The sequence below is a fragment of the Paenibacillus sp. ALJ109b genome, from assembly GCF_010747435.1.
Lineage (GTDB): Bacteria > Bacillota > Bacilli > Paenibacillales > Paenibacillaceae > Paenibacillus > Paenibacillus taichungensis.
In genome coordinates this window covers 403,701-461,371 of the sequence record NZ_JAAIFP010000008.1, presented here as the reverse complement: position 1 = coordinate 461,371, position 57,671 = coordinate 403,701, and the positions used below count along the sequence as shown (strand labels likewise).

The following is a 57,671-nucleotide window of genomic DNA, read 5'->3' as shown; positions in this document are numbered from 1 at the left end:
GATACGTAGTACTTTCCAATATAACAAGGCAGCCCTCCTGAAGATAAGGCGTTATGCCATCCACTGCTGCAGCGATAAATGAAATGTCCGGCTGGTGCTCCGCAGTTAAAGGCGTAGGCACACAGATAACAATCACATCCGCCTGCCCCACCGCTGCGAAGTCAGTCCCCGCCATCAATAATCCAGCCTGAGCAAGGGATTGCACAACCTTATCCTCAATGCCAATCACGTACGATTTCCCGGCACGTAGCTTAGCCACTTTTGCCCCATCAATGTCAATTCCTTGCACCTGATATCCAGCCTGCGCCATCTCCACCGCCATCGGTAACCCGACATACCCAAGACCAATGACGGCAGCTTTCAGGGAGCGGTTGTTTATATTTTGAAGCGTGGTATCTCCCTGTGTTTCCTTATTTCCTTCGTGCTTGCTGCTCTCTACCATTCCTTCCACCTCCAAACGGTCCGCCTCCCTTCTATTAATGAATAAAGCCGCCTGCACGTAAAAATTGGGCAATAGCGGAACGGTTCATCATTGCGCTGTCTGAACGATACTCGGAAAACGTCACGCGAGGCAGCCCATTGTATGGATCTGTCAGGCGCTTGTCCGGTTCCTGTGGCAAAATCACATAATATTGTTCGTCAACCTTGTAGGTACGTGGTGCCTCGAATGGAGAAATGAGTACTTCATGTAATTTTTCGCCCGGTCGAATCCCGGTTACTTTATAGTCGTGAGACGGGCGACCTGCCTGCTCCAGCATGACCGAAGCCAGATCCGTCATTTTGCAGGCCTTCATTTTCATCACAAAAGTCTCGCCGCCCACCGCCGCCTCAGCCGCCTTCAGCAGCAAATGAATGGCCTCCGTCCGCGTCAGGAAAAAGCGGGTCATGCCTTTGTCCGTAATGGTCGGGCTCTTGCCTTCATCAATCTGTCGACGGAACAATGGAACGACACTGCCGCTGGTCCCGAGCACATTGCCCCCGCGAATACACACAAAACGGGTGGACTCGCTCAGCCCATTAGCACGAATCATCATCTTTTCCCCCAAAGCCTTGGTCATGCCGTAAACGTTAATCGGATCTACCGCCTTGTCGGTGGAGACGTCAATGACTTTGGCAACCTGCATGTGAATCGCAGCGCGAATAATGTTCTGCGTGCCGATGACGTTGGTCTTGAACGCTTCATCCGGCTGATCCTCGCATACCGGAACGTGTTTCAGTGCTGCCAGATGAAAAAGAACATCCACCCCGCGACAGGCTTCCTCCACTGCCCGATAGTCGCGAATATCTCCGATGACAAAACGCAAACGTGCATCATGACCGAAATCCCGCTGCATCGTTATCTGGGCGTACTCATTACGCGAGAGAATCCGAATCTCGGCTGGATTCTGCTCCAGCAGTACCTCGGTCAGCTTCTGCCCCCAGGAGCCCGTGCCTCCGGTGATCAAAATTGTTTGTCCTTTAATCATGGTGAATCCCTCCTTGTTCAAATCATGAATTCGCGTAATACCGCAGCCATCTCTTCCCGGCTCAATCGGTCTTTCGGTGGTACTTTTTTGATGGATGTATTGTTGGAATGCACAATATTCACGTAATTGCGCTGAGCCAGTAGTTCATGCGGCAGCTCAATGACATTGCCATGTGTTCCCCGGCCCGGCAGCTTCACCCGGTATCCCGCAGCGTACTCTGCCGTTTTATATAGGTAAACATAGAACTGCGGGGAACGATGAAAAGCTGGCGCCATCTCATGATTCACGCTGTCCCACAAGTATCCATTCTGGTTGATGAGTGCTATCGTTCCGGGCTGCGGCTGCACGTCATAGAGCTGCTGAACAAAGGTCCTGTGATACAGATCATCCGAGTCCAGACGCGCCATGTAGATCTCCTCCGCCCCTTCTGCAAAAGCCAAGATGGCCCGCACACTTTCTATGGTTGTTCCAAACCGGATATTGGAAGCCAGCGGCTCCTGTTCAGCTAAAATCTCTTGCATCAATTCCCCCGATTCCTTGGACAGCTTCACCACCGTCAGAAAATCCTGATTCGTCTGCGCCTTAAGACAATGAAGGGTGAAAGTACGAAAAATGTTCATTCGCCGCTCCAGCCACTCTCTTGTCAAGCGCTGCGGGTCCATTCCGTAATTGTTGAAGTTAATCTCAATAACCACTTTTCTTGACATACTCTTCCTCCTCATCTTTCTGTGAACTTCTTTCAATTCAGTCAGACTATTTTCATAGTTTTTACAGCCCTTTCCACGCAAAAAATGCCTCCGTCAGCCCGAAACTGCTATACAGAAGCTCTCTCCAATCCAGCCGACTCTATAACGTATGAAAAAATAATAGAACCGGTCCGGACACTTGCACGGGTTCTTGTATAAATCAGCTTTTACATAAGCCCATCAACACTTTCCGGTTCCGAAAGTAGATTGATATATAACCGAAGATGCGCCCTGCGGGTCGAACGCACAAAACGTTGCCGAAGCCGCAACATAGAATAGAGCAATTGAATTTTCAAAGGAGGCTTTATACCACTATGAGCCCAATCTATCTTGAAATGGATGGTGTGTTGGATCAACTTGAAGCCGCAGTGAGGGATAAGCGTCCCTTTTCTCTGGTCCGTGTGGGCGATGGGGAAAATATCGTCATGTCCCAGGAAACGGTCTGGAGTACGGAACATGTTTTGCAGGAGCGATGGGCCATCAAGGCTAATCTGGGGCAAAAAGGACTGCGTCTGCCCAATCTGCAGCTTCGGGACGAGGTTGCCGCTTCCTTGCAACGGGCAGATATCGTAGGTGTTCTTCCTCACGGGGACAGTACCATCAAAGCCCCGGAGCATCTCAAAAGACAGCTGACCGATACGGTGTTCGCACATTTCGGCATCGCTCCGGCACTAACTTGCCATGCCTGTGTCAATCGGGAACTCGCGCAGGTGCCCCGCTTCTGGAATATGCTTGCCGGCAAGCGGGTGCTACTCGTTACCCGGGAGATTGAGCAGCTGCGAGCCATGCTCGTTCAGGAGCCATATCACCTGAATATTACAGCTGCGCTGCCGTTCGACAGCTGGGATCAGATGCAGGAAACACTACAATGGATTCAAACGAATCAGGATACCTTCGATGTAGCTCTCTTCTCCTGCGGCGTGAACGCGGTTGTACTTGCGGAGCGAACAGCGGCACTTGCAGGCAAAGTCGCCATCGACTTCGGCAAAGCCAACAACATTATTTTGAAAGGCCGCGCCAACTAATCTGTAAAAGTAGATACCACAACAAAATCCCGGACTCCTTGGAGCCGGGACTTTGTTCTGCTAATCATAAGATGCCATACGTTGAACCTTTTGTTCATAGGAACCAATTGGTGGCTGCAATGCCATGGAACACCTCAGGTCCAGTCCGTACCGATGTGGACACACCGGAAATAAACGAAGTATACACACTTTCCAGTGCAGGCGGTGCGGACAGATCCTGTGCAGTAAACGAATGAAATTCAGTGCCACCGTTCTGACCTACCGTACCTTCCGCGCGATAGATCACATAGAACGGATCGTAAACACTCCCCCTTACAAGTTCAACAACAAACGTATCCCCCACTTCTCCGGTAACACCAACTGTGCCATTCAAGGTGATAATGGGGTTTGGGACACCAAGGGTCTGCAGACCAATGGAGCCGAACGCTTCAGGCGATGGGCCTAGAGACAAACCGGGCTGTCCTACGGTTCCCGAGTTCATCGAAGTTCTCATATCGAGAAACACACCCATGAGTAACACCTCCAATGCTATGGGATACGTTATTCTATGAATCTCGACTCTCTTTGGATTGGATGGGTAACAGATTCTCTCCACCTATTTTTATTTGCCCCCGGTTAATGGTATATTGGACTGCATAACGAAATGAACGGATCGTATGCACACAAGCGGTACAGGCTGTTCAGAAGGAGATTATATTCATGAATAAACGCAAACGCCCAACAGGCAATACATCGGCCAAGGGGAAAACATCCGCAGGTTCGTCCACAGCGCGGTCGGGTCGGTCCACTTTTACTTCCGCCAAATCATCAGGACCATCCGCATCACGCAATGCAGGAGCGGCGAAGAAGCCAGTAGCCACCAAATCCTCCGCGGCTCCCAAGAAAGCCGGAGCACCCAAACCCAAAGCAGCCAAACGCTCGGGCAATTCCTATTATCGCAAGCAAGAACCACCACGCCCGTACAAGGTTACTGAACCGGATGAGCTGCTCAACTTCTTGCTGAAACATTTGAAGTCCGGCCGGAATGCCGTCAAATCTATTCTGGGTCGCGGACAGGTGTCCGTTGATCAGAAAGTAGTGACCAAGTTTAATCTGGAGCTGACGCCGGGGCAGATCGTAACGATCAGCAAAGAAGGCGCTGTTGCCGCTCCTTCCCTGACGGGCATTAACATTTTGCATGAAGATGATGATATCATTGTCATTCGCAAGGAAGCTGGACTGTTATCCATTGCCGCTGACAAGAGTGATGATCTTACCGCTTATCGCCAGCTGACCGAGCATGTTCGCCGTACCGACGCGCTGAACCGGATATTTATTGTCCATCGTCTGGACCGCGACACTTCGGGTGTCATGATGTTCGCGAAGAGTGAAGAAGTGCAGCAGAAGCTGCAGGACAACTGGAAAGAAAATGTACAGGAACGTGTGTATGTTGCCCTTGTGGAAGGCTCCGTTGCAAAAGAAGAAGGTACCATTTCCTCATGGCTGAAAGAAACCAAGACGCTCAAAATGTATTCCAGTTCTCGCCCGAATGATGGACAACATGCCATTACACACTACAAACGTCTACAATCGAACCGTGAATTCTCCCTGCTGGAAGTCCGTCTGGAAACGGGACGCAAAAACCAGATTCGTGTGCACATGGAAGATCTGGGCCATCCCATCGCAGGCGACAAAAAATATGGTGCTCATACCAAAACACTGGGTCGCCTCGGACTGCATGCACGGGTACTCTCGTTCATCCATCCAACGTCGGGTAAGCTGATGAGATTTGAGACGGATATTCCAAAACAGTTCCTCTATCCATTCCGTACGGATGCTCCATCAGCGAACTAACGGGATGATTCAAAGAACAGGCATCGCTGACTCAGTGATTTCAGTCGATACTGGACAAGCCGCGGTGCCGGAACTGGCCGATGGCCTGACCACGCCTGAAAGGAGGAACCGATGCTGAAAAACGTGTTGATTACCGGTTATCGTGCACATGAACTACAGATTTTTGGACAGAAACATGAGGGAATTCCTTTCATCAAAAAGGCGATCTCCTCCCGCCTTACACCTCTGGTCGAAGACGGGCTGGAATGGGTACTGACACCAGGCCAATACGGTGTAGACCTGTGGGCCTGTGAAGTGGTGCTTGAGCTGAAGAAGACGTTCCCGGATCTGAAGCTGTCGATCATTACCGCTTTTCAGAATCCCGAGGAACAATGGAAGGAAGACAAACAGGAGTATTATCGCTCCATTCTGCAAGGTGTGGACTATTATGGTGCTATTAGTCGTCAGCCATATATCGGCCCTTGGCAGTTTACTGCGCGGGATGACTTACTGCTGCGTAAAAGCGACGGTCTCCTGCTCGTGTATGATGAAGATGCCGGGGATGGCAGTCCCCGTTTTATTAAGGAAAAAGCGGTCAAAAAACAGCAGAATGAAGATTATACGATCATCAGCATCACCTCGGAGGATATTCAATCGGTCGCCGAAGATGAACGGATGAACGATGTCGGGGCTTTCGAAGATCCTTCATTCTGATCTGTGCACGACTGGAGTAGCAAAGAATGAAGTACATATGTTTTTTTTGGCGGCAGGTTGGGTATAAGTAGTAGTAAAAGTGCGATTACCATGTCGTATGGGACAAAGGGGAACTGCAACCATGACATTAACGCCAGAGCAGCGCATTCAACTGCATGGATTCAACAACCTGACCAAGTCGCTGAGTTTCAATATGTACGATATCTGTTATACGAAAACCAAAGATGAACGCGAAGCTTACATTGAATATATTGATGAACAATATAATGCGGCCCGGCTGAGCAAAATCCTGAATAACGTGTCTGACATTATCGGTGCCCATGTGCTCAATGTCGCCCAACAAGACTATGTTCCCCAGGGTGCAAGTGTGACGATGCTTGTGTCGGAAGGCCCCATTGTGGAGATCCCCGAAGAATCCTTCGATGAATCTCCAGGCCCCCTGCCCGATAATGTTGTCATGCAGCTCGACAAAAGCCATATTACCGTTCATACGTACCCCGAATTCCACCCGAGCGAAGGCATCAGTACGTTCCGGGCAGATATTGACGTCTCTACCTGTGGTGAAATCTCGCCACTAAAGGCACTGAACTATCTAATCCACTCGTTCGATACAGATATCATGACGATGGACTACCGGGTACGTGGTTTTACACGGGATACGAGTGGACGCAAGCTGTTCATTGATCATGAGATCGGTTCGATCCAGAATTACATTCCGGATGAGATCAAGAGCAGCTTCGACATGATTGACGTGAACGTCTATCAGGAGAACATTTTCCACACCAAGTGTAAACTGAAAGAATTCGATCTCGATAATTATCTGTTTGGTTATACCAAAGATAAACTGAGCAAGGCCGAGCAACAGGAAATTACGGAGTGGTTGAAGCTGGAGATGGATGAGATTTATTATGGCAAAAACATCAATCGTCCTTCTTCATAGCTGATTCGTGAGGACTGATTCATACGGGCTGGGACAAGGATAAGATGTCATGAAGCAGGATTTCGTAATGGAAACCTCCGGCGTGCGCTTGTCCTTTTCTTTTGCCTAACTTGACAGGCAGCAGCTCATTTTTTATGATGAAAGCAATTGCATTTCCATTGAAGGAGACTGAGCCGTTGATTGAAACGAACACTTCCAGACGCAATGAATCTCTGTTACAAGCGCTGAACGCGCAGCACAAGGTTACCACTGAAAATATTGCCAATGCAGACACACCCAATTACAAAAAGAAATCGGTGGAGTTTGAGGAAGAGCTTAGACGTATCATTGAGAATGGCAAAACAGATCAGCTCGATATGAAGCGGACTCATGAAAAACACTTTCCGGTCAGTAATCCCAATGACTCCATCGTAAACTACCGGATTGTCGAGAACAACGAAACTTCCATGAATAATAACAACAATAACGTTGATATTGACAAGGAAATGGCGAACCTTTCGGAGAATCAGCTTATGTATAACTACATGGTTGATCGGGTCAGCGGGCACTACAAGAAAATGAAAAACCTGTTGCAGGATATGAAATAATGAATGGTAGAGCAGCCCTTTGGCTGCTTTTTGTTTTGTCTATATTCGGAAATATTCAGATGATCTATATTGAATTATATTGATCTATATTAACCGCAATTAGCGTCGCTGTTCTTATCCTAAATCAGGAGGATATGCTCCCCTGCTTGTTCCCTTTTTCGGTATCCTCTCTGATTCGTAGTATAATGAGATAAAATGTATGATTTCATATCCAATAAAAGAGGTGCAACATGGCTCCACGTCATTTAAATGCTTTTCAAGGCTCCAAAGTCCGGCTAGCCGCTCCTTGCCCAGAAGACTGCATGCGGCTCTCCCGCTTCACTGACAGTTATGATTACTTGCGTAATCTGGATACCGATATTGCTGTTCCGCTAACGCCGGATGAGACGGGGTCATCCGCAGTTCGCAGAGACAATGGCTTTGAATTTGCACTGCGTACTCTGGAGGACAATCGGTTCATCGGATTCACGGCCCTCTACCGAATTGAGTGGAATAACCGCTCTGCACGCCTGGCCATTGGCATTGGTGATGATAAAGATCGCGGTAAAGGATACGGCAGTGATGCTCTCGCCCTGATTATTCGTTATGGATTCCATGAATTGAATCTGAACCGGATTGCGCTGGAAGTAATTGAATACAATGAGACTGCCCGACGCGCCTATCTGAAAGCAGGATTTCGGGAGGAAGGCCGCCAGCGTTCTGCCGTTCTACGGGATGGCACGCATTATGATCTGATCTCGATGAGTATTCTTGCAGAAGAATGGTCAACGCAGACCCAACTTCCGCTCGCGTTTCAGTCCACTCATGCCCAAGGAACTAAACAGAACGAAGATCACTCAGACTCACGATTGGTCGCTGCCGAAGGATCTGCGTTGTCCTTACTTAACGCCAAAGGTACTGAGAACTCTTCTGTCCAACCTCGGATTGGTGTCGGAGCGGTCATCCTCAACGAACGTAATGAAGTCCTTTTGGTTTGGCGTAATCGTCAGCCTGAACATTACACCTGGAGTATCCCTGGGGGCAAAGTGGACCCGTACGAATCCGTTGAAACGACGGTCATTCGGGAGATCAAGGAAGAAGTAGATCTGGATATTGTCATCGACAAGCTGCTCTGCACCGCAGAGACGATCCGACCTGAACAACAGGAGCATTGGATTTCCGTCCTCTACTCAACTCGAGTTATTGGCGGCGTTGCTCGTAACCTCGAAGAAGGCGGAGCAATTGGTGAGATTGGTTGGTTCCCGCTGGATGATCTGCCATCGCCGCTCGCTAGTTTCGCGGTGCCTGGTCTGGAAGCTGCGAAACAACTCCATCTTTATTCTGAAGATTGAAATCGGGAGAAACTAACCTCAGAATGGTCAGACAAGTCATATAAAGCAAAACAACCGCCGAACTCCTCTCTCTAACATAAAGGGAGCTTGGCGGTTGTTTTCAGTTTCTGCGCAATTTCCTTCTTTTTGGTAGTCTTCGCTAAGTGTATACATAACTTTTTTCCAAAATCAAGAACCGTTTGGCCCTTTGCACGGTCTAATACGCAACAACATCCATGAAAGGAGGAGCCATGTGACCCCTGCTCAACTGACCATCGCCGCACAAAAAGGGGATGCCGAGGCTTTTGCAGCCTTAATGGAGATGCATCAGAGCCGACTGTACCGGATCGCCTATGCCTATCTGCACAACGAGGGCGATGCGCTGGAAGCGATACAGGAATCCACCTACAGAGCTTATCGAAAGCTCAAGAAATTAAAAGAACCCTCCTATTTCGCCACTTGGCTGATCCGCATTCTGCTAAACTACTGTGCGGACGAACGCAAACGCAAGAGCCGGTTCAGCCACGTTACCGAAATCCATGAACCCAGCAGCTGGGACCGGCCAGCAGACCCTGATCTGGCCGCAGCCGTCTCTGCGCTGGATCGGGATTGCAAACAGATTATTATTCTAAGTTATTTCGAAGGTTTCTCCTTAACAGAAGTCGCTGATATTCTGGAAATCCCGACCGGAACCGTAAAATCCCGACTGCATCGTGCACTTGGGCAGCTCCGGGACCAACTTGAAACGAAAGGAGATGTAACTTATGAGCGATGAAATGAAGTCATTTGAAACCCTTGAAGAGCGTCTGAATGATCGCAAAACAGAGTACGACGCCATGTCTGTACCGGATGCCGCAGCATGTCAGGCTGTACAGGCCGGAATACGTCAGGCTGCGCGCAAGCGCAAGTCCCGGCTGCGCTGGTATATGAGCTCCATATCGGCAGCCGCGATCATCCTCGTGTTTACGGGATGTATTCGCGTCTCCCCCGCTTTTGCGTCCTTTGTGGAGCAACTGCCAGGCATGGAGGGCATCGTCAGTATGATTCGCCAGGATAAGGGGTTAATGATGGCCATCGATCAGTCCCTCTTGCAGAAGGTAGGTGTGTCCGATGAGCATGATGGAGCTTCGATGACCGTGGACAGCATCATTACAGACGAGTCACGCATGGTTATTTTTTACACAATGAAAGGCATGAAAGATCCGGAGAAAGGTGGATATGATATCGATTTGCTTGATGAGCATGGAAAAAAGCTGCCTGTTTCGTTTAGCTATTCCTCTCCTAAGCCAGCTTCAGAAAGTGGCATTTATGAGGATAAAATTGATGTCTCATTCACAGAATCTTTACCGCCACAAGAGTTGACCGTTGTATTTAAGGAAAGAGGTAAAGAACCGAATAATAAGTGGAAGGTCACTTTCCCAGTGGATCGCAGCTTAACGAAAGGCATGAAAAAAATCATTCCCGTAAACCAAACAATGACCGTGGACGGGCAGCGTATTCAAGTAAAACAGGCCGTTCTGTATCCTACTCGTCTTGTACTTGATATCGAATATGATCGGAACAACACCAAAAAAATCTTCGGAATTCGTGATTTGCAGTTGGTAGATGAGCACGGCCGAGCATGGCGAACGGATTCCTCCTCCATCGGAGGCTCTGGAAGTTCTGTCTTTTTCGAGAGCATGTACTTCTCTACTCCGAAAAAACTGACGCTGCAGGGGTCTGGCCTTTCAGCGGTGGATAAGGATGAACTGGTTATCAGCATCGATCCATCTTCAGGTGAAATACAAGGTGGCCCATCGAGTTTGAAATTCCTGCAAAGCAAGGTACAGGGAAAAGATTTGGTCATCGAGTTTTCAATCGCAGACGCTCAAAATGCTACTTCAGGGCTATCATTTACCAATATCGAGGACAGCAAAGGAAACCCTTTCGACATTAATGAAGTAGGTTGGAGCCCTTCCGTCTTTGAAGCAAGGGTTGTCATTAAAAATGGAGCCGCAGCCAAAGGAAATCTGACAATGGAAATATACTCTTACCCTGATCAAATTCGTGCACCGTTCTCCATTGAAATTCCTGTAACTCCCTAAAGGAAATGTAACAGCCATAATTGCAAGCCACATGAAGTAGTCATGCACTATAATGATAATATCAAACATCTACGTTAAATCGACATATTCACAAGAAAGGGTGTTTCCACAATGAATAAGCGTTCGATCCGTTACCCGCAACCACTCGCTCCGGGAAATACCATTGGCGTGGCTGCACCATCCAGCGGTGTAAGTGAATCCTTGCATCATTACCTTGAAGAGAGCAGGCACAACATGGAGCGCCTTGGTTTTGGTGTTCAGGAGAGCCCATTTCTACGGCATAACGCCAAATGTGTAAGTTCCTCCAAGGAAGATCGCGCTGCCGAGATCAATGCATTTTTCCGCGACCCTGAGATTCAGGCTATTATTCCTCCGTGGGGTGGAGAGTTCCTTATGGATATCCTGCCCCTGCTGGATTGGGAAGCTTTGAAAACCTTGCCGCCCAAATGGGTTATGGGATATTCGGATATCAGCACCTTTTTATTCGCATACACCCTGATCACCGGAACGGCTTCGGCACATGGTACGAACTACGTGGATCTAAGATCCAATGAACTCGATCCGGTGACCGCCCGCTGGATTGACGTATTACAGACAGGCCAGGGAGGGCAGGTTACTCAATCTTCCTCCACTCACTATCAATCAGAATGGAAACCGGAGTTGTCGACGTTCAATCTGGATACTCCTTCTCAATGGAAACAGTTGGGCCAACCCGAAGGAGCAAACTCGCAGGTTACATTCTCAGGTCGGTTGATCGGCGGCTGTATGGATACGATCTCCAGCCTGATTGGCACGCCGTATGCACCTGTTGCATCCTATCTGGAGCAATACTGTGCAGTCGAAGGTACCATCTGGTATCTGGAGAGCTGTGCGATGAACGCAGGGGATATCTACCGTCTTCTGTGGCAGATGAAACAGGCAGGCTGGTTTGCAGGTGTGAAAGGCTTCATGATTGGACGACCTGCGGGTTATTCCGATACAGAGGATTTCAATTTCACCGATGCCCTCTCCGCTGCACTGGGGGACCTAGATGTCCCTGTATTGTACGATGTGGATCTTGGCCATATTCCGCCTCAGTTAACCTTTGTGAATGGAGCACTGGGCAAAGTGGCTTATGAAAATGGACGCGGGAGCCTTGAGATGGCATTTGTGTGATCACCTTTTGTAGGCAGATGCATACCTTGAAGTAAGAAATTATTTTGAGGAAGGGTTGTGCATCATGTCTGGATCCACGTCCACACCATCCGCACGGGTCGTATACCAAGCCAATCAACCAATGCTCCAATCCGTGCAAAGTGTACGGAATATGCTTCATCATACAGCCCGGCAGCATGTAGGCAAGAAGGTGCAAGTCCAAAATATCGATGGTCAGGTATGGGAAGGTATCATTATCAGCGCAGATCGGGGAATATTGTATCTCCAGGTTACGCCGATGCATGGATATCCTGAGCCACGTGCCTTGTTTGGACCAACTATTTTGCCACTCGTGCTGTATGAGCTGTTGGTCATTACCCTGTTGATGTAGTTGTTTTTTGATTCGATCGAGCCTAATCCAAGAAGCTTCTCTCCCTTTGACCATCAGGCCCCGGGAGCGAAGCCTTTTTTGGGTTTTAAGAGTGTTCGGTTATCAATTTGGTGTGAATGCATGCATTAATCTCTGCAACCTGGATGACTTCCTGTAGTTCGTGCGGTATGTTTCATTGCTAACGTGTGAAATATGATACAATGGTGTCGGCACCAAGCCTTATCTCATATGAACGGAGCTTGATCCGGTTGGAATATATCCCTCATGATCCTCCACCCGTGCCTCAGTCTGAGACGGAGCTGGTTGGGACAAATCATACTGAACAATCCCGCGTGATTGCAATCTGTCTATTGGCAGGCAAAATCATGCTGCAAAGCGGCGGTGAAACCTATCGTGTGGAAGATACGATGAAACGCATGGCTGCCGCGCTGGGCCTTCCCCATTCGCACAGTTATGTTGTGCCCACAGGTATCTTCTTCTCGGTTGATGCAACCGAGCCTGCCAAGCTGATACGGATTTCTGAACGAACCACGGATTTGCACAAAGTATCCGAAGTGAATGCCGTTTCCCGGCGTATTGGACAAGGTGAATTGTCCGTGGAAGATGCCTATGCTTTGTTACAACAAATTGAGGGACAGCCCTCCTCCTATTCTGCGGTTGTGCGGCTTACGGCGGCGGCGTTATCCAGTGGGTGCTTTACCATTATGTTTGGTGGAGGCTGGGTCGACTTTCTTCCTGCTGTTCTCTGCGGTGGTATTGGCTATGCAGCAGTCATTGCCTTCCATCGACTGGTACTGGTGAAATTTTTTGCCGAACTGACAGCTTCATTTGTCATTGGCCTGCTCGCCTTTTTGCTTGTCTATATGGGCGCGGGTCATGAACGGGACAAAATCATTATTGGCTCAGTCATGCCCCTGGTACCGGGACTGCTGATTACCAATGCTGTGCGTGACCTGATGGCCGGGCATCTCGTGTCCGGGTTATCCAAAGGAGCCGAGGCATTTCTGACGGCTTTTGCAATTGGTACCGGCATTGCTGTTGTATTTTCACTTTTTACGTAAGACGGAGGAGTTGCAGGTTATGCTTCATTTTATTGAACAAGCCCTGACCAGCTTTGTCGCATCGGCCGCATTCGGTATTATTTTCAACGCTCCTCGGCGCATGCTGCTTCACGGTGGATTTGTCGGCATGATCGGCTGGATCATCTATATTGTGCTCGAATATGCCGCGGATGCTGTTCCTGCTACCTTGGCAGCGACCATCGCGGTTGGTGTCATAAGCCAGCTGTTCTCCCGCATGTTTCGCGCACCTGTCATTATCTTCAGCGTAGCAGGTATCATTCCGCTCGTTCCCGGTGGACTGGCCTATAATGCGATGCGTAATTTTGTGCAAAATGACTACGGTGCTGCCATGGAGATGGCTGCCAAAGCGCTTATGTTATCCGGTGCCATCGCGATCGGACTTGTATTGTCCGAGGTGTTGAACCAGATGATTCGTCGTATACCCGAATCATTGCGAGCAAAATCCTAACACAGCACAGTAGATGAATATAATATCACTAAACTAAAACGATAAAGACCCGTTAGAGACAGGGAAAACGCTGTCTCTAACGGGTCTTCTATATTTCCAGCCAATGTTGATCCGTTATCATCTAATATGCAGCGTTTTGTTTTCATCATTGTATCCATTTGTTCGATAACTGTACGATCCATAAAAAGAACTCCCCATTTCTGTTGGACACTCCTTGTCCATTGGTGTACGGTAAACCATTCTCTTTTATGGCAAAGCACGCTTCATCACCGACGCAAATAAATCCGCCGCCACACCACTTCCGGATCTCATATAATGCTCTGCATCCGTACGATCAAACCCCATCCAGACTGCGGCCGTCCACTTGCTGGTATATCCTACAAACCACAGATCCCTGTTCGCCTCCTTGCTTACACCAGGTAATGCAGCCTGCGTTGTTCCTGTCTTCCCCGCTACCTTATGCTGACTCAATTGTGCCCTGCTACCTGTTCCTTGACTGACCACATCTTGAAGCATGCCGGTCATGGCCGTTGCCGTACTGGTGGAGATCACCTGCTTGTTCTCTGGCTTAAAAACATAGATTGTCCGACCGCGTGAATCCGTAATTTCACGAATTAGATGTGCCGTATTGAACTTGCCGTTATTGGCAAACACGGAATATGCCTGGGCCATTTTTAGTGGAGACACCCCTTTATGCAAGCCACCTAGGGCAATCGACAGATTAAGATCCTCCTTGCCCAGTTCAATGCCTAATCGACCTGCAAATTGATGTGCGCTTCCCAGTCCTGTCTCATGCAGCAGCCATACAGCCGGAGCATTAATGGAATGTTCAATGGCTTGCGACATCGTAACTGTACATCTGTAACGCCCGCCCAAGTTGCTTGGTTGATAGCTCCCATATTTCATGCGTTGATCAGGCAGCATGCTTTCTGGCTTAAACCGACCTGATTCCAATGCAGGTCCGTATGCAATAATGGGCTTAAATGCAGAACCAGGTTGCCTTGCATCCGTGGTTGCCCGATTAATGCCTCCTTTTACGGGGTCACGCCCGCCCATCATCGCTTTGACTTCACCGTTATGCTGGTCCAGTATGACCATACTCGCCTGAACTTGCTCATCCTCACGATCATCGGTGAACCGGGAAGATTCACGGAATGCTTGCTCCATCGCCAGCTGAGCTTGATCATCCAATCCCGTACGAATGGTCCAGCCTGCGGATTGAATCTCTGCTCCACTCTTGCCGGTGAGACGGGAAACCTCCTCGATTACCGCATCCAAGGCAGACACGTAGGCAGGCGCTGTTGAACCTAGAGCAGATGCGGATGTTAAACTAGGCGGGTTATATTCCACATTTCGCGCTTCCTCCATCTGTTTCTTAGTAATAATTCCTTGCTCATGCATGATACCAAGAACCACAGAACGCCTCTCTTTGGACAGGTCTTCCCGATCCACCGGATTGTATATAGAAGGTCCCTTCGGAATGCCGGCCAGCGTAGCCATTTGCCAGATCTCCAGCTGATGTAGATCCTTAATCCCGAAGTATCGCCAAGCCGCGGCTTTAACGCCATATTGCTGGCGTCCCATATAAATATGATTCAAATATAGCTCTAATAGCTCATCCTTGCTAAATCTCTTTTCCATCGCCATGGCAATCGACATTTCATTCACCTTGCGAACCAGCGTTTTATCTCCGTTCAAATACAGATTTCTGGCCAGTTGCTGTGTAATTGAGCTGCCTCCCTGCCTCAGGTTCATATGTAAAACATCCTGCACAACCGCCCTGCCAATCCCGATAAAATCCAGTCCATCGTGGTTATAGAAACGTCGATCTTCCGTAGCCAGAAACGCCTGCTTTAACAGATCCGGCATATCCCTCAAATCGGCATACTCCGTATATCCCTTGGTTTGTACTTGTAATCTCAAAATTTCTGTTCCATCCGCATTGGTAATGATCGTGGAAGAGGCCACCGAAATGGCCTCAGGATGATTGCGAAGGACACCTTCGCCGTAAGTAACTAGATAGGTATAGCCGACCGCAAGCAAAATAACGATTACTACAGAGGCATCAAATATGTGATAAATTACGCGCCTTATGCTGGATCTCAACATTCAGGCTCCCTAAATACATGTGGATTGGAACCTGAATGTTCCTGTGGCTTCATTTCCATAGAATCCAGGGCAAGCTCCAGCCTTAACGTCTGTTCATACGCCAGTTTGACCCAGTGCAGAATCTCCGATTCATCCCGGCAGCGTCCTTCTATGATCGTATCAAGCGAGGAACGAACACCGTAGAGAGTCAGTTTAATCGGCAGATCGGCATGTATGCGACCAGATTGTGATCCAACCAATTCTTCTTGAATACGTTGCTTATGGCTTCTCTCACTTTCTGACGCCATTTGTTGCCTGTTACTTTCATCGCCATACATATACATACCAGAACTGAACCATTCTTCGTCTCTCGGCTCTCGATCTGTCCACTCCTGGTCTGAACTGTTTAATCGCTCCGCTTGTATACGTATAGCAATGTCTTTCAGATCCGCGGCAATCTGTCGCAGCTCTCCACCGTTCAACACATCTATCTGTGCTGGAATTCGGCCATTGGCCAGTTCATGAGTTCCACGACCAATCACCTTGAGGTCATCTGCAATCTTCTGGGATCGAATCCAAAAAAACAACGCAAACATACCTCCCCCAATGAATATAACCAATGGCGTTGTACCGATATGGTTTATCACCCAGTACATAACTCGAGTTAAACCAGTTGTCTCCGATAGGATATGATGGTGGGCAAAACGTAAAATGTGATAAACGACAAATAGGAGCGCTGCGCTAAGTAACGCGCTTGCTCCGCAAATATATATGTAGCTCAATCTGACTGTTCGTAATAATAATCTCATATTCGGCATCCTCCTCAATTTTGCAGTTCATCTTTTCGATTGAGGTTAAGAATACCGAATATTCCTTAATGAAGAAGTGGGTAACTTCTTATCATTTTCTTAATTAAGCAATTATATAAATTGAACTTAAGAATATTTACACTTTCCACTCCGATGACAGAACAACCTTCCGATCGCTGTTATCCCCAGATTTTTTTTAATTTCCTTATTTAAAGGGGGAAATCCGGGGATAAAGGCGAAGCGTATGCTTTCGATGCAGCTTTCTTTCAGAAAGCTTTTAGCTCTGCTTCTTCAGGTTATTTCTGTCCTCTCCGTTATCGTGTAAATGTTTAGTTCAATTTATATAGATATGTTGAATCAAGCAAGCTCTCTTACAAGTAGACGCAAATTCTGCCCGGTTACCGTTCCTCTGCATCTCTGTTCATCGGAGGAGCAGTTAGCGGAAAACGGGTAACAAAATCGGTTCGGCCCTGTTCACTGTAGGCAGCGATACTTCCTTTATGTAATTCAATCATGGATTTGGCAATAGCCAACCCGAGTCCGGTGCCGCCCGTATCGCGAGAGCGGGACTTGTCCACCCGGTAGAATCGATCGAATAAATGCGGCAGATCCTGCGCCGGAATCGGTACACCATAATTGCTGATTCGCACCACAGCTTCTTCACCTTCAAGAGACAACGCGATCTCCATCACTTTTCCCTGTGCCCCATAACGGATCGCGTTACTGAACAGGTTCTCATACGCACGAACAAGCTCTCCAGGAGCGGCCTGAATCCATAAAGGTTCTTGTCCACCAATGATCTTGTATGTCATGCCCGCTTCTTCCAGCATCGGAGAGAACTCTTCAGCGAGCTGCATCAGAAACGGATTCAGGTTCAAAGATGTTAATGACAAGGGTAAGCTACCACCACTGACACGGGTATATTCGAACAAATCGTCAATTAGCTTCCTTAATGTTAAGGATTTCTCGTACGCAATGCTCACGTAATAGCGCATCTCAATTTCATCCTGATATCGATCCTTCTCTATGTATTCCAAAAATCCGAGAATGGAGGTCAGCGGAGTCCTCAAATCATGAGAAATGCCTGTAATCAAGTCATTTTTGGCAGCAACTGCACTACGCTCCTCCTGCAATGACAGTTGCAATTGTTCAGCCATCTGATTAATACTGACAGCCACAACGCCAAATTCATCCGATGTCTTCACATCGATCCGATGAGACAGCTCTCCTTTGGCAACTTCCTGAATTCCTGCCGTAATCTCGTCCAGAACCAGCATCACCTTGCGCGTGAACAGGAAAAAGAACAGCACAAAGCCAAGTATGCCAACCATAATCATTAATGGCACCGACCCAATATGGTTCACCAGCCACCTGATGCCCCTTGCAGGGATCGAATAATTAGGATAAGTCTGAGCCGCCAGAATGGAGTGTACAACTTTGCTGCCCCCATACAAAAGAGCCGCCGTTAAAATGCCACTCAGCAGAAATGCGTAGATAAATTTCCACCGGACTGTGTTAATTAATTTTGAATTCATCTCGGAACTCCTTGCTCATGCTCTGTATCCAATTAACCTCATAGACGCACGTGCTTATTGTGGTTTGATCATCTTATAGCCAACACCCCATACCGTCTGTATGAATTTGGGATGTTTGCTATCGAGTTCGATTTTCTCACGAATCTTGCGGATATGCACCATGACGGTGTTGTTGGACTCCATAAACTCTTCTTTCCAGACCTGCCTGTAGATCTGCTCCATACTCAGCACAGAGCCTTGATGGCGCGCCAGCAGCTCCAAAACAGCAAATTCACGGGGAGTCAAGCGAACAGGCTGCTCATCCACCCAAACCTCATGCGTATCGGTGTTGATGACCAGATCGTCAATCACCCACTCATGCTCCTTGTTCTCACGACCTTCGTTGAAGGTATGGTACCTGCGAAGTTGTGACTTTGCCCGTGCTACAAGTTCAAGCGGGTTAAAAGGCTTGGTCACATAATCATCGGCGCCGATGCTCAGCCCTGTGATTTTATCCATATCCATGCTTTTGGCGGACAGCATAATGATCGGCATTTTCTGCTCTTCCCTAATTTTCATACATGCTTCAATTCCGTCCATATTCGGCATCATGACATCCAGAATGATCAGATCAATTGGCTCTTTCTTCAATTGCTCAAGCGCCTCAATCCCATCACTGGCTGTCAGAACCCGGTACCCTTCATTGCCAAAATAAATCTCCATCAGTTTTATAATATCCTGCTCATCATCCACAAGCAGAATGGTTGCTGGCTGTGCCACGGCATTATTCCTTTCCATTCCATGAATCATTACTTGATCAAAGTATACCACTAGGAAATGAATCTGCGAAAAATCATCGCCTTTGAAAAGAAGAAAAACGTTGGATTTCCGGTAAATGAGTACCCTCTCATAATGGTTACAATTATGGTGACCCGATACAGCTTCTGAATGTTCATCTATCTCTCTCATCATAAGTGGTATTGTTTTCTTCCACTTGGCAATCTCTATTATTAACGTATAGTATCGTCGATCTAATCTTTGCTTAACCGTTGCTTGTTGCGGATAAAGTGCTCTATGTATTCTATTAAATCTTGCTCTATATTCAGGCAGAACCTAGCATTACGGACCTTGGTCTATCTATTCAAACAACGCTACTTTGGGCTCTATACCAGTCAGTGTCAGCATCGTATGCAGTTGACCCCTGTGGTGATACACATGTCCCATGATCTCAAGCAGCCACTCCAGACGACTGTACGAAGCTCCCCAATAGGAGTCAGTCACCTGTAATAATTCCTCCGTATTAAACTGTCTATATCGATGATAGAGGTACATCTGATTCGCAATCAGCGCTTCTTTGATCTCACTCAGTGAATTCGGCTGATTTTCCTCGTAAAATAAAGCCATTTCTTCTTCGGAAGCGCCCTCCGAAATATGTACATCTGCACGACAAATGACGGATAGATGAGCAAGCAATTCTCCAACCGGCCGTTTGCCTTCAATCGGAGTCAAAGCCAAGTCCTGCTCCGACAGTTGGTCACATAAATTGATTAATGATGTCACTGCCACATCAATATGTTTAAATGCAGACTGAATCAACCGAAACACTCCCTTTTTATCCCATTATATAGAACGTATGATCGCTAATCAACCATAAATTCCCCCTTTATATATAAACCAGCTTTGATCGAAAACCAACATTGACGAACAAAAAAAGTCCCTCCTCCCTCATGTAGACGGAATTTGGGACATTTTGTTGCTCCGATGATAACAAACACGTACTCAACTTGAATATAACGAACAATACGTTTGATCGAATCGTCCTGCGAGCAAGTCAGCCTTGCGAATGAAAAATTGAAGCTCCCCACAATCCCACCATTGAAAACCGATAGCGTCATGCGTATCAATTTTTAATAGAAGCAAGGTATCCGCAAGCTCTTGTTGTGTCCGTTTCTCATCCCCGCCATAATGAGCAGTCAGCTTCTTCTCACACGCCTGCTCGTCATAAGCATACTCTTCATCAAGCACGATCTGTAACAGCGCCTGATGTTCTGCATCCGGATGCTGACCGTCCGGGTATCCAAACATGCCACCCCAGTTCTGCGTACTCGGATGATTCCAGCTGGACTCGAATTCGAGGTATCGGTCATACAGACCTTCCTCCCCTTCGATAGCTACCGTTCCACCAGACAGCGGGGCGGCGATTGCATTCAGAGCCAGAGAATCAATGTATGCGTATGTAGGAAACTCGAGATTAGGCAGCACTGTTACCGAATGTGCTACAAAATCGTCCTCACCCAGTGCGGTTTCGCCATCAGGCTCTCGCCTTGTCAGGTTATGAGCATCCGGCTCGTAAATCACACGATGCTCAATATGATAAGCCGGTTCATCCACACCAATGAAAAAGTATAACATGCCCCGTTCCGGCAAACTCCCGCGCCCATCATTAGGCGTATATGGCGTCAAATCCACGAGATTCAACTGGGCCAGGAACGTCATGGGCACCCCATTCTGTGTCAAAGGCCATTTCATGTTACTCGGCAGATCCGGATTTCCACCTACACGTGAATTTCCTGTTCTGCGATACTCATCGATTGTCGATACATCAAGGCGAATTCCCCAACGGCTTGAAGATAACAGCAGATCGGCAGCATTACCCAATCCATACTCCTCAAGAGTTTTCCGGGCTTTTCTGGTCAGACGTTCACATTGTTCAGGTTTAATCATACAGATCCTCCCCTTCTGACAATACATCTATGGTGAGACATATTCAGGTTCACACCTGTATATTCTTCCGCTGAGTCTTCTTTCCCTGCTTCTTGCAAAAAAAGAGACTGACATCCGGTGTCAGCCTCCTTCCTTATTATCCATTCGGTTCATTCTTAACGATCCCGATTTGGTGAATCATTCTGGAAAGCACGAATATGCTCCTCGCCATCCAGAAATTCATGCGACTGGTGTGCAGCCATTACACCATGATAACTAATATCCAGACCCAAGTCTTCCTCTTCTTCCGTGGAACGGACAGGAATGATCTTGCCAATCAATTTCAGACCAATCCAGGTCATGACAAATCCCCAGACGACCAAAGCCGTGAGGCCGAGCGCCTGAACACCCAGCAGCCTCCAGCCAGCTCCCATGAACAAGCCACCATCGGTTGCAAACAAACCCACGGCAATCGTACCCCACATCCCGGATACAGCATGAACAGGGAACGCACCCACGGGATCATCAATCTGCCTGCGGTCCAACCAATTCGTTGCAGCCATCATGAGCAATCCGGATACCGCTCCGATAAATATCGCAGCCACATCACCGACAAAGGCACATCCTGCCGTAATACCGACTAAACCGGCCAGCGAGCCATTAATGACCGATGGTGCATCTGAACGATTGAATCGGAACAAGGTGTAGAGCAGTGTGACCGCACCGCCTGAAGCAGCAGATAACATCGTAACGATGGCAATGTGACCGATCCTGACATCAGTTGCACTGAGCGTACTTCCTGCGTTGAAGCCAAACCAGCCAAACCACAGCAGAAATGCGCCTACAGATGCCAGCGGCAGATTGCTCGGAAGCGCAATGGCACTTACGCCATGCGGCGTGTATTTGCCTTTACGCGGCCCAATAATAATCGCAGCGGCCAGTGCAGAGAACCCGCCCAACGCGTGAATGACTGCGGAACCGGCGAAATCCTGCATCCCCAGCTTGCTGAGCCAACCGCCGCCCCATGCCCAGTGTCCACCAATTGGATAAATAATGGCCGTCATCAATATGATGTACAGCAGATAGGCACGAAAGTTAATCCGCTCAGCCACAGCGCCCGATACGATGGAAATAACAGCAATGGTAAATGCGGCCTGGAACAGCCAGAATGTTTCTAATGATACGGGTACATCCAGGTGAGACAAGTCTCCATTGAGGAAAAATCCGGTTATGCCTACAAAACCTCCAGCATCAGAGCCATACATCAAGCCAAATCCGATGGCATAGAAAAGCAATGTTCCAATGGTAATGTCAGCGAAAACCTTCATAATAATATTTACACTATTTTTATAACGTACAAAGCCAGCCTCCAGAAGCGCGAATCCGCCCTCCATCAACAAAATCATGGCTGCACTCAATACGACCCAGACCGTATCAATCCCGGAGCTTAACGTCTCCAAAGTCATGCTTATACATCCTCCGTTTCCCTAAGCTGTCTAATCTCCCGGATCGTTTCGGGCGTAAGCTCGATTTCGTCCCGTTCGATGCTGTCCGGATGCTTGATTCGTTCAGCAATGCGGTCCAGTTCTCGTATCCGCCGCCGGATTTGTTCCATTTTGCGAAAACGTTCCTTCACCTGGACCATATATTCCACCGCCTGGTGATGGGATGCAGGGCGGCCTGCGAACCATTTGCGTACAGTCGACAAGGATTGATAAGCCACTTCTTCCGCACGTTTTTTTTGTTCGAATTGTTCAATTTTATGTTTAAGCGTTTCGATCTCATTTTCTTTTTTGACCTTGAGCTGTTGGATAAGGTACAATAAATCGGACGATGATATTTGCAATGCTGTATGGTGATACACCTCGTCAATTACTAACATACCATGTCAGGACTCCTTACACATCAAGTTACTTGTTATCGATTATAGAGTCCAGCACTACTTAGCGTCAATTCTTTTTTTGGCGATGGTATAATTTGATATAACCCGTTTATAAAAAAAATCTTCATTCTTACGCACTTAAATTCAACTAACAAAGCGACTTAAACACATCTTCGCATTCAACTTTCAGATCCTCTATGATGTATATTAAGCATCCACATTTTAGGCACTGCACTTACACAAGCTGACATCATAGAACTCATATAAAGGAGAGGATCGCACGATGTTCACTCGTAATGACGACATTCGGAGCCAAATCTGGGAAGCCGTCTCTGGACTCAATGAAGAGCAATTGAACCTCAAACCCACACCTGACCACTGGAGTATTATCCAAGTTCTCCGTCACCTGAATTTGATGGAAAACATAATTGTGAAGCAAGCCCGCACCGCGTTAGAGAAGGAACAGACCGTTACTGTGGACAAAAAGCCATATGAGCTTACACTGGATCGCAGCCACTCTGTCAGCGCCCCGTCTCATCTCCAGCCTCCTGCGGAACCAGAAACGCTGGCGAATGTACGCCACGACCTGGAAGACTCACATCAAGCGTTGATGCAATTTGCACAAGAGCATGAGTCTGAACTGCTGCGGAGCAAGTCTTTTCTTCACCCGGTTTTCGGTGAGATGGATCTGGCTCAATGGGTCGATTTTGCAAGCTATCATGAAGAGCGTCATCTGGCACAGATTCAGGATATTAAACAAAGGCTTGGCGTGTCGCACACCTAAGTCATCCCCTATTTACTCTATGTAAGCAAAAATAACCTCCAATCCACGCATTGTGGATCTGGAGGTTTTCATTTATTGTGAAACATGTTTATATTTTTTTGCCCAAAATCGCCAAATCCCGGTTGACGCCATCCAGCACAGCCACTTCAGGGTAATAGCCCCACTGTTCAAAGCCATGCTTGCGCAATAAACCCAGACTCGGTTCATTATGTCCAAACACAAAGCCCAGAATCGTCTTGATTCCAAGCGCAGGACAAGCGTCAAAAATGGTGTTCAGCAAACGTCCGCCAGCCCCTATTCCTCGGCACTGCTGATCCACATACACACTGACTTCCACCGTCCCATTGTACGCAGGGCGTCCATAAAAAGAACTCAGGCTGGCCCAGGCTACAACCTGTCCCTCATATCTCATCACCCAGAGTGGGCGGTGATCGGATGAATGCTCCTCAAACCACGGAATACGTTGCTCGACGGTCACTGGTTCCAAATCCGCAGTCACCATCCGGCTCTCAATCGTGGAATTATAGATCTCCACAATCCTTGGTAAGTCCTCACGACGCGCATACTCAATCTGTACACTATCCAGCTTCATGTCTACTCCTCCATCATCCAGATCGATTCTATCTTATGACGGTATTATAACGGAGGAAGGAAGTCGACGTCATCCCCCAACATTCAGCTCAATTCCATATTTACTCAGACAACCCTTGAATCGTGTTACCCCGGGTTAACTGCTGGCTCTGATCCGCCCAACGAATGTTAACAGAACGGGAAGTGAATAGATCCGGGCCGTCCGATACCTGGAAGTGCAGATGAGCTTCACTGGAATTACCTGAGTTACCCAGCTCTCCAATGAGGTCTCCCTGTTTGATTTTATCCCCTTTTTTGACGGCCACACTGCCTTCCTTAATGTGCCCGGTGATGCTGTATTCTCCGTTTCCATGGTCAATGACCACATTGTTACCCGCAGGTTCTTCCGGGTTCATAACACCTGGTGTGTTGTCTGGAATATCATTCTTGATTTCGACTACGGTTCCATCCGCAGCTGCATAGAGCGGCTCACCAAAAGCGTAGTAGTTTTCGTTCACCTTCGGATCTCCGTTGTAACTGAAAGCTTCTTTGGTCCGAATGATATCTAGCGCATAGCGCTGTGTTTCATGCTCATAATGATAGTTCGACATCACATCATTACCTCCCCAGAACACATACCATTCCCCCTTCATAGGGAATTGAAATTCGGTTTTGGTGAACGTTTGATCCGTATCTACATGGGGTTCCAGTGGTTGGATTAATAGCCCTTCAATCTGATTAGCTTCGGTAAAATAGGCTTGAATCCCTTTGGTTCCTGTTTGATCCTTCCAGGCGAACTCAGTTAAATGGTTCACTTTGGCATCTACCACTAGATCAAAGGAAGTTACTCCCTCAAGGAATTGATCCGCAGACGTTTTAAACTGTTCAAGCGTTAGTGCTTCCTTCAACTCGGGACTCATCTGACTGTAAATGGCATCCTTGGAACCGTTCATTAACGTATCGATGAAATTCTCAGGTGTAATGATGTCGCTCACCTCTTTACCCGAATTCTCTTCCTGATTTTTACTCTCACTCGCTTCATTGGCATTTGTCATCTGTTCCTTGAACTGCTGTTCCGCCTGCTCGGATGTAATCGAGTTACTGTTACCGCATGCAGACAACATCACGCAGGCTCCAAGGGCAATGGCAAGCAACTTCCAGCTCTTTTTGCTCTGTAATTTCTCATGTGCAGCATATCCTGATTTCGGAAGACTTTCCCCGCCATTTAAGTGATCCGTAAGAATTTTAAATCCTTCTTTTAACCTATTCATTCTCTACATCCCCTCTGGTGTTCGTTATACTTTCCAGTTAAGTGTACAGAATGAATCTTATCCTTCGTCTAACTCTTCCTTACATGTAGTTAAACTGTCGCGTCTTCTATGGCTTCATAATTAAGATTCCGTTAAGATAGCTCACACACTACATAGCCCTCTCGGATGGTATGATTAGCAATAAACAAACAGGAAGCCCTAGGAGGTCATTTCACATCATGGATCACGTCTCCATACTGCTAGTTGATGATGAACAAGCCATTTTACATATGCTCAAAACCGTCCTGCTCAAAGAACAATTTGTAGACATCGACACCGTTACCACTGGGGAAGAGGCGATTACCGCCTGCGAAAATAAAACCTATCACTGCATCGTGCTGGACATCATGCTGCCTGGCAAAAGTGGACTGGAAATCTGTCCCTTCCTGAGGCAAGTGACCGATGCACCGATTCTTTTTCTGACTGCCAAAACTACGGATTATGACAAGTTAACCGGATTCGCCGTTGGCGGCGATGATTATGTCGTTAAACCATTTAATCCACTGGAAGTGGTCGCCCGCATCAAATCACTACTGAAACGTTATTTACCTACCAAAATGGCGACGACTACGACGGCAACTCCACCCTCTTCTGACGTAACTTCGTCATCTCCTGCTGTGCAGGAAGGGGTATATGATTTTGGCCGTTTTCAAGTATTTGAACAAGCTGGTGAGCTTAGGGTTGAAGGACAGCCGGTAAACTGTCCGGCTCTTGTCTATCAGCTGCTGCTCTTTTTCTGCAAGCATCCCAATCGTATTTTCACCAAATCGGAATTGTATGAGCGTGTATGGGGTTCGGAAGCGATCAGCGATGACAACACCGTTATGGTTCATATTCACCGTATTCGTGAGCGGATTGAAGCTGATCCCTCTAACCCTACGTTTCTCGTCAACGTCCGGGGGCTGGGATACAAACTCATATTGCCTAACCAAGTGTCACGCGCATGAGTATTCGTCGCAGGTTAATGACCCGATTTATCGGTATGCTTGCTGGCGCAGTAGTCCTTATCATCCTGTTGGGTTCTGCAGCCACCTATTGGGTCGTTCAAAAGGTAAATGAAGTAAGCCTGGTGGATGACTTCGCTACCAGTGGTCTTGACCAACTGATTAATACCGCAGAAATCATGCCCGATGGGACGGTCCGCTATGATCCCAGGCTGCTGAAGCAGGTCGAGAAAAATCAGGGATGGCTTCAGGTTGTGGATGAAAAAGGCTACGTCATTGATGATTTTGATACACCGGATGACGTTCCGAAGCAATACAAGCCTGGAGAGTTGATCGCATACTGGGAAGCAAAAAAACCGTTCCCGTACCAGATCGTCATGCTGATTCGGGAGAAAAACGGCGAGATGTTCACCTTGCTGTATGGCGAACGCAATCAGGCCAAATCCTTACTCGATCAAGCCCGTGAGGACAGTCATTACACCAATGGAGAGCTTATACTTCTCCCCAAACAAGAGGATGCCATCCGTTCCAAAGGTGCCTATCTGCAAATTTTGGATGCCTACGGTCAAGAGCTGGCTTCTTATAATAAACCTGCCATGGGCGTCCCTAGCAGTTACAACATACAGGAACTGGCTTTGCGTATTCGTTATCCCAATCGATATGGAATATCGATCGCAACCTTTTACGATGTACAGAATGGCACAACCTGGATGCTCAGTATACCTGTCGATCCAACTGCTACAGGGGAAGAAAATCCCTATAACTTCATTTTGACCCCTGTGCTCATTGTGCTGATCCTATCCGTTGTCATTTTGCTAATTCTGCTGGCCCTATGGTATGCTAATCGTTTCGGTTCCCCCATGCTGCATATGCTCCAATGGCTCCAACGACTGGAACAAGGACATTATGAAGAACCCAAAGGCATTGGCGGCGTACCTCGCAGCCAGCGACGAAATGGCAAGTGGAAACGGAAATACCACGTGTATGCTGAAGTGCTTCGCTCCATGCAGGCATTATCCGCAACATTGAAACAAGATGAAGAGCTCCGTAAACAGACCGAATCTCTGCGTGAGGAATGGATCGCCGGAATAACGCATGATCTCAAGACACCGCTATCCTCCATCCAGGGATACGCCCATATGCTTGAAGCACAGAAATATAGCTGGTCCCCGGAAGAAGTGAGAGAATTTGCGGGCATTATGCTGGACAAATCCATGTACATGGACCGACTTGTGAATGATCTTGCCATGACGTACCGATTGCGAAGCGGTGGATACCAGCCACCTGCGGAAGAAACTGACGTAAATACGCTACTGCATGATCTCGTCCAGCGTGCAGAACGCAACCCGGTATATGGTGAGGGACGTATTGTGTTCCGGCCTGCGAAAGTTCCGGTATACGGTCATGTGCATATTCCTTCGTTTGAGCGTATTGTGGATAATCTGACCGCTAACGCCCTTCTGCATAATCCAGCGGAGTCGACACTAACCGTTAGTGTGCATCCGGGTAAACAGGCTGGAGAGTTCAGTGTTCATTTTTCCGATGACGGTCAAGGAATGGACCCGGAACTGGTCTGGAGGCTGTTTGAACGATATTACCGAGGGACGGATACAGGCACGTCCGATGTCGGATCAGGCCTTGGTATGGCGGTAACAAAAGGGTTAATTGAAGCGATGCAGGGCCGTATTGAAGTACAATCGACTTCTGGTGAGGGTACTGTCATTCGATTAATATGGGATGGACAATCAGAACATGGGTAAAAAAAACATTCCGCTTGACCTTTTCATTTTCAATCTATATAATCGACACTCAATAACACCTGTTCCAATATATTGATATGAACTTCAACGATATTAAGATCAATTCAATTGATATCGATTTTGCATATTTGGCGATGACCAGAGACAAGATTCCGTTTGCGTGCTGCCCAGAGAGAGAAGGGATTGGTGAAACCTTCTTCAGCGAACGGACCGGAATTACCCCTCTGCAGCCGTGACCTCGAACTTCAGCTTTTCGGTCTGCTTCATGAATTCCGGACAAAGCTGTCAGTAGAGTTCACCGCCTGATCCCCGATAACGGATTCCAATGAGGGTTATGATGTTTTTGTTTGCGGCGGCTGGTCGTTTTCATGAGCATTTATAACCAAATTAGGGTGGAACCACGAGCTGAGCGCACTCGTCCCTTTTCCGGGACGGGTGTTTTTTGCGCTTCAAATTTGAATATTGGAGAGTGGTTCACATGAGTAATCCGAATAATAACAGCCAATCCAGCAACCAATCGAATGACCAACAGCAACCCGGGCATCCGATTGAAATTCGCCTGCAAGGCGGAGCTGTACGTTCTTACAACGCAGGCATCACTGTAGGAGCGGTCGCCTCATCCATCAGCACAAGTCTGGGTAAACAAGCCATCGGCGGAATCGTAAATGGTAAGAATGTCGATCTCGACTGGGTGCTTGAGCAAGATTGTGAACTCGTCATCGTTACTTTGGACAGCGCGGAAGGTCTGTATCGTTACCGACACAGCACAGCTCATGTACTCGCGCAGGCTCTAAAACGCATCTACGGTGCGGAACAAGTGAAACTGGGCATCGGGCCTGTCATTGAAGATGGATTCTATTACGATGTCGATCTGGAACATGCTCTATCGATCAGTGATTTGGCTGCCATTGAGCAAGAAATGAACAAAATCATAAAAGAAAATGAAAAGATTAGCCGCCGGTTAGTTAGCCGGGAGGAAGCACTTCGCATCTTTGGAGAGATTCAGGACCCGTATAAGCTTGAACTTATTCAGGATTTACCGGAGGACGCTGAGCTTTCCATTTATGACCAAGGAGAGTTCTTCGATCTCTGTCGTGGCCCTCATCTCCCGTCCACTGGTCGAATCAAAGCATTCAAACTACTGAATGTGGCTGGTGCATACTGGCGCGGCAACTCGGACAATAAAATGCTGCAGCGCATCTACGGCACTGCTTTCCCGAGCAAAGCCCAATTGGATGAACATCTACACATGCTGGAAGAAGCGAAGAAACGGGATCACCGCAAACTGGGCAAAGAGCTTGAACTGTTCATGTTCTCTGAAGAAGCACCCGGTATGCCGTTCTATCTGCCCAAAGGCATGACTGTTCGTACAGAATTGGAGCAATTCTCCCGTGAATTGCAACTACAGGAAGGCTATCAAGAAGTTCGTACTCCCCTCATGATGAACAACCGTCTGTGGGAGCAATCGGGTCACTGGGAGCATTATAAGGACAATATGTATTTCTCGGAAGTGGACGATGCCACTTTTGCCCTGAAACCAATGAACTGCCCAGGACACATGCTGATTTTCAAAAATACACTCCATTCCTATCGTGAGCTGCCGATTCGTATGATGGAATTCGGTCAGGTCCACCGCCATGAATTCTCAGGCGCTCTGAACGGCATGATGCGGGTGCGGACTTTCTGTCAGGATGATGCTCATCTCTATGTGATGCCAGAGCAGATCGAGGAAGAGATCAATCAGGCGATTTCATTGATCGGACGTATGTACGACATCTTTGGATTTGAGTACAACATTGAGTTGTCCACTCGTCCGGACGATTCCATGGGATCGGAAGAGCTGTGGGATCAAGCAGAAAGAGCATTGCAGAATGTACTTGATCGGCGCGGGGTGAAATACCGCATTAACGAGGGTGATGGTGCCTTTTACGGTCCGAAAATTGACTTCCACATTCTCGATGCACTGAAGCGCAGCTGGCAGTGTGGAACAATTCAACTCGATTTCCAAATGCCCGAGAAGTTCGATCTCACTTATATTGGCGAGGATAGCCTGAAACACCGTCCTGTCGTGATCCACCGTGCCATCTATGGTTCAATTGATCGTTTCATCGGCATCCTGACTGAACATTATGCAGGTGCATTTCCGCTCTGGCTCGCTCCCGTGCAAGTGAAGCTGCTGCCAGTGTCAGATCATTACGCAGATTATGCGCTTCAAGTTCAGAGCCAGCTGCGGGCTGCCGGTATTCGGGTAGAAACAGACTTGCGCAGTGAGAAGCTCGGCTACAAAATCCGTGAAGCTCAGATGGAAAAAGTGCCTTACTCGCTCGTGCTCGGGGAAAATGAGAAAAACGCCTCATCCGCCTCTGTCCGTGCATACGGTCAGGGCGATCAAGGCATTCAGCGCATTGAAGCATTTATGGAGCTGATTCAGCAAGCTGTGAAGGCCAAAGCCTGAGCGCTTAATTAGGAATTGGCTGGAACTTAACTTTAGAGGCAGCCCGTTAGTATGGAAAGCGGCTGCCTCTAATTATGTGAAACAAGTAAGCCGCATCTGCCGCTTCAAACAGTCAGTAGTTACAATTTCTCTTCGGGTCTAAGTCCAACTTGCTCTTCACTCCATGTCCAGAAACGCTCAGCATTTGCCGCATCCAGCGCATGGGCTTTCAGTTCCTGGTCCTTTTGTTGATAAAAGTAACGCCCGGTTACCCCGGCGACTTCAGGGCTTGTGGCGAGATAGATGGCCGTTTGTGCCCCTTCTTCTGGTGAAAGGAAAAACGGTAGTTTGCCCACCAAAGCCATAATGCGTGTGCCAAAACCGGTATTGCGGTCTACGCCAATACTTGTCCCCACCGCACCGGGATGAAGGCAGTTGACCGTGATTCGGGTATCCGCTAATTTGCGGGCCAGAACACGGGTGAACAACACGTTAGCCAGCTTGGATTGAGCGTAACTTTTGATTGGATTGTAACTTTTGTGAAGATGGGGATCTTCGAAATGGATTTTGCCGGCTTTGTAGGCACCAGACGAAACATTCACTATACGCCCCTGCTTCGCAGACTTCAAAGGTTCGATCAGGAGTAAGGTAAGCAGGAAATGTCCAAGATGGTTAATACCGATGGCTTGTTCGAAACCGTCAGAGGTTTCCTGGCGCTTCAACATGACGACACCCGCATTATTAACGAGAACGTCAAGTGTGTCGTAACGCTCACGGAAGGATTGGGCAAAATGGCGGATGCTCTCCAGTGACCCCAGGTCACACAGCATCAGTTCAATCGAAGTAGAGCCGGACTGACGCAGCGCCTCCTCCAGTGCCTGCTGTCCGCGCTTCTCGCTGCGGCATGCCATAATCACGTGATACCCTTGCCTTGCAAGTTCAATGGTGGTTGCCAGACCCATGCCTGAGTTGGCTCCCGTAACAACGGCTGTTGGAATGGACATCAGGTACTTCCCTTCTGAACCAGAGGTTCTTCATATTTTGAGACAGTCATCCTTTTGTTTTTTAAGCACTGCTGACCTCAATATGAGATAATCAAAAGATCACATATTGGTCTTATAGGGAGGATACGTATGCTAACCAAAGAAGACTTCAAGAAACTGAAAAAAGAAGCGAAACTTGAGATTGCACTAATCGAACAGGAAGCTCACAATCTCCAGCAAAAGATAGACTCATCCCTGTATGAAAAAGATAAACTGTGGAACGATGAAGAGATTGGTGAGCTTACCCAAAAACGGAAAGAGCGAAAATATAGTTCATGGACGATTGAATTATGCTCAATTATTGAAGACCTGCTGAATCAACTATACCAGCAAACGTATCAAAAAAAATTTAATTCGATCCAGTTGATGAAAACTCCTGCATACCGCTCATTATCCAATATCGAGATCCTTCAGGCTGAATTGAAAAATCAGCATCTGTCCCTAAAATCGGAAGAAGAGAAATTTGAAGAAGAAATAGCCAAAGTGTTTCAACTGAGAAATAAACTTATTCACTCCAACTTTTCTTATGCTTCCATTATTAGAGAAAATCACGATGCAAGGCAAGAGTTTGAATCCACCCTGGATACGGTGAAGAAGTATAGAAAACACTTGAAATATAATCAGCCAGAGAACTGACGAATACATGATACATGCAAAATGGTCATACACGACAAAGGAGGTGCTCCGGATTCGCTCCGGAAACAAATATGAACAATCAATTCATGGATATTACGGTTCTAAATCTTCATATTGTCACACCTGCGGGTAAAAACCCGATCTACCCTGTTATGTTGCGCGATGAAGATGGTATTACGCTTGTGGATACAGGCATGATTGGCCAATTCGCCGAACTTCAGTCCGCACTGGAGCACGAAGGCGTTCAGCTATCTGATATCAAGCGCATTATTGTAACACATTCCGATATAGACCACATTGGTAACCTTGGTGCCTTGGTGAATGCTATTCCGGAAGTGGAAATCTGGTCGCATAGCGATGAAATTCCGTTTATCACGGGCAAAGAGCCCATGATCAAGTTCACACCAGAACGAAAAGCATTGCTGCCTGAACCTATAGCGGAGCTGGCGGAACAATTGATCTCACAGCGGACTGAGTTCAAAATATCCAAAGTGTTAGAGGACGGTGACATGCTGCCTCTACAAGGCGGTATCCAGGTCATTCATACACCAGGACACACCCCTGGACATATCTGCTTGTACTTCCGGGAGCAACAATTCCTGCTCGCTGCCGATGAATTACGTGTGGTCGATGATGAATTAGTGGGTCCTGCTCCACCTGCAACACCGGACATGCCTGAAGCCCTGCGCAGCTTGAAAAGGCTGCTTGGCCTGAAGCTGGAGAAGGTACTTTGTTACCATGGTGGCGAGTACACCGATGAGCCGAGTCAGCGCATTGCCGAACTCGCGGAAAGCGCGGACTAATTGGTACCTGCAACTAAGTTATATTTACGTAAATATTGAATCGAAGGGGCTGTCCCATACGTCATAAACATGACGGGACAACCCCTTTTCTATTGTATATGTTACGGTTTCGGCGTTAGAACGATCAGTTGGTCATCTCCATCGCGTGGAGATCCCCTGCCATCCCGGTTGTTCGTGAGCACGTATAACTTCCCGTCTTCTCCGGCAGTCACATTGCGAATACGTCCCCACTCGTCTTTAAAAATCGGCTCTACCTGCGTTACTTGTGTACCATCTTCGGACAGAGTAATTTTAAGCAGTTGTTCACCCCGCAGATTGGCAGCAAGCAGTGATCCGGCCCACGGACCTTCCTCTATAAAGGCTACACCCGATGGTGCCCATGTTTCATCTCCACTATGGGCAAGCGGAGCCTGATATGTGCCATTATTATCATCGTTTCCCTCTACCTCTGGCCAGCCATAATTCTCACCAGCTTCAATCCGGTTAATTTCATCAAAATTACGCTGACCATGCTCTGTGGCATACAGATAGCCATTGTCCGGGTTCCAAGCCAGGCCCTGTGCGTTCCGATGCCCCATGCTGTACACAGGTGAATTAGGCCAAGGGTTATCTTCGGGGATCGATCCGTCGAGACCAATCCGCAATATTTTGCCACCCAAGCTATCTTCGTTCTGGGCCAGCTCCGGTTCGTACCGTTCACCTGTCGTAATATAAAGCAGATTGTCCGAGCCAATCTTGATCCGTCCTCCATTGTGATTCACGCCGCCAGGAATATCACTGAGCAGCTCCTTGTCTATTGTGGCCTTCCCATCACTCACTTTCAAACGCAACACCCGATTGGCAATGTCACCACCACCTTCCAGATAGGAATGGTATGTATACAGATAGCCATTATTGTCAAAGTCCGGATCAGCAGCAAGTCCAAGCAGGCCGCCTTCTCCCTCTTCATTAAAAGGAGCAGCAAATTCAATCAGAGGTTCAGATGCCAGCTCTCCGTTCTCGATGACCCGAATGGTACCCGGTCGCTCTGTTACAAACATCCGTCCATCAGGAACGCTTACCAACTCCCAGGGTACATTAAGTCCGTCGACCAGTACGGAAGCCTCGTAAGGGATTACAGCATTCTCATCTGTTTCCTCCTCCCCACCACTCGCACCGTTATTACCCCCTTCCGCTGTCTGTCCCTGACCTGTACCCTGCCCTTGTGATGTCTGCTGCGATTCTGTCGCCGGGTCACCCGAAGTACAGGCTGTTAGCAAAGCCATACTGAGTAACGAAGCATATAACGGAACGTTTAGTCGATTATTCATGAATACATCTCCCTTCTAATTTTGTTATATCGTTTAATCCCAGTTTCAAGGATTGTCCATTTCCAAAGTAAGAAAGTAAGTACATAAATAAGTAAGTAAGTAAGTAAGGCAACCCTACGCTGTTTCGCCCTGTATTACCCTCCCCACCTGTCACTCAAACGGGTAGATAAAGCTAATTTTCGGACATCATTCCTGCCTCCATTTGGATTTCCCCGACATTCTTCTATAATAGGAAGATAGAACGAATGAAAGGTGGAAAACTACACTCATGAATCAAACTCCTTTATCCCGGCTGGAAGCTGGACTGTCTACACAAGGATTGGACGCCATGCTGATTACAGATCCGAAACATATTTATTATTTAACAGGTTTTGCGAGTAATCCGCATGAGCGTTTCCTCGGGCTTGTTCTTGCTCGCGGGGAAGATCCGCTGTTGATCGTGCCTGCACTCGACGAGGAAGCTGCTGCTGCCGCTTCTTCGGTATCCAACATTGCCACGCATACTGATACGGACAATCCTTACGCCTTATTTGAGCGTTATCAAGGACGTCTTGGCCGCGTAGGTCTCGAAAAAGAATACGTGACTGTCGCACGTTATGAACAGTTGACCGCCGCCCTCGGTGCTGCCAACTTTGAAGATGTCGGTCCTCTGCTTCGCACCTTGCGTGTGAAAAAAACACCGGATGAAGTCGCTCGCATTCGCCACGCCATTCATCTGATCGAAGAGACGCTCCGCCAAGGACTGTCTCACGTTCGTACAGGTGTAACCGAAATCGAACTGGTTGCCGAAATGGAATACCAGATGAAGAAACTGGGTGCAGACGGCCCTTCCTTCGATACCATGGTGCTCACAGGACCCAAAACAGGCTTGCCACACGGCACACCAGGTGAACGCAAATTGCAGCATGGCGATCTGTTGATGTTCGATATGGGTGTCTACGCTGGTGGATATGCATCAGATATTACGCGCACGTTTGCCTTTGGTGACATTTCACCTGAACTTAAAACGATCTATAACACCGTGCTCGCAGCAAATGAAGCTGCCATTCAGGCAGCTAAGCCAGGTGTCACCTGTGCGGATATTGACCGTGCAGCACGCCAGGTTACGGAAGAAGCCGGATACGGCGAACGTTTCCTGCACAGAGTTGGACATGGAATGGGCATTGACGTGCATGAGTATCCTTCCCTGCATGGGCAGAACATGGACATTCTGGAGGAAGGTACGGTATTTACGATTGAGCCGGGCATTTATGTAACCGGAGCAGGCGGTGTACGTATCGAGGATGATGTGCTTGTGACAGAAACTGGCGTTGAGGTGCTGACGTCCTATCCGAAAGAGCTGCAAATTCTGACGGACTAATCCTCTTTGGGATCATAACACTTTTGTTTCCATTTTTCTGAAGAAAATATGGTGCCATAACCAAAAGTCCCGCAAAACCATGAATGAATGGCTTTGCGGGACTTTTGTGTTGACTTCAACATTTTCCGGACGAATTTACTACGAATCTAGGCTTCATCCTTGAATTTAAAGCTTCGTGCAGCATATAGAAACGGCGTTCCAACCGCGGTCAATACAAATTTGATCACGTACGTCGTCAAGAAAATTTCAAGCCAGACGTCCCATGGATAGATGAAGGCAAACGCAATCGTGCAGAATACCAGTGTATCCACAAACGAACTGATGATCGAACTGCCGTTGGTACGTATCCACAACTGATTGCGCCCTGGCGCCATCTTACGCAGCCAAGTGTACAGTCGCACGTCCAGGAACTGACTGATGAAATAAGCTGTCAGACTTCCGAGTGCTAAACGTGGTAGCAGACCAAACAGGGTTTTCATCGAATCCTGTGCAAAATCCGTCGATGCCGGTTCAAAGAACAATACCATCTGCATCAGCACTGTCGTCATGATCAATGTGAAGAACCCGAACCATACGGCTTTTCGCGCCTCACCTGGTCCATATTTCTCATTGAGCAGATCACTGGTCAAGTACATGCTGACATACATCGTATTGCCCAGCGTTAGAACGATCCCCATAATATCTATCGTTTTGGTCACCTGTATATTGGCAATGACTGTTGCCACACCAATCCAGGCATAAAGACCCTTTTTACCGAACAAGCGGTAACACAAAAGAAAAAAGCCATACGTTACGAGAACAAAAAGCGCTCCCCATCCTAAATTAAACAATATAAATACACTGCCTTCCTAGTTTTGATTACGCGGGATGGTTACGAACCGCGGTTTGGCTCTGGGCCAAAACATGAATACTCTATCACATTTTCCCAAGGTTGAACAGAACTAAATAACTCCAACTGACTTCAGGTGATATTTACGGTATACCCAACGGATGCTAAAAACAAAAAGCCGCCCTTCGGATTAACCCGAAGAACGGCTGCTCTTGCATGGCTTGTGGCAGTAACTGCCATCTGCCTATTGTGAATCTGAATTACACCTGAACGGCGGAATCCAGATCACGGCTTTGATCATTGAATGTATCCTGATCGTTTTCTTTCAAAATTTTACTGGATACGAGACCTGCGGTCATCGAATCGTTCACGTTCAGCGCCGTACGGCCCATGTCGATGAGCGGTTCAACCGAGATCAGCAATCCTGCCAATGCTACCGGAAGGTTCATCGTGGACAACACGATCAGGGAAGCGAAGGTTGCCCCGCCGCCTACACCGGCTACGCCGAATGAACTGATTACGACTACCAGGATCAGAGTAATGATGAAGTCCCAGCTCATCGGGTCGATCCCGACCGTAGGAGCAATCATGACCGCCAGCATGGCCGGATAGATCCCGGCACAGCCGTTTTGACCAATGGTCGCCCCGAAGCTTGCCGACAAGTTCGCAATTCCGTCCGAAACACCCAATCTCTTCGTTTGTGTCTCCACGTTAAGCGGAATCGCTGCCGCACTTGAACGGGATGTGAAAGCAAAGATCAGTGTTGGCAGAACCTTTTTCACATACGTAATTGGATTGAAGCCAAACAGTGAAATAATAATCAGGTGGATGATGAACATAACGATCAACGCCACGTAGGAAGCAATGACGAATTTGATCAGCTTCAGAATCTCATCCGGGTTCGTTGTGGCGGTTACCTTGGTAATCAGTGCCAAAATCCCGTAAGGCGTCAGCCTGAGCACCAGCGTTACGATCCTCATAACCACCGCATATACCGCATTAACCATGCCGCGGAACGTTTCCGCCTGCTGTGGTTTTTTGCGATCTAGTCCGAGTACTGCCACACCGATAAAGGCCGAGAAAATAACAACAGCCAACGTGGATGTACGACGCTCTCCGGTCATGTCCGCGAATGGATTCGACGGAATGAATTCCAGCACTTGCTGTGGAATCGTCTGATCCTTCACGTCAACGAGACGTTCCTCCATCTTCTGCCCTTGTGCGAGTTCTCTGTCTCCACCTTCGATCTCAATGGAAGTCAGGTTGAAGCTCAAGCTTGTCACAATACTTACACTTGCGGCAATCGCCGTCGTGATGAGCAGGATGGCGATAATCGAAAGGCTCATTTTACCGAGATTCTGCTTGCCTTTCAGATTCATAATGGCCGAAATGATGGAAACCATGATCAATGGAATCACGACCATTTGTAACAATCGAACATATCCTGAACCGGCCAGATTAAACCAATCGACCGACTTGGTAATGATGTCAGAATCAGATGTGTAGATCAGTTGCAGAATGACGCCATATACAACCCCAATGCCCAAACCCGCAAATACACGCTTGGTAAACGAAACATGTTTCTTCTGCATCCAGAACAGGACACCCAGAAGAGCGAGCATAACCACGACGTTCAAAATGATTAAAAAGGTATTCATCTGTATAAATCCTCCTCAGTGTGAGTAACCGGATATTCCGGTTTTCTACTCGCTCAAAAGCGATATTCAACAATATATCACATAACAAACTATTCTGGTAGGTATTAATTGATATTATGTAATATGCGTGTAACAAATTCATCTATTTCTGAAAAAAATACACTGAATCGTGAAAATTATTGTATTCAACCTCCGGTTAATTTTGTAATATAGGTATATCCGCTTATTCCCAAGTTTTCTCAACGTGAAAATTAGGCCTTTCTTCGTTGGTATTTAGTCTTACGATAACGGAAAAGCGATAATGTTAATGAACATGACGTGAAAGGATGATCCTATGTTTCGAAACCGCACCGTTGCCGGTAAAATTAGAGGCACTTTGTTCCTCGTACTGCTGGTTGCTTCCCTGTTGTTTAGTATCAGTTTCTATGCTGTCTCCATGAATATTATGCAGAGCTACGTGCTTCCACAGTTCGACAAGGTCCTGAGCACGTCCATTCAGGATATATACAAGAACACATCCGCTTCTAAAATTTTGCAAGTACAGAGTGGCGGAGCGGGATCTGAGGGCGCTGCACTGACCGTGGAATCCTATTTGGCTGGCAAAGCCAAAGAGCATAATCTGGACGGAGCATACGTTGTGTCCATTCAGGATGGTAAAGCTACCGTGGTCATCGCAAATACCTCCTCGGGCATGAAAGCCGGAGATGAGATTAAAGTAGAAGCATCAATGAATGAGGCCATTGAGAAAAAAGAAATGGAAATCAGCCAGGTTTATGCCGATTCCTTCGGTGTACATAAAGCAGCCTTTATACCGATTGCAGGAAGTAACATGATCATGGCTGTCAGCATGGATGCCCAATTCATTCAGGACAAGATTGCACAGATCTTCTGGTTGTGCCTCGGTATCACAGCATTGGTCTTTGTGCTTGGATGGCTCATCTCGACAAGTATGATCAAACGTGTAACCAAACCGATTATCAAGCTCGTTCAACATAGCAAACAGATATCACAGGGAGATCTGACTGCTGAACTTCAGATTAAAGGTAAGGATGAAATTGCACAGCTCGCTGCAAGCTTCCAGACGATGACTCATAATCTGAAAGAAATGATTAGCCGCGCCCTCTCCACATCCAATGAAGTTGTCGAAGGCTCCAATGATTTGCTCAAACGGGTAGAATCCATGTCCGGTATGGTGAAAAACTCCAGTCGTTCTGCAGAAAGTGCCGAGAAAGGCAGCGTAAGCATCGCTTCCAGCGCGGCCGAAAATGCCAGAGCCATGGAAGAAATCACGCAAGGCATTATGCATATTGCTTCCTCTTCTGCCGAAGTATCCGAGCAGATCGGAGATGCTGCGAACGAAGCCGTTAACGGTAACCGTCTGGCTCAGGACGCCATTCAGCAAATGGAACGTGTCGGTCAGACCGCGAGCGAATCTCTGCGTTATGTTGAAACGATGAACGAGCGCTCGATCGCGATAGGGACCATCGTTCAATCCATTTTTGAGATCACGAAACAGATTAACATGCTGTCCCTCAACGCTTCCATTGAAGCAGCACGTGCGGGAGAGCATGGACGCGGGTTCGCCGTTGTTGCAGGAGAAGTACGCAAACTTGCGGAGCAATCCAAGACAGCTACTGAGGAAATCTCCGATTACCTGGGTACTATCCGTGAAGATGCTGAACGTTCCGTTGATGCCATGAACCGGGTAACCCAAGAGATTGGATCAGGTACTCACGTGGTTCAACAGGCAGGCTCCGCGTTCCAGCAGCTTAACGAGTTGATTCAGAACGTCAATCTGACCATTCAGACGGTATCGGCCTCTACCCAGCAAGTATCTGCTGGAGCTGAACAAGTCAGTGCTTCCGTGGAAGAAACGGCTCAGATCACGTCCAAGTCCCGTCAAAGCATGCAAGAGATTGCTTCTACAGCGGATCTCCAACTGAATGAGATGGACTCCCATTCCAGTACCGTACGGCATCTGCATGAACAAGCGGTAGAACTGCAATCCGCCATGAAGAACTTCAAAATAAACTAATCGGAATACCTTTAACCCATTGTTTCCATTTTCGAATCAAACTTAACATTAGATACTCAAATACCCCCATGCTCAGCATCGTTCCAGATTTCAGGGAACGTTGCCAAGCGTGGGGGTATTCTTTTGGACTGCATACCAGGATGCTTCCTTTTATTCAGGTGGCTGAACGCCCATAATCTCGTATACACGCTGCATATCCAAGGAAGAACGTAATGATTCAGCTACACGGTCAAACTCCATTTCCTTACGTTCACGTGCGCTGTACGTCTCCCGTAGCGGAGCAAGTCCTTTTCCTTCACGCAGACCATTAAGCCATGAACGCCGGAACTGATCACTTTCAAACAAACCATGCAGGTATGTTCCCCACACTTTGCCGTCAGTCGTACCCCAGCCTTCATTGAAGGATTGACCGCCCGGATGGGCGATCTCGAACAAGGCCGTTACACGTTCAGGCTCAAGACACTCGGTAACACCCATATGAATCTCGTATCCATTGATCGGCAACAAGTTTGCTACATCACTTTCCTTGGGCAAACGAATTGGATGATGACTGTGAACGTTCCCAGAGGCTCTCACCGTTTGTTTGTTCTGTAGAAATGTTGTCGATAGGGGCAGCCATCCCAATCCATGGGCTTCCTGAATCTGATTCGCTTCTACCGCAAATGGATCTCTGAGATGCTGACCGAGCATCTGATATCCACCACATATCCCGACAAGCTGAACATGCTCACGCTCCGTCTGGCTGGCAATCGCTTGCTCCAGTCCTGACGCTCGCAGAAATGCCAGATCACCGATCGTATCCTTCGTACCCGGAAGCAGAATGGCATCGGGATGCCCCAATTCATCGGGAGAAGTCACGTATCGCACATTCACATCCGGCTCCCTAGAAAGGGCATCAAAGTCTGTAAAGTTGGAAATACGCGGATAACGAATTACCGCCAGGTCCAGCTCCTGCTGACCGGATTTACCGTGTCGCATCGAGTCCAGCACCACGGAGTCTTCCGCTTCAATCTGAATATCACTTATGTAAGGCAATACGCCCAATACAGGAATGCCTGTCCGTTCTTCAAGCCAGTCCAACCCAGGCTGCAGCAAGGACAGATCTCCACGAAACTTGTTGATGATGAATCCTTTTACACGCTCAACCTCATGCGGCTCCAGCAGCTCCAGTGTACCCACAATGGAGGCAAAGACGCCGCCACGATCAATATCCGAGATCAGAATAACCGGAGCATCCGCCCAGCCCGCCAGATTCATATTAACGATATCCCGATCCTTCAGATTGATCTCTGCAGGACTTCCCGCACCTTCCATCAGCACAATATCATACGTCGCGCGCAACCGATTCAGTGCATCCATGACCGTTTGTTTGGCTTGGGGCAGGAAATGCTGCCGGTAGTCCCATGCACTCATCTGAGTAAGAGGCACACCGTGCACAACAATCTGGGAATGCATATCCCGAACCGGCTTGATCAGGATTGGATTCATATCCGTTGTCGCTTCAATGCCGCATGCCTCGGCTTGCGCTCCCTGGGCTCTTCCGATTTCCTTGCCGTCTTCCGTGACGTAAGAATTCAGTGCCATGTTCTGTGATTTGAACGGAGCCGGCCTGAAGCCATCCTGCTTGAATATTCGGCATAAGGCCGTCGTAATTACACTTTTCCCCACATCCGATGCCGTCCCTTGCAGCATTAATACTGCTGCCGTTTGTTCGGACGTTTGTGCAGAAGTATCTTCCACGTTCCCTCACCTCCACTCTCCGCGTTATATCAAAAAGAATCCCTGTAACAGACTAAGTACCGTTAGCAGTGCGGCCTCAAGCAGCTCATTCATGGCTCCATATGTGTCCCCTGTAAGTCCACCCAGCCTTTCGCTGATACGCCCGGCAACGAATTTGCCAATCACATAACCAGCCAGTGGCACCACAATGATCGCTGCAACGGGATATAGCCACCATGGTAACGTCCCCAATCCATTCTCCGTCGCCAGCACCTGGAACATGGATGTTTCCGGCTGGAAGATCCATACCGCTGCCCATGTGATCACACCTGCCAGAATGGTTAGCCCAACCGCGGAACTGCGTGCACGCTGGACTTCCCTCCGTTCACCCAATCCCTTGAACAGGACAGCGAGTCCATCGTCCTTGCGGGCATTCGGCCAGGCCGCCATGGCATATACCATGAACCAGCGGCTCCAGATCATCGGCAGGATAAGCAAAGCTCCATAGGCCCAGTTACCACGTGCGATAAAGTCAGCAATCAATGACGCTTTCATCATCAACAGCAGGACACAGGCGATCACACCCATGGCCCCGACGCGGCTGTCTTTCATAATCTCCAGCATTCGCTCACGGGTTCGATAACTAAGCAGCCCATCTGCCGTATCCATCCAACCATCCAGATGAAGGCCTCCGGTTAGCCATACCCATAACGTCAAGGTTAACACCGCTACCGGAAACGATGGAAGCAGTGCACCCATCAGGGCTCCGCCCAGCCAGACGCATAATCCGATGATCGCACCAACCAGCGGGTAATACACTACACTCTCCCGCAATAATGGCGGGGCGAAATCAAGCTGCATTTTTACCGGGAAACGGGACAGAAATTGAAAAGCGGCCGCAGCCGCATGTTTTTGTTCAAGATTGCCTTTACTCATAAACGATACTCCCTGCTTTTCAGCTCAATCGCAATGCCCACTGTCACCAGAAACACTTCGCGGCAAATCGCGGCAATCCGCTGATTGAGAATGCCCGCCAGATCCCGATATCTTCTGCCCAGCGCATACTCCGGCACAATACCGTCCCCTACTTCATTGGTGACAAGCACGAGCAGACCCGGGTACGACTGGATGGCCGCTACCAGCGCGTCCATATGATCGTACAGCACCTGCACCGGTTCATGTTCATGCGCTAACAGCACATTGCTGAGCCAAAGTGTCAGACAATCTACCAGAACGGTCGGTGCAGACGTACCTGTATGGGACTCTCCCATTTGTGTAATTAACTCAGGCAATGCCAGCGGTTCCTCCACCGTATGCCATAGATATCCTGCTTCATCCCGCTGGCTCTGATGCAGGCGTATACGCTCGCGCATCTCGTCATCATAAGCTTGAGCCGTAGCGACATACCAAGCCTCAGAGGATCGCTGCATACAGAGACGCTCGGCAAACGAACTTTTGCCACTTCGCGCCCCGCCTGTCACGAGTACACTCATGAGGATACCTCTCCTTGTACAGAGGAATCAGCAGAAGCTGATGAAGACTCCGTAGGTTGAGTCTCGTTCGTGCCACCAGATACACCCGCACTTGCAAATGTCGCCATCTCATTCAGAATGCGGCATGACGCATCAATCAGGTGAAGACTAAGCACGCCTCCTGTACCTTCACCCAGTCGCATGTCCAGATCCAGCATGGGCTTCAGACCCAGCTCACGCAGCAACGCTGCATGCCCACTTTCATGCGATGTGTGGGAAGCAATCATGTATTCTATGCTGAGCGGAGCAAGATGACTCGCAATCAACGCGGCAGCGGTGGAGATAAATCCATCTACGACAACCGGGCATCCGTTTGCAGCAGCAGCGAGAATCACGCCTGTCAGTCCGGCAATCTCCAGTCCGCCCACTTTGCACAGTACATCGAGTGCATCGTCTGCATTCGGAGCATTCACGCTGAGGGCTTGGCTGACTACTGCGGCTTTACGCTGCAAACCGACATCATCTACGCCTGTTCCCCGGCCAACCGCTGAAGCAGGTGCTGTTCCGGTTAATGCACACATCACCGCAGCGCTAGCAGTTGTATTCCCGATCCCCATCTCTCCGGTCACAAACAACTGCGTTCCCTTCGCAACCTCGGTGGAGACCACTTCAGCTCCTGCAAGAATGGCCTGAATCGCTTCGCCCCGGGTCATTGCAGCACCCTTCGCCATGTTAGCTGTTCCTTTGCGGACTTTGCGGGAGACCAGGTCTGGATGATCCAGATCCGCATTCACGCCGATATCCACACAGATCACATGAGCTCCAGCGTGGCGCGCAAGCACATTGACAGCCGCTCCCCCTGCTAGGAAATTAAGGACCATCTGCGGCGTTACTTCAGCAGGAAAAGCGCTAATCCCTTCTTCAACCACCCCATGATCCGCAGCCATAACGATGACAGCTCTTTGATCAAAGCAAGGCCGAGCCTCACCGGTGATTCCCGCCAGACGAATAACTAGCTGTTCAAGCTTGCCCAGACTGCCGGGAGGCTTCGTCAATGCATCCACATGCGCGGAAGCCTCAGCCGCAACTGCCTCATGTGGACCCACGATCCGACCAATTAACTGTTCCAACACCTGTTCATTATTCATACAGCCAGCACTTCCTTTATCAAAATATGGGGTCTCCCCCGCTTCATTCATTTCTTCTCTCGTCTTAGCAAAAGCTGTGGCAATCCATTGTCGGGATGATTCACCATGGCCGGGCTCACCCGGAAGATCTCCCGGATGTTCTCTTCCGTCATCAACGAATGGGGTGTGCCACTGCCTACACAAGTCCCGTCACGCAGCGCCAGAATATGATCGCAAAATTGCGCGGCCAGATTCAGATCATGCAGCACCGCCACAATCGTAATATGATTTTTTTGACGCCACGCTGATAATAACTCCATGAATTGCAATTGATATTTGATATCGAGAAAGGTGGTTGGCTCGTCCAGCAATAATAGCCTGGGTTCCTGAGCCATGACTTTGGCAAGCGCAACCCGCTGCCGTTGCCCGCCACTCAGTGCATCCAAAGGTCGTTCGGCCATGTCACTCAGACCCAACTCCTCTAACACCTTATCAACTACCGCTGCTCCATCCGACGGTTCTTTGCCAAGCCAGTTCTGGTAAGGGTAACGTCCCATCTCGACAACATCCCTTACGGGATAAGAGATGGCCGGCAGTCCATCCTGCTGCAAGACAGCAATCATGCGCGACAGATCTTTACGGGTGTATGATGAAATGTCGCGTCCATCAATCTGTATGCTGCCATCGTTCGGCTGTTCGGTTCCGGCAAGTAGCTGAAGCAGAGTCGATTTTCCACTGCCGTTTGGACCAACAACGCCCCACCATTCACCCTCTGTGACTTTCCAGTCCACCGCATGCAGAGCCCGATGGTTACCATACATTTTACCAGCTTCTTTGACTTCTATCATCGGCCGACTCTTGGTAAGGTCTGTTTTCATGAATGTACTCATGGCATCATCCCCTTCCGCAGCTTTTTGTTCCGGTGTAGCAAATACGCAAAAAATGGCGCTCCAACAAAAGCCGTAACTACACCCAGCGGAATTTCGGTTGGGGCCAGCAATGAGCGTGCAATCGTATCTGCCCAGACCATGAAGATGGCTCCCCCAATCGCTGACAAAGGCACCAGCAAGCGATAATCAGGTCCGACGATGAGCCGAAGAATATGCGGAATGACCAAGCCGACGAAGCCAATCACGCCGGATACGGAGACAGCGCCTGCGGTAAGCAGCGTACCCACCGCTAACACCGACAGTTTCAATCCATCCACCTTAACCCCGATATGCGCAGCCTGTCGTTCCCCCAAAGCAAGCACATTCAACGAACGCGCACGGCTCCAGAGGAAAATCAGCCCCAGTACAAAATACGGGAAAAGGATGGCCGTATACGACCACCCACGCAGTGCCAGACTTCCCATCGTCCAGTATATAATTTCATTAATTGTCTGCTTCGACATGGTCGACAGGAAGGAGACTACTGCTCCCAGGAAACTTTGCATGACCACACCAGCCAGAATGAGGCTGTGTGTCGGTATTTTGCGTCCCTCACGAGCGAGGGCCAGCACAAACCACAATGTTATTACTCCCGTCAGAAACGCGACCAGTGGCAGAGTCCAGATCCCAATCAGTGCATACTGCAATCCGAAAAAAATCAGAAAAGCCGCACCTACCGATGCACCGGACGATACGCCCAGGGTAAACGGATCAGCCAGAGGGTTACGAAGAACCCCCTGGAATCCAGTTCCGGCAATCGCCAGCGATGCACCTACAAGCACGGCAAGCAGTACACGTGGGAATCTGACCTTCCATATAATCTGTTCTGCTGCTGTATTCCAGTCAGGAACAATCCAGTCGCCCAGCCAGGGAATGCGATGAAGCAAGATGCCCGCAATGTCCCGGACAGGCAGGGCAACCGAACCGATGCCCGTGCAGATGAGCACGGTTAACACAAGCAGCACAATTCCGGCCGTTCCGTACACTGCCAGCTTTTTACTCATTTGAACAGATCAGGGTAGATCGCTTTGGCTACTTCTTTCAGACCTTGGGTTACCCGTGGTCCCGGACGGCTCAACAGGTTGGCATCCAGACCGATGACTGCATCGTTTTTCACAGCCGTGATTTGATCCCATCCACTACGTGCTTTGATAATTTGATCCAATGTTTTGGAATTTTCGTCAATAACATCGTTCGCAAACAGAATGACGTCCGGATTGGAAGCAATAATGTTCTCTTCATTAATCTGGTTCCAGCCAGTCAAGTCGGAAGCTACGTTGTTTCCTCCGGCAAGTGTGATCAATTCATCCATGAATTCGCCTTTACCCACAGTCCAACCTGGGGAGAACTCAACATATACTTTTTTCTTCTCTTCTGGTTTAACTGCCTTCACAGCTTCAGTTACATCAGCCACATCCTGTTTCATTTGGGTGATGATCTCCTGTGCTTTTTCCTGATGATCCGTGATTTTACCAAATGTTTCAATGTTGTTCATCACATCATCCACTGATTTAGGATCTGTTTTGAAAATGGTAATGCCCAGATCGCGCAGTTTCTTCACCGACTCTTCGCTCATCGAGATACCTGTAAATACGATATCTGCTTCAGCCGCAATGATCGACTCTTCATTAGGCTTTGTTATGCCGCCCATTTTTGGTTTCTTTGTTGCTGCTTCCGGATAATCGTCATAGTCGGATACCCCTACGATCTGCTCGTCCAATCCGAGTGCGAACAGGGATTCCGTTTCAGCTGGAGATACAGATACGATTTTGGCTGGTGCTTTATCAAAGGTAAATGATTCACCCGTAGCATCTGTAACCGTGAGTGGGTATTGTGTTTTGAGATCTGTCTGCGCCTGTTCCTGGGATTGCTCCTGTGCAGGTTGCGAGGTTCCTGTACCCTCGTTCGTTGTTGTTGTACCACATCCGGCCAACGTCAGTGCCAGCATCGCTGCGCTTAGCAGTGACGCTACGCCTTTCCATGTCTTGAAATTCATTGTGTTCATTCTCCCCTTCTCTATCCATTCTAGTGAGTAGTGCTCCTGTCCCAATTCCGCTTGAATTTGTGTTCCTATATAAGTTGATCCAATAAAACTTTACACTAGGCCACTACGATTGCAGTACCATCTTCCGATCGCTGTTATCCCCAGATTTTTTTGATCCCCTTTTTGAAAAGGGGAAAATCCGGTGATAAGCATATGCTTCCGATGCAGCTTTCTTTCAGAAAGCTTTTAGGCGAACGCATACGCTTCTTCAGATTGGTTCTGCACTCTTCGTTCTCGTGTAATATTCGGTTCATCTTATATGAAAAAATAAAATCCCCAATCCTTGGGTCAGGATCAGGGATGACGTCTCGCATGTGGCGATCTGTGCATGGTCAGCTTGGCGCTGTATATGCAAAGAGAACTGCCCGAAACGCTGTCCTTTCCTCGAAGGAACACCGGTTTATACGTCCAGGGCAGGTAACCTGACTTACAGGAATTCATCCTGATTTACAGTGGCGGGACCGTGCCGGATTTACACCGGCTTCCCTATTTCACCCGTTTGCCGTTCATGGCCTCATATGAACCCATGAAACATTGCTACGGGACCCATGGTCGCTAATATTGTTTAACCATTCAAGTGAGCATTCCTTGGTAGAGCTTGTTGAGCCTCCATCCGATGATGCACTTGCTAAGTCACACTTCTGTTGTGATTATAGGTTATATTGTACATCCTTACAACCCGATTTACGGAAAAGTCAATCTGGTTCCAACCCAGCTGTCCCCATCGCCATCCAGCCGGATCTTTATCGCTTGTCCTGGTACCACCTGCGTATCCCAGAAATCTTGATTCGGAATGAGACGTGACACCATATAACGAATAACACCACCATGCGTAATCACGGCTACTTTTGGCACATTTATGCTGCGAGAGTGAAGTATTGGTGAAAAGGACATCAGACTCTCTTTCATAAATGAATCAATCCGCGCAGCAAATGCTGTCCAAGGCTCGCCACTCGGTGGCGTTACCTCCTGGGGCGCATCGATCCAGTCTCGGTACTTTGGATTGTCCTTAAGCTGATCGTAGGTCAACCCCTCCCACTGACCAAAGTCAATCTCCCTTAGTCGGGGATCAAGCTTGGCCTGTCCTGTTTGGGGTGATGCAATGTGTGCAAGTGTCTGCTGACAACGCAGCAGATCACTGCAATATAGGGCGTCGCATGTGATATTGCTGAATTGCTCACGCAGCGAAGATAGCTCCTGCTCTGCTTCAGGCAACAGTCCGATGTCGGAATGCCCAAGATACCTTTTTTCCAAGTTCCACGCCGTTGTACCATGACGTATCAAAATAAGCTCACGACTTTGCATGCCACTAGGTCCAGCTTCTATCTCCATAACAGTGCACCTCCAGCAGACCATATCCCTAAGGTGACCAACCAACATACTAAAACAAAAGAACCTGCCGACCAGAACATAAGCCGTGTTGTTCGTACAATATCTTCTGCTTCCATCCGTCTTGACGGCTCGCCCATATATGCGCGAAATGAAGCTACTCCGTGATATACGTTATGCCCGCCAAGTCTTATGCCCAGCGCTCCGGCCACCGCCGACTCGGGGAAACCGCTATTTGGGCTTGGGTGAAGTCGTGCATCCCGGGACACCATGCGTGCAGCCCCTCTGGCATCCAGCTTCATGAACCAAGCTCCCATAATCAACAGCAAAGCGGTAAGCCGCGCGGGAATCCAATTGGCCCAATCATCCAGACGGGCAGACGCCCAACCGAGATGCAGATATTTTTCATTTTTATAACCTACCATGGAATCCAGTGTATTCACCGCCCGATAGGCCATGGCAAGTGGTGCACCACCAATCAGGGCATAGAACAGTGGAGAGACGATAGCATCCACGATATTCTCCGCCACAGTCTCCACCGTTCCCCGCACAATCTCCGGTTCATCCAGATGAGCCGTATCACGCCCTACTATCATACCAAGTGAACGTCTCGCCGCAGGCCAGTCCTGTTGACTCAGATGGTGGTAAACTTCCATACCTGCATCCTTCAAACCTTTCGAGGCAATGGTTGTTGCTATTAGCACCACTTCTGCCACAACCGCAACAGCGGGATGAATAAGACCCAGCACATAGATTAATCCCCAAGTCAGTGCAAAAGAACCGCCTGCAATCAAAATAGGAAATAAAACGCCAGCTCTTTTGAGTGCACGGTTTGAGTGCACCCGCGTCCTTATCGCTCGCTCCAGTGCAGAGATAGCCTTTCCCATGCCAATCACCGGATGGGGAATCCAGCGCGGATCACCGATGCAACGATCCAATATGTATGCTCCTATAATAACCCAGGCTCCAGCCATTCCCGTCCAGATCGGCCAGGAAGCCCATTGATGCAGCAGAGATGTCATTGCTTGTAATTCCTCTCTTTCCACTCCTGCGCAGCTTGCAGGCTTTCCGTTATCGTGTCATACACCAGCCTGCCGATTGCTGCACCCATGACCGTAGCCGTCCCGGCGTAACTGATGAGCGGTTTATTTACTCCAGCCTGGCTTACCGCGAGTACGATGGCATCCGTTGTTGTTCCGGTTGCGGTTAGACCATTCTCTGGATCCGCCACACCGAAATCAGCTAACGCAGCGGCCTTCGCCTCTACCGCAGTCTGAATGGCATTCACCATCGCTCCGGCAGTCATACGCCCATTCATCCACAACATGATATTGATCGTACCGGGAGTATAGGTCGAAGCCAAAACCTTCCCAATTTTCTGGGGCACCGTCCCATTGCTCATCTCATTCCCCGCAGCATCGAACACGGTTCTTGCAGAACCTGCCCGTGCAGCATTGGATACCCCTGCTGTAGTGCAGCAAAGTAATCCGAACTCATCGCTTTCATATTCCTGGATCGCTGTGTGCTCCAATCGAACCGCAGTCAGAAGACCGGCACATTGATCCCGCTGCTCCTGCCATTCACTCAACAGATCAGCAATATCACGAGGTGGATCGTCACAGCGATAATGTCTGTCGACATAGATGTTGAAGATACGATCCAGTTCAATCATGCCGCCCCCATACACGGCACTGGAAAGTGCTGTTACAGCAGAAGGACTGAACGCTTTAATATGCCGCTCATGTGCGGAGACGTATAATCCCGGCCATACAGAAGATCTGTATTCATTTTGGTCCTTTTGTACATGGGAGTAGTAATTATAGAATGGCAGTGCCATCGCTTTGTCCCCCTGCCTCTAATCCGGTTGTCGGATTAGGCGTAATAACATTTCCCATTGTTTCCAGTAAACGTCCGTTAGCCTCCGCGTCCTTGACCGCAAATCGTACATGTCGTTCCCCAAGTCCTGGATACATCGCGCAGCTTCGGATCAGTATTCCCCGTTCACCGAGAGCAGCCTGCATGGATGTCGCTGTCCACGGCTTTGGAAGAGCTGCCAATATAAAGTTGGCTTCCCCTCGTGTCACCTTACATCCCAAAGCTTCCAGACCTTCCGTTAATCTCTTTCGCTCGTGTGACACCAGTGCCAATGTCTCCTGTTCAAAATTGCCCCCACTGCGCAGACAGGCTTCTCCTGCAATCAGTGCAAGCCCATTCACGCTCCAGGTGACCTGTTTCTCTGTCATGGCACGAATCAGTTCGGGACGACCCATCGCATAACCCAGACGCAGGCCTGGAATCGCATAAAACTTGGTCATCGAACGAATGATGATCACTTGTGGATACTCTTTCAAGCTGGATGCAAGCGATTGCCGTTGTGATTCAGGAATAAAATCGATAAATGCCTCATCGACAACCAATATCGTGCCTGTTGTCTCTGCATTACGAGCAAGCCGTTGCAGAACGTCCACCGGATACTGTACCCCATTGGGGTTGTTGGGCTGTCCAAGGAAAAGCAGGTCCACCCGCTCCATCAGCTTCTCAATATCTTCCGGTTCTGCTCGCCATTCCAGCTCTTCCCGTCCTTGAACATGGTGGACTTCTGCTCCAAATTGTCTGGATAATGCACTGTACTCTGAAAAACCGGGCTCTACCGTACCTACTCTACGAGGCGCGAGTCCAAGTAAGATTAGAGCCATACTTTCCGCCGCCCCGTTACCCACAGATATATGATCTGGGGTAAAACCCAGTCGGACACTAAGCAACATTTTGAACGCCCGATGGCCCGGATCGGGGTAACGAAGTACCATATGCAATCCTTGCTCCAGAGCCTCCAGCACTTCCCGAGGTGGACCCAGAGGATTAATGTTTGCGCTAAAATCGAGGAAATCCGCAGGATTCCCTCCAAAACGTGCCGCGGCCGTCTCCACATCACCGCCATGTCCGAAAACTTCAATTAAACCGGTCATCCTGTCCGTCATCCTTTCTGCATGTCCTTTTTATTATGGATGTCGTGGCAGGCAGGGGTCAATCCTGATTTGACTATTCAAGCCCTTTGCGGCTTCAATTTCTTTGTGTCCTTTCGACAATTCGTTTACAATAGAGAAGGAATTTCGATTCCGTAAAGCATCACTACATAAGGGATATGCATCCCTCACATACATTAATGGAGGAATGACCATGCTGTTTGTTGATAACCAGGGCATTACAGATCCTTCTGTAAACCTCGCCATCGAGGAATACATTCTGAAGCATCTGCCGATGGATGACAGTTACTTGCTGTTTTACATCAACCGCCCGTCCATTATTATCGGAAAACACCAGAATACCATTGAAGAGATCAACATTGAGTATGTTCAAGATAACGGTGTTCAAGTCGTACGTCGTCTTTCGGGAGGCGGAGCCGTTTATCACGATCTGGGCAACCTCAATTTCAGCTTTATTACCAAGGATGACGGACAATCCTTCCATAACTTCCGCAAATTCACGCAGCCTGTGGTGGAAGCCCTGCAAGAGCTTGGCGTTAATGCCGAACTGACGGGACGTAACGATCTGCAAGTGGGAGAGAAGAAAATTTCGGGCAATGCCCAATTCTCTACGCGTGGCCGCATGTTCAGTCACGGCACATTGATGTTTAACCTGAACCTCGACCACGTCCAGGCTTCACTCAACGTTAATCCGGAGAAGTTCAAGTCCAAGAGCACCAAATCCGTACGCAGCCGTGTTGCCAATATTCGTGATCTGATTGACAGCAATCTGACCATTGAACAATTCCGGGACGAGCTGCTGCGTCACATTTTCCGTTTGGAGCCACAAGATGTTCCTCAATATGAACTCACAGAGAAAGACTGGGACAAGATCAACGAAATCTCTGCTGAACGTTATAACAATTGGGACTGGAACTACGGGCTTTCTCCAGAAAGCAATGTGAAGCATACACGTAAATTCCCTGTCGGCATCATCGATCTGCGCATGAATATCAAAGATGGACGGATTGAAGATATCAAAATCTTTGGTGATTTCTTCGGCGTAGGCGATGTGGCGGATATCGAAGATATGCTGCGTGGCAAGCGTTACGAGGAATCTGAGGTGCGTACTGCACTTGAGGGTCTGGATGTAAAACATTACTTCGGTAACCTGGAGCTGGAGGACTTTATTGGCCTCATTTTCCTTGAAGAGTAGGTATATAAGTTCAACCCAAGAAAGTTTACACCTGCCACTCCAATGACAGAATAACCTTCCGATCGCTGTTATCCCCAGATTTTTTTTGATTCCCTTCTTCAAAGGGAAAATCCGGGGATAAAGGCGAACGCTCCGCTTCTTCAGGTTTTTTCTGTCCTTTCCGTTCTCGTGTAAAAAGTTTAGTTGAACTGATATAGATTAAGTCGGGTATAGATACAGATAAAAAAGGAGAGAAACTAGATGACCTACAAATTAATCGCAATTGACATTGATGATACCCTGATTAACGACAACAAGGAAGTAACGCCTGCAACACAGACTGCCCTGGAACAAGCGGTAGCTCATGGTGTTGTTGTAACTCTGGCAACTGGACGTGCTTATGCTTCTGCCCAAGCACTCGCTCGCCAAACGAAGCTGAACGTGCCAATCATTACGTATCAAGGCGCTTTGGTGAAAAACTTGCTGGACGAAAAAGTACTCTACGAGCGCTACGTTCCACAGGACGCTTCCCGCAAACTGTACGACTACTGCCTGGAGCATAATCTGCATCTGCAAACGTATATTGACGACAAACTTTACGCCCGTGAAGAAAACGACAAGCTGCGTGACTACGCCAAACTGAATGGTACTCAGTACCACATTGAACCGGATTTCATCAAAGTGATCGAGCAAAAAACACCGAAACTGCTCATCATCGATGAGCCGGATTACTTGGATGAGGTTGCGGTTGCCCTGCGCGAACTGCTCGGATCAGAAGTACACATCACCAAGTCCAAGCCATACTTCCTTGAAATTATGCACCGCGAAGGAACGAAAGGCCATGCACTAACCTTCCTGGCAGATCACTTCGGTCACCAATTGAGCGAGTGCATTGCCATCGGGGATTCCTGGAATGACCATGAGATGCTGGAAGTTGCTGGTCTTGGTGTAGCGATGGGAAATGCCATCCCTGCTCTGAAAGAGCTGGCAGATTACATTACCGCGAGTAATAACGAAGACGGCGTGAAGCAGGTTATTGAGAAGTTTGTGCTGAACGCGGAGTAAGCTTTTAATAAAAGTCGTGTTTTATATAAAACATGTTAACTCAAAACACAAGGAAACAGCCCTGCACAGCGATGAATCGCTTGTGTCAGGGCTGTTTCTTTAATAAAACTGTTAATTATTCTGATTACCATACTTCTCGTCAAATTCACGATTCCGCTCTCTGATCTCCTTCATTACTCTCCCTTTGGAAAAATCGGCTAATTGCCTAGGAAGCAGGAGCGTTACTCCTGTAATGAATAAAAGGATGGCCAAGACAAGTCCAATAATGCCACCCGTTTCAAAAGCGGCTTGCAGATAACGGCCCCATTGATTAGACCAGATCGTTACGTCAGGTAAATGCATTATGGTCCCAATATGAATCATGCCATAGAGCACGATTCCCGCAAACAATAAAACAGCACCGATTCCCTGTTTATTCAAATGGAAGTCTCGCCTCATTCCTGCGTAAAATATATATTCCCTATTTTACCATAGATTTGGAAGTCGGACTCAAAGAAGTTGTACGTTTGCCTCTCTTGATCCACCCCATCACTTTCTCATTCATCGCCAGCAAACCTGAAACGATTAGCGCAACGCCTAACCATGTAATCCAGCTCACATGTTCATTGTAGAGAACCGCCCCAAGCCCGACCGCAATCGGAGGAGAAATGTATAACCAGGTCGCTGGGAATAACGGGTTGGTACGAGACATGATCCAGTAGAACAAGCTGTGCCCGACCATCGAACCGATTACTGTCAGATAGATCAGGGATGATACCGCTGGCATCCAATCCAGTCCAGTTGTGTTCCACGATTCCGTCACCGCCGAAAGCGCGGATAACAGCAATCCTCCGTACATCATTTGCACCGCATTGATTGCTACAGGACTAGCCTCCTTAAACTGGTTAATGACCTTTTTGGAGTACAACGCACCTGCCGAGTAACAGACTTCACCCACCAATACGGCAATACAGCCCCATAACCACAGGGAATTACCACCAATGGATACACCCGGCAATACAACGAGGATAACTCCGGCAAAACCAATCAGGCATCCCGCAATCATGCGTGCAGACGTTTTTTGACGTAACAGCGCTGTCTGCATCACCATAATCATCAGTGGACCTGTTGCTGACAGAATCGCTCCAACACCCGAGCTCACATATTGTTCAGCCCAATATAAGGTCGCAAATGTACCAAATGTCAATCCGGCCCCCGTCAAGAGCATCTCTTTCCGCCATAGTAAAGACATGTTCACTTTCCCTTTCATCCACATCCATGCAAACATTAGAGCACCTGCAATGATAAAGCGCAGTCCGGCCGACAGAAAAGGTGGCATGCCTGCCTCCACGCCAATTTTAATCGCTAGAAACGTTGTTCCAAAAATAAGACACATTACGGTAAATGCAACTGCAACCATGCTAGCCCCTCCTTCATCTGTTCTCCATCATATAGCACTGTCTACAGAACAGAATGAATAAAACAGAACAGTTAGTTCCCGTTTGCTGTTACAATGGAGTTCAAAAGGAGCGTGAGCCGGGTGGGCAAAGCCATGTTGATGACAGATAACAGCCTGAAACTATATGAGCAAGTGGTACATTATCTGGTTGTACGGATCGAAGCCGGAGAGTGGAAAGAGCATGAGAAGCTGCCGTCCGTGCGGAGCCTGTCCGAGCTGCTCGGTGTACATCGCCTTACCGTTTTTAAGGCCTATCAGGAATTAAAGGAACGGGGGCACGTTTACGTCAAGGATAAGTCCGGTTATTATGTCAGTCCTGCTGACCCTTCTCCCGTGACAGATCAGGCCGATGACCCGGCAGTGTCTGCCTGGCTGCATTGGGATTCACTTGCCCGCGTGCAATCCCTTGAGGCGGAGTACCAATTTTCCAAATCATTGATCGACCCCGCCCTGCTACCCAACCGATATTGGGGAGAATTGATGCGGGATTTACTGGATCTATATCCCCGTCTGCTTGGCACATACTCCACCATTCAGGGAGATCTGGAGCTGCGTAGTGCCTTGGCAAGCCATCTGACGACAAGGGAACGTTTCTACATCTCAGCAGATGAAGTGCTGATTACTTCAGGTGCACAGCAGGCCATTGATGTGATCTCCCGAAGTCTCGTCAGACCCGGTGACCGTGTGCTCATGGAGAGGCCAACGTACGGCCCTGCGATGGAAATTTTTCGAAAACAGGGTGCCAAGTTAATTTTTACGGATATTCATCCTGATGGCTACGATCTAGAACAGATTGAACGCCTGATGAAGCAGGAAAAGCCAAGAGTATTTTATATGACGCCGACCTTCCAAAACCCTACGGGCATCAATATTCCGACCGAGCAGCGCAAACAGCTACCTGAACTGGCAGAACAGTACGGATGTTTTCTGGTGGAAGACGACAGCACCTATGATATCTATTTCAAGGAAAAGCCTCCCGCGCCAATCTTCACATACGATACTACAGGGCATACACTCTATATTCGCAGCTATAGCAAATATGTCGTGCCGGGTCTGCGGATTGCCGCCATTATGTGCCGTCCTCGGTTCATGCCAGGATTACAAGCCGTAAAAGCACTCACAGATAACGGATCACCTCTGCTAAATCAGAAGCTTTTCCTCCGTTATTTCCAGTCCCCGCGCATGCACCAGCACTTGTCCAAGCTGCGTACCGCCATTCAACTGCGGATGGAAGTAATGGAACAGTGCCTTCAACAAACCAATTGGACGTGGACTCGTCCTGAGGGTGGACTTAACATCTGGGCGGAGCTTCCGGAAGGTGTAGATACGGGGCGCTTGCTTCACCGATGCATGGAACATTCCGTCGCTTTTGTGCCGGGAACGGTATTCGATCCTTCCGATGCGAACGCCAGTCGCAAGCTGCGTCTCTCCTTCTCCTATGCTCACGAGCAGCAAATCCGGGAAGGCATGAGCAGACTAATTGCATTGGCTGAAAATACGTGATGATACTTTTGGAAATCTGCATTTGCAGATTAACGATAGCTTGTCTGGCAGGTCGCAAATATTAAATCTTCTGTAACACAAAAAGTCGCCGTTTGGCGACTTTTTGGGCTGCTGCTGTTCTCGACTGACAAAGTTAGTTAGAACATTGTTTTTTATTGAAATGCTTCTCCATTCATCCTATAGGTCTTTCCTTGCAAACAGACGAACCGTTACAAAATAGGAGGCAATGAACAACAGAAGAATGCAAACTGAAACCAAAGCATAAACCGAAGCACGCCCCATTCCGTTCTCTCCTGCCATATACATGAGCGAGGCAACAGGTTGCGCTAAAATAATAAGAACGATCATGAAAACCGTATTAATTATTCCCGCTCCCTTTTTACTAAGGGCGTAAAAAAGAGGCATATAGATCGAAATTAAAACCAGCACCATTCCAACCGAAATCAGGATGTCCAGTACCGAAAAGTCGGGCTTGTTCAGTTCGGGGAAAAGGAAGTTAACCAGCCAGTGAGCGCCAGACGAAGCGAAAACTCCAAAAAGCGTATAGAGAACGGCAGACAGATACTTGGCTTGCACAATATTTCTGCGGCTAAGCGGAAGCGTGACAAGAAATTTATGATTATGGTTTTTGATATCAATCATGGTTGCAAGCATAATTGAACCGAAGGCGGTATAG

Annotated in this window: 57 protein-coding genes, 1 pseudogene and 1 riboswitch (2 of these 59 cut by a window edge); of the genes and pseudogenes, 25 read left to right on the top strand and 33 right to left on the bottom strand. The window is 48.3% G+C overall.

From position 1 onward, the window contains the following. The 3 genes in view from G3352_RS11820 to G3352_RS11810 are tightly spaced (at most 25 nt apart) and all read right to left on the bottom strand, a layout consistent with a single transcriptional unit that may run on beyond the window. Window positions 1-451, bottom strand: the 5' portion of a protein-coding gene (locus tag G3352_RS11820) for a nucleotide sugar dehydrogenase (RefSeq protein WP_345940751.1). The gene continues 977 nt to the left of window position 1, outside the view; only the first 451 of its 1,428 coding nucleotides appear in the window; its start codon is at window positions 449-451; the stop codon falls past the left edge of the window. A gap of 25 nt (window positions 452-476) precedes the next feature. Then, entirely contained in the window at window positions 477-1,466 is a 990-nt protein-coding gene (locus G3352_RS11815) for a polysaccharide biosynthesis protein (protein WP_163756638.1), read from the bottom strand. A gap of 17 nt (window positions 1,467-1,483) precedes the next feature. Further along, window positions 1,484-2,173 (bottom strand): glycosyltransferase, encoded by a 690-nt coding sequence (locus tag G3352_RS11810; RefSeq protein ID WP_163756636.1) that lies wholly within the window; start codon window positions 2,171-2,173, stop codon window positions 1,484-1,486. Window positions 2,174-2,526: 353 nt separating this feature from the next. Here G3352_RS11810 and G3352_RS11805 point away from each other — a divergent pair, with 353 nt between their 5' ends. Further along, complete coding sequence (locus G3352_RS11805) at window positions 2,527-3,237, top strand: GT-D fold domain-containing glycosyltransferase (RefSeq protein WP_163756634.1); 711 nt, start codon at window positions 2,527-2,529, stop codon at window positions 3,235-3,237. A 94-nt stretch (window positions 3,238-3,331) separates the two neighbouring features. Here G3352_RS11805 and G3352_RS11800 read toward each other — a convergent pair whose 3' ends face one another. Beyond that, window positions 3,332-3,748 carry a hypothetical protein gene (locus G3352_RS11800; RefSeq protein WP_163756632.1) on the bottom strand — a complete coding sequence of 139 codons (417 nt, stop codon included), beginning with the start codon at window positions 3,746-3,748 and terminating at the stop codon, window positions 3,332-3,334. Window positions 3,749-3,936: 188 nt separating this feature from the next. On the opposite strand from G3352_RS11800, the gene G3352_RS11795 reads away from it, so the two are divergent. The 12 genes and pseudogenes from G3352_RS11795 to G3352_RS11745 all read left to right on the top strand — a co-directional run bounded on the left by G3352_RS11795 (window position 3,937) and on the right by G3352_RS11745 (window position 13,739). Continuing rightward, the gene (locus G3352_RS11795) at window positions 3,937-5,070 is read left to right on the top strand and encodes an RluA family pseudouridine synthase (RefSeq protein ID WP_163756630.1); all 1,134 of its coding nucleotides are present in this window, start codon (window positions 3,937-3,939) and stop codon (window positions 5,068-5,070) included. A 111-nt stretch (window positions 5,071-5,181) separates the two neighbouring features. After that, the gene (locus G3352_RS11790; RefSeq protein ID WP_205524820.1) at window positions 5,182-5,763 is read left to right on the top strand and encodes an SLOG family protein; all 582 of its coding nucleotides are present in this window, start codon (window positions 5,182-5,184) and stop codon (window positions 5,761-5,763) included. Window positions 5,764-5,884: 121 nt separating this feature from the next. Continuing rightward, on the top strand, window positions 5,885-6,703 hold the full coding sequence (gene speD, locus G3352_RS11785) for an adenosylmethionine decarboxylase (RefSeq protein ID WP_063564347.1): 819 nt from the start codon (window positions 5,885-5,887) through the stop codon (window positions 6,701-6,703). Window positions 6,704-6,837: 134 nt separating this feature from the next. Next, complete coding sequence (gene flgB / locus G3352_RS11780; RefSeq protein ID WP_240343029.1) at window positions 6,838-7,290, top strand: flagellar basal body rod protein FlgB; 453 nt, start codon at window positions 6,838-6,840, stop codon at window positions 7,288-7,290. A gap of 230 nt (window positions 7,291-7,520) precedes the next feature. Then, a pseudogene (locus tag G3352_RS30890) lies at window positions 7,521-8,012 on the top strand (GNAT family N-acetyltransferase); the annotation flags it as partial. Between the two features lie 201 nt (window positions 8,013-8,213). Further along, window positions 8,214-8,621: an NUDIX domain-containing protein gene (locus tag G3352_RS11775; RefSeq protein WP_345940750.1), complete on the top strand. Its 408-nt coding sequence runs from the start codon at window positions 8,214-8,216 to the stop codon at window positions 8,619-8,621. Window positions 8,622-8,853: 232 nt separating this feature from the next. Further along, entirely contained in the window at window positions 8,854-9,375 is a 522-nt protein-coding gene (locus tag G3352_RS11770) for a sigma-70 family RNA polymerase sigma factor (protein WP_163756628.1), read from the top strand. Continuing rightward, a complete protein-coding gene (locus tag G3352_RS11765) occupies window positions 9,365-10,684 on the top strand; it encodes a DUF4179 domain-containing protein (protein WP_163756625.1) in 1,320 nt (439 codons plus the stop codon). Before G3352_RS11770 ends, G3352_RS11765 begins: the two co-directional genes overlap by 11 nt. Window positions 10,685-10,795: 111 nt before the next feature. After that, complete coding sequence (locus G3352_RS11760) at window positions 10,796-11,839, top strand: S66 family peptidase (protein WP_163756623.1); 1,044 nt, start codon at window positions 10,796-10,798, stop codon at window positions 11,837-11,839. 64 nt (window positions 11,840-11,903) lie between these two features. Continuing rightward, on the top strand, window positions 11,904-12,209 hold the full coding sequence (locus G3352_RS11755; protein ID WP_163756622.1) for a hypothetical protein: 306 nt from the start codon (window positions 11,904-11,906) through the stop codon (window positions 12,207-12,209). 365 nt (window positions 12,210-12,574) lie between these two features. Further along, window positions 12,575-13,270 (top strand): threonine/serine exporter family protein, encoded by a 696-nt coding sequence (locus G3352_RS11750; protein WP_231952780.1) that lies wholly within the window; start codon window positions 12,575-12,577, stop codon window positions 13,268-13,270. 19 nt (window positions 13,271-13,289) lie between these two features. Continuing rightward, window positions 13,290-13,739 carry a threonine/serine exporter family protein gene (locus tag G3352_RS11745; protein WP_063564353.1) on the top strand — a complete coding sequence of 150 codons (450 nt, stop codon included), beginning with the start codon at window positions 13,290-13,292 and terminating at the stop codon, window positions 13,737-13,739. Here G3352_RS11745 and G3352_RS11740 read toward each other — a convergent pair. From G3352_RS11740 to G3352_RS11700, 9 genes are all read right to left on the bottom strand, one after another. Beyond that, the gene (locus G3352_RS11740) at window positions 13,736-13,921 is read right to left on the bottom strand and encodes a hypothetical protein (RefSeq protein ID WP_163756620.1); all 186 of its coding nucleotides are present in this window, start codon (window positions 13,919-13,921) and stop codon (window positions 13,736-13,738) included. The genes G3352_RS11745 and G3352_RS11740 overlap by 4 nt on opposite strands. A gap of 64 nt (window positions 13,922-13,985) precedes the next feature. Further along, window positions 13,986-15,848, bottom strand: a complete 1,863-nt coding sequence (locus G3352_RS11735; protein WP_163756618.1) for a transglycosylase domain-containing protein — start codon at window positions 15,846-15,848, stop codon at window positions 13,986-13,988. Further along, entirely contained in the window at window positions 15,842-16,636 is a 795-nt protein-coding gene (locus G3352_RS11730; RefSeq protein ID WP_163756616.1) for a hypothetical protein, read from the bottom strand. Before G3352_RS11730 ends, G3352_RS11735 begins: the two co-directional genes overlap by 7 nt. A 398-nt stretch (window positions 16,637-17,034) precedes the next feature. Then, window positions 17,035-18,171 carry a sensor histidine kinase gene (locus G3352_RS11725; protein ID WP_163756614.1) on the bottom strand — a complete coding sequence of 379 codons (1,137 nt, stop codon included), beginning with the start codon at window positions 18,169-18,171 and terminating at the stop codon, window positions 17,035-17,037. Window positions 18,172-18,225: 54 nt separating this feature from the next. Then, a complete protein-coding gene (locus tag G3352_RS11720; RefSeq protein ID WP_029880794.1) occupies window positions 18,226-18,948 on the bottom strand; it encodes a response regulator transcription factor in 723 nt (240 codons plus the stop codon). Window positions 18,949-19,287: 339 nt separating this feature from the next. Beyond that, complete coding sequence (locus G3352_RS11715) at window positions 19,288-19,755, bottom strand: DinB family protein (protein ID WP_345940749.1); 468 nt, start codon at window positions 19,753-19,755, stop codon at window positions 19,288-19,290. Window positions 19,756-19,929: 174 nt separating this feature from the next. Beyond that, window positions 19,930-20,874 (bottom strand): DUF1963 domain-containing protein, encoded by a 945-nt coding sequence (locus G3352_RS11710; protein ID WP_163756610.1) that lies wholly within the window; start codon window positions 20,872-20,874, stop codon window positions 19,930-19,932. A gap of 155 nt (window positions 20,875-21,029) precedes the next feature. After that, window positions 21,030-22,319, bottom strand: a complete 1,290-nt coding sequence (locus G3352_RS11705) for an ammonium transporter (protein ID WP_163756608.1) — start codon at window positions 22,317-22,319, stop codon at window positions 21,030-21,032. Window positions 22,320-22,321: 2 nt separating this feature from the next. Further along, window positions 22,322-22,735 (bottom strand): hypothetical protein, encoded by a 414-nt coding sequence (locus tag G3352_RS11700; protein ID WP_063564360.1) that lies wholly within the window; start codon window positions 22,733-22,735, stop codon window positions 22,322-22,324. A 283-nt stretch (window positions 22,736-23,018) separates the two neighbouring features. Between G3352_RS11700 and G3352_RS11695 the strand changes: the two genes are divergently transcribed. Next, the gene (locus G3352_RS11695) at window positions 23,019-23,519 is read left to right on the top strand and encodes a DinB family protein (protein WP_163756607.1); all 501 of its coding nucleotides are present in this window, start codon (window positions 23,019-23,021) and stop codon (window positions 23,517-23,519) included. A gap of 88 nt (window positions 23,520-23,607) precedes the next feature. Here G3352_RS11695 and G3352_RS11690 read toward each other — a convergent pair whose 3' ends face one another. Next, entirely contained in the window at window positions 23,608-24,111 is a 504-nt protein-coding gene (locus G3352_RS11690) for a GNAT family N-acetyltransferase (protein ID WP_163756605.1), read from the bottom strand. Window positions 24,112-24,211: 100 nt separating this feature from the next. Further along, window positions 24,212-25,360: a M23 family metallopeptidase gene (locus G3352_RS11685; RefSeq protein WP_240343028.1), complete on the bottom strand. Its 1,149-nt coding sequence runs from the start codon at window positions 25,358-25,360 to the stop codon at window positions 24,212-24,214. A 218-nt stretch (window positions 25,361-25,578) separates the two neighbouring features. On the opposite strand from G3352_RS11685, the gene G3352_RS11680 reads away from it, so the two are divergent. From G3352_RS11680 to thrS, 4 genes are all read left to right on the top strand, one after another. Beyond that, on the top strand, window positions 25,579-26,346 hold the full coding sequence (locus tag G3352_RS11680) for a response regulator transcription factor (RefSeq protein ID WP_163756603.1): 768 nt from the start codon (window positions 25,579-25,581) through the stop codon (window positions 26,344-26,346). After that, the gene (locus tag G3352_RS11675; RefSeq protein WP_163756601.1) at window positions 26,343-28,103 is read left to right on the top strand and encodes a sensor histidine kinase; all 1,761 of its coding nucleotides are present in this window, start codon (window positions 26,343-26,345) and stop codon (window positions 28,101-28,103) included. Before G3352_RS11680 ends, G3352_RS11675 begins: the two co-directional genes overlap by 4 nt. 77 nt (window positions 28,104-28,180) lie before the next feature. Beyond that, the gene (locus G3352_RS30885) at window positions 28,181-28,339 is read left to right on the top strand and encodes a hypothetical protein (protein WP_205524819.1); all 159 of its coding nucleotides are present in this window, start codon (window positions 28,181-28,183) and stop codon (window positions 28,337-28,339) included. A 242-nt stretch (window positions 28,340-28,581) separates the two neighbouring features. Continuing rightward, complete coding sequence (gene thrS, locus G3352_RS11670) at window positions 28,582-30,558, top strand: threonine--tRNA ligase (protein ID WP_240343027.1); 1,977 nt, start codon at window positions 28,582-28,584, stop codon at window positions 30,556-30,558. Between the two features lie 119 nt (window positions 30,559-30,677). Here the strand turns inward: thrS and G3352_RS11665 are convergent, their stop codons facing one another. Next, the gene (locus tag G3352_RS11665) at window positions 30,678-31,541 is read right to left on the bottom strand and encodes an SDR family oxidoreductase (protein WP_163756598.1); all 864 of its coding nucleotides are present in this window, start codon (window positions 31,539-31,541) and stop codon (window positions 30,678-30,680) included. Window positions 31,542-31,670: 129 nt separating this feature from the next. On the opposite strand from G3352_RS11665, the gene G3352_RS11660 reads away from it, so the two are divergent. Together G3352_RS11660 and G3352_RS11655 are read left to right on the top strand one after the other, a co-directional pair. Then, a complete protein-coding gene (locus G3352_RS11660; protein ID WP_163756596.1) occupies window positions 31,671-32,216 on the top strand; it encodes a hypothetical protein in 546 nt (181 codons plus the stop codon). 71 nt (window positions 32,217-32,287) lie between these two features. Continuing rightward, a complete protein-coding gene (locus G3352_RS11655; RefSeq protein ID WP_240343026.1) occupies window positions 32,288-33,019 on the top strand; it encodes an MBL fold metallo-hydrolase in 732 nt (243 codons plus the stop codon). A 101-nt stretch (window positions 33,020-33,120) separates the two neighbouring features. Here the strand turns inward: G3352_RS11655 and G3352_RS11650 are convergent, their stop codons facing one another. After that, window positions 33,121-34,329, bottom strand: a complete 1,209-nt coding sequence (locus G3352_RS11650) for a PQQ-dependent sugar dehydrogenase (protein ID WP_163756595.1) — start codon at window positions 34,327-34,329, stop codon at window positions 33,121-33,123. A 268-nt stretch (window positions 34,330-34,597) separates the two neighbouring features. On the opposite strand from G3352_RS11650, the gene G3352_RS11645 reads away from it, so the two are divergent. Then, the gene (locus tag G3352_RS11645; protein WP_163756593.1) at window positions 34,598-35,689 is read left to right on the top strand and encodes a M24 family metallopeptidase; all 1,092 of its coding nucleotides are present in this window, start codon (window positions 34,598-34,600) and stop codon (window positions 35,687-35,689) included. 146 nt (window positions 35,690-35,835) lie between these two features. Here the strand turns inward: G3352_RS11645 and G3352_RS11640 are convergent, their stop codons facing one another. Together G3352_RS11640 and G3352_RS11635 are read right to left on the bottom strand one after the other, a co-directional pair. Then, window positions 35,836-36,519, bottom strand: coding sequence for a queuosine precursor transporter (locus G3352_RS11640; protein WP_163756590.1), 684 nt, complete (start codon window positions 36,517-36,519; stop codon window positions 35,836-35,838). Between the two features lie 259 nt (window positions 36,520-36,778). Further along, window positions 36,779-38,176, bottom strand: a complete 1,398-nt coding sequence (locus G3352_RS11635; protein WP_090894530.1) for an L-cystine transporter — start codon at window positions 38,174-38,176, stop codon at window positions 36,779-36,781. 334 nt (window positions 38,177-38,510) lie between these two features. Between G3352_RS11635 and G3352_RS11630 the strand changes: the two genes are divergently transcribed. After that, a complete protein-coding gene (locus G3352_RS11630; protein ID WP_163756588.1) occupies window positions 38,511-40,211 on the top strand; it encodes a methyl-accepting chemotaxis protein in 1,701 nt (566 codons plus the stop codon). Between the two features lie 150 nt (window positions 40,212-40,361). On the opposite strand, the gene G3352_RS11625 is transcribed toward G3352_RS11630, so the two are convergent. The 11 genes from G3352_RS11625 to cobD all read right to left on the bottom strand — a co-directional run bounded on the left by G3352_RS11625 (window position 40,362) and on the right by cobD (window position 51,797). Then, window positions 40,362-41,903 (bottom strand): cobyric acid synthase, encoded by a 1,542-nt coding sequence (locus tag G3352_RS11625; protein ID WP_163756811.1) that lies wholly within the window; start codon window positions 41,901-41,903, stop codon window positions 40,362-40,364. Between the two features lie 72 nt (window positions 41,904-41,975). After that, window positions 41,976-42,866: an adenosylcobinamide-GDP ribazoletransferase gene (gene cobS, locus G3352_RS11620; protein ID WP_163756586.1), complete on the bottom strand. Its 891-nt coding sequence runs from the start codon at window positions 42,864-42,866 to the stop codon at window positions 41,976-41,978. Beyond that, window positions 42,863-43,423 carry a bifunctional adenosylcobinamide kinase/adenosylcobinamide-phosphate guanylyltransferase gene (gene cobU / locus G3352_RS11615; RefSeq protein WP_163756584.1) on the bottom strand — a complete coding sequence of 187 codons (561 nt, stop codon included), beginning with the start codon at window positions 43,421-43,423 and terminating at the stop codon, window positions 42,863-42,865. The genes cobS and cobU overlap by 4 nt, the downstream gene beginning before the upstream one ends. Then, window positions 43,420-44,550, bottom strand: a complete 1,131-nt coding sequence (gene cobT / locus G3352_RS11610; protein WP_163756582.1) for a nicotinate-nucleotide--dimethylbenzimidazole phosphoribosyltransferase — start codon at window positions 44,548-44,550, stop codon at window positions 43,420-43,422. Before cobT ends, cobU begins: the two co-directional genes overlap by 4 nt. A 47-nt stretch (window positions 44,551-44,597) precedes the next feature. Next, window positions 44,598-45,419 (bottom strand): ABC transporter ATP-binding protein, encoded by an 822-nt coding sequence (locus G3352_RS11605; protein WP_481856282.1) that lies wholly within the window; start codon window positions 45,417-45,419, stop codon window positions 44,598-44,600. Continuing rightward, complete coding sequence (locus tag G3352_RS11600) at window positions 45,416-46,462, bottom strand: FecCD family ABC transporter permease (RefSeq protein ID WP_064639927.1); 1,047 nt, start codon at window positions 46,460-46,462, stop codon at window positions 45,416-45,418. The genes G3352_RS11605 and G3352_RS11600 overlap by 4 nt, the downstream gene beginning before the upstream one ends. After that, window positions 46,459-47,463, bottom strand: a complete 1,005-nt coding sequence (locus tag G3352_RS11595) for an ABC transporter substrate-binding protein (protein ID WP_481856281.1) — start codon at window positions 47,461-47,463, stop codon at window positions 46,459-46,461. Before G3352_RS11595 ends, G3352_RS11600 begins: the two co-directional genes overlap by 4 nt. A 434-nt stretch (window positions 47,464-47,897) precedes the next feature. Continuing rightward, window positions 47,898-48,045: riboswitch (cobalamin riboswitch) on the bottom strand. Between the two features lie 141 nt (window positions 48,046-48,186). Beyond that, window positions 48,187-48,834 (bottom strand): histidine phosphatase family protein, encoded by a 648-nt coding sequence (locus G3352_RS11590; protein WP_163756578.1) that lies wholly within the window; start codon window positions 48,832-48,834, stop codon window positions 48,187-48,189. Further along, a complete protein-coding gene (cbiB, locus tag G3352_RS11585) occupies window positions 48,825-49,805 on the bottom strand; it encodes an adenosylcobinamide-phosphate synthase CbiB (RefSeq protein ID WP_163756809.1) in 981 nt (326 codons plus the stop codon). The genes G3352_RS11590 and cbiB overlap by 10 nt, the downstream gene beginning before the upstream one ends. A gap of 44 nt (window positions 49,806-49,849) precedes the next feature. Continuing rightward, complete coding sequence (locus tag G3352_RS11580) at window positions 49,850-50,668, bottom strand: adenosylcobinamide amidohydrolase (protein ID WP_163756576.1); 819 nt, start codon at window positions 50,666-50,668, stop codon at window positions 49,850-49,852. Continuing rightward, window positions 50,649-51,797, bottom strand: a complete 1,149-nt coding sequence (gene cobD, locus G3352_RS11575; RefSeq protein WP_163756574.1) for a threonine-phosphate decarboxylase CobD — start codon at window positions 51,795-51,797, stop codon at window positions 50,649-50,651. Before cobD ends, G3352_RS11580 begins: the two co-directional genes overlap by 20 nt. A 211-nt stretch (window positions 51,798-52,008) precedes the next feature. Here cobD and lplA point away from each other — a divergent pair, with 211 nt between their 5' ends. Next, complete coding sequence (gene lplA, locus G3352_RS11570; RefSeq protein ID WP_163756572.1) at window positions 52,009-53,010, top strand: lipoate--protein ligase; 1,002 nt, start codon at window positions 52,009-52,011, stop codon at window positions 53,008-53,010. 240 nt (window positions 53,011-53,250) lie between these two features. Beyond that, a complete protein-coding gene (locus tag G3352_RS11565) occupies window positions 53,251-54,054 on the top strand; it encodes a Cof-type HAD-IIB family hydrolase (RefSeq protein ID WP_076291747.1) in 804 nt (267 codons plus the stop codon). Window positions 54,055-54,165: 111 nt separating this feature from the next. Here G3352_RS11565 and G3352_RS11560 read toward each other — a convergent pair whose 3' ends face one another. Beyond that, window positions 54,166-54,474, bottom strand: coding sequence for a hypothetical protein (locus G3352_RS11560; RefSeq protein WP_163756570.1), 309 nt, complete (start codon window positions 54,472-54,474; stop codon window positions 54,166-54,168). A gap of 40 nt (window positions 54,475-54,514) precedes the next feature. Beyond that, window positions 54,515-55,453: a DMT family transporter gene (locus G3352_RS11555; protein ID WP_163756568.1), complete on the bottom strand. Its 939-nt coding sequence runs from the start codon at window positions 55,451-55,453 to the stop codon at window positions 54,515-54,517. Window positions 55,454-55,573: 120 nt separating this feature from the next. Here G3352_RS11555 and G3352_RS11550 point away from each other — a divergent pair, with 120 nt between their 5' ends. After that, window positions 55,574-56,995, top strand: a complete 1,422-nt coding sequence (locus tag G3352_RS11550) for an aminotransferase-like domain-containing protein (protein ID WP_345940748.1) — start codon at window positions 55,574-55,576, stop codon at window positions 56,993-56,995. A gap of 177 nt (window positions 56,996-57,172) precedes the next feature. Here G3352_RS11550 and G3352_RS11545 read toward each other — a convergent pair whose 3' ends face one another. Next, window positions 57,173-57,671, bottom strand: the 3' portion of a protein-coding gene (locus G3352_RS11545) for an ABC-2 transporter permease (RefSeq protein WP_163756565.1). The gene runs 128 nt beyond the window's last position; the window shows 499 of its 627 coding nt (coding positions 129-627); the start codon falls outside the window, past its right edge; it ends in the stop codon at window positions 57,173-57,175.

Coding starts and splice junctions, on each gene's coding strand:
- G3352_RS11815 (WP_163756638.1), bottom strand. CDS start 1,466: ATGATTAAAGGACAAACAATTTTGATCACCGGAGGCACGGGCTCCTGG.
- G3352_RS11810 (WP_163756636.1), bottom strand. CDS start 2,173: ATGTCAAGAAAAGTGGTTATTGAGATTAACTTCAACAATTACGGAATG.
- G3352_RS11805 (WP_163756634.1), top strand. CDS start 2,527: ATGAGCCCAATCTATCTTGAAATGGATGGTGTGTTGGATCAACTTGAA.
- G3352_RS11800 (WP_163756632.1), bottom strand. CDS start 3,748: ATGGGTGTGTTTCTCGATATGAGAACTTCGATGAACTCGGGAACCGTA.
- G3352_RS11795 (WP_163756630.1), top strand. CDS start 3,937: ATGAATAAACGCAAACGCCCAACAGGCAATACATCGGCCAAGGGGAAA.
- G3352_RS11790 (WP_205524820.1), top strand. CDS start 5,182: ATGCTGAAAAACGTGTTGATTACCGGTTATCGTGCACATGAACTACAG.
- speD (WP_063564347.1), top strand. CDS start 5,885: ATGACATTAACGCCAGAGCAGCGCATTCAACTGCATGGATTCAACAAC.
- flgB (WP_240343029.1), top strand. CDS start 6,838: ATGATGAAAGCAATTGCATTTCCATTGAAGGAGACTGAGCCGTTGATT.
- G3352_RS11765 (WP_163756625.1), top strand. CDS start 9,365: ATGAGCGATGAAATGAAGTCATTTGAAACCCTTGAAGAGCGTCTGAAT.
- G3352_RS11760 (WP_163756623.1), top strand. CDS start 10,796: ATGAATAAGCGTTCGATCCGTTACCCGCAACCACTCGCTCCGGGAAAT.
- G3352_RS11755 (WP_163756622.1), top strand. CDS start 11,904: ATGTCTGGATCCACGTCCACACCATCCGCACGGGTCGTATACCAAGCC.
- G3352_RS11750 (WP_231952780.1), top strand. CDS start 12,575: ATGCTGCAAAGCGGCGGTGAAACCTATCGTGTGGAAGATACGATGAAA.
- G3352_RS11745 (WP_063564353.1), top strand. CDS start 13,290: ATGCTTCATTTTATTGAACAAGCCCTGACCAGCTTTGTCGCATCGGCC.
- G3352_RS11740 (WP_163756620.1), bottom strand. CDS start 13,921: ATGGATCGTACAGTTATCGAACAAATGGATACAATGATGAAAACAAAA.
- G3352_RS11735 (WP_163756618.1), bottom strand. CDS start 15,848: ATGTTGAGATCCAGCATAAGGCGCGTAATTTATCACATATTTGATGCC.
- G3352_RS11730 (WP_163756616.1), bottom strand. CDS start 16,636: ATGAGATTATTATTACGAACAGTCAGATTGAGCTACATATATATTTGC.
- G3352_RS11725 (WP_163756614.1), bottom strand. CDS start 18,171: ATGAATTCAAAATTAATTAACACAGTCCGGTGGAAATTTATCTACGCA.
- G3352_RS11720 (WP_029880794.1), bottom strand. CDS start 18,948: ATGGAAAGGAATAATGCCGTGGCACAGCCAGCAACCATTCTGCTTGTG.
- G3352_RS11710 (WP_163756610.1), bottom strand. CDS start 20,874: ATGATTAAACCTGAACAATGTGAACGTCTGACCAGAAAAGCCCGGAAA.
- G3352_RS11705 (WP_163756608.1), bottom strand. CDS start 22,319: ATGACTTTGGAGACGTTAAGCTCCGGGATTGATACGGTCTGGGTCGTA.
- G3352_RS11700 (WP_063564360.1), bottom strand. CDS start 22,735: ATGTTAGTAATTGACGAGGTGTATCACCATACAGCATTGCAAATATCA.
- G3352_RS11695 (WP_163756607.1), top strand. CDS start 23,019: ATGTTCACTCGTAATGACGACATTCGGAGCCAAATCTGGGAAGCCGTC.
- G3352_RS11690 (WP_163756605.1), bottom strand. CDS start 24,111: ATGAAGCTGGATAGTGTACAGATTGAGTATGCGCGTCGTGAGGACTTA.
- G3352_RS11685 (WP_240343028.1), bottom strand. CDS start 25,360: ATGAATAGGTTAAAAGAAGGATTTAAAATTCTTACGGATCACTTAAAT.
- G3352_RS11680 (WP_163756603.1), top strand. CDS start 25,579: ATGGATCACGTCTCCATACTGCTAGTTGATGATGAACAAGCCATTTTA.
- G3352_RS11675 (WP_163756601.1), top strand. CDS start 26,343: ATGAGTATTCGTCGCAGGTTAATGACCCGATTTATCGGTATGCTTGCT.
- G3352_RS30885 (WP_205524819.1), top strand. CDS start 28,181: ATGAACTTCAACGATATTAAGATCAATTCAATTGATATCGATTTTGCA.
- thrS (WP_240343027.1), top strand. CDS start 28,582: ATGAGTAATCCGAATAATAACAGCCAATCCAGCAACCAATCGAATGAC.
- G3352_RS11665 (WP_163756598.1), bottom strand. CDS start 31,541: ATGTCCATTCCAACAGCCGTTGTTACGGGAGCCAACTCAGGCATGGGT.
- G3352_RS11660 (WP_163756596.1), top strand. CDS start 31,671: ATGCTAACCAAAGAAGACTTCAAGAAACTGAAAAAAGAAGCGAAACTT.
- G3352_RS11655 (WP_240343026.1), top strand. CDS start 32,288: ATGAACAATCAATTCATGGATATTACGGTTCTAAATCTTCATATTGTC.
- G3352_RS11650 (WP_163756595.1), bottom strand. CDS start 34,329: ATGAATAATCGACTAAACGTTCCGTTATATGCTTCGTTACTCAGTATG.
- G3352_RS11645 (WP_163756593.1), top strand. CDS start 34,598: ATGAATCAAACTCCTTTATCCCGGCTGGAAGCTGGACTGTCTACACAA.
- G3352_RS11635 (WP_090894530.1), bottom strand. CDS start 38,176: ATGAATACCTTTTTAATCATTTTGAACGTCGTGGTTATGCTCGCTCTT.
- G3352_RS11630 (WP_163756588.1), top strand. CDS start 38,511: ATGTTTCGAAACCGCACCGTTGCCGGTAAAATTAGAGGCACTTTGTTC.
- G3352_RS11625 (WP_163756811.1), bottom strand. CDS start 41,903: ATGCTGCAAGGGACGGCATCGGATGTGGGGAAAAGTGTAATTACGACG.
- cobS (WP_163756586.1), bottom strand. CDS start 42,866: ATGAGTAAAGGCAATCTTGAACAAAAACATGCGGCTGCGGCCGCTTTT.
- cobU (WP_163756584.1), bottom strand. CDS start 43,423: ATGAGTGTACTCGTGACAGGCGGGGCGCGAAGTGGCAAAAGTTCGTTT.
- cobT (WP_163756582.1), bottom strand. CDS start 44,550: ATGAATAATGAACAGGTGTTGGAACAGTTAATTGGTCGGATCGTGGGT.
- G3352_RS11605 (WP_481856282.1), bottom strand. CDS start 45,419: ATGAGTACATTCATGAAAACAGACCTTACCAAGAGTCGGCCGATGATA.
- G3352_RS11600 (WP_064639927.1), bottom strand. CDS start 46,462: ATGAGTAAAAAGCTGGCAGTGTACGGAACGGCCGGAATTGTGCTGCTT.
- G3352_RS11595 (WP_481856281.1), bottom strand. CDS start 47,463: ATGAACACAATGAATTTCAAGACATGGAAAGGCGTAGCGTCACTGCTA.
- G3352_RS11590 (WP_163756578.1), bottom strand. CDS start 48,834: ATGGAGATAGAAGCTGGACCTAGTGGCATGCAAAGTCGTGAGCTTATT.
- cbiB (WP_163756809.1), bottom strand. CDS start 49,805: ATGGCTGGAGCCTGGGTTATTATAGGAGCATACATATTGGATCGTTGC.
- G3352_RS11580 (WP_163756576.1), bottom strand. CDS start 50,668: ATGGCACTGCCATTCTATAATTACTACTCCCATGTACAAAAGGACCAA.
- cobD (WP_163756574.1), bottom strand. CDS start 51,797: ATGACCGGTTTAATTGAAGTTTTCGGACATGGCGGTGATGTGGAGACG.
- lplA (WP_163756572.1), top strand. CDS start 52,009: ATGCTGTTTGTTGATAACCAGGGCATTACAGATCCTTCTGTAAACCTC.
- G3352_RS11565 (WP_076291747.1), top strand. CDS start 53,251: ATGACCTACAAATTAATCGCAATTGACATTGATGATACCCTGATTAAC.
- G3352_RS11555 (WP_163756568.1), bottom strand. CDS start 55,453: ATGGTTGCAGTTGCATTTACCGTAATGTGTCTTATTTTTGGAACAACG.